Annotated in this window: 57 protein-coding genes and 1 pseudogene (1 of these 58 running past the window's edge); 38 read left to right on the top strand and 20 right to left on the bottom strand. The window is 40.3% G+C overall.

All coding sequences use genetic code 11. The annotated features are described in order from the left end of the window. From B9T23_RS14660 to B9T23_RS14625, 8 genes and pseudogenes are all read left to right on the top strand, one after another. On the top strand, positions 1-292 hold the 3' end of the coding sequence (locus B9T23_RS14660) for an RluA family pseudouridine synthase (RefSeq protein ID WP_086194612.1). It extends 374 nt beyond the left edge of the window; the window shows 292 of its 666 coding nt (coding positions 375-666); its start codon lies beyond the left edge, outside the window; the stop codon is at positions 290-292. Positions 293-565: 273 nt separating this feature from the next. Then, complete coding sequence (locus tag B9T23_RS14655; protein ID WP_086194611.1) at positions 566-1,528, top strand: DUF4041 domain-containing protein; 963 nt, start codon at positions 566-568, stop codon at positions 1,526-1,528. Positions 1,529-1,678: 150 nt separating this feature from the next. After that, entirely contained in the window at positions 1,679-2,059 is a 381-nt protein-coding gene (locus B9T23_RS14650; protein ID WP_067723624.1) for a ribonuclease E inhibitor RraB, read from the top strand. Between the two features lie 576 nt (positions 2,060-2,635). After that, on the top strand, positions 2,636-3,082 hold the full coding sequence (locus B9T23_RS14645; RefSeq protein WP_086194610.1) for an SRPBCC family protein: 447 nt from the start codon (positions 2,636-2,638) through the stop codon (positions 3,080-3,082). 20 nt (positions 3,083-3,102) lie between these two features. Further along, positions 3,103-3,446 (top strand): annotated as a pseudogene (locus B9T23_RS14640) (DUF488 domain-containing protein). A 95-nt stretch (positions 3,447-3,541) separates the two neighbouring features. Then, positions 3,542-3,883 carry a zinc ribbon domain-containing protein YjdM gene (locus B9T23_RS14635; protein ID WP_086194609.1) on the top strand — a complete coding sequence of 114 codons (342 nt, stop codon included), beginning with the start codon at positions 3,542-3,544 and terminating at the stop codon, positions 3,881-3,883. A gap of 251 nt (positions 3,884-4,134) precedes the next feature. After that, positions 4,135-4,494 carry a 5-carboxymethyl-2-hydroxymuconate Delta-isomerase gene (locus B9T23_RS14630; protein ID WP_086194608.1) on the top strand — a complete coding sequence of 120 codons (360 nt, stop codon included), beginning with the start codon at positions 4,135-4,137 and terminating at the stop codon, positions 4,492-4,494. A gap of 254 nt (positions 4,495-4,748) precedes the next feature. Beyond that, complete coding sequence (locus B9T23_RS14625; protein WP_086194607.1) at positions 4,749-5,084, top strand: YegP family protein; 336 nt, start codon at positions 4,749-4,751, stop codon at positions 5,082-5,084. A gap of 155 nt (positions 5,085-5,239) precedes the next feature. On the opposite strand, the gene B9T23_RS14620 is transcribed toward B9T23_RS14625, so the two are convergent. Next, on the bottom strand, positions 5,240-6,007 hold the full coding sequence (locus tag B9T23_RS14620) for a hydroxymethylpyrimidine/phosphomethylpyrimidine kinase (protein WP_086194606.1): 768 nt from the start codon (positions 6,005-6,007) through the stop codon (positions 5,240-5,242). A 101-nt stretch (positions 6,008-6,108) separates the two neighbouring features. Between B9T23_RS14620 and B9T23_RS14615 the strand changes: the two genes are divergently transcribed. After that, the gene (locus B9T23_RS14615; RefSeq protein ID WP_086194605.1) at positions 6,109-6,756 is read left to right on the top strand and encodes an HAD-IA family hydrolase; all 648 of its coding nucleotides are present in this window, start codon (positions 6,109-6,111) and stop codon (positions 6,754-6,756) included. A 96-nt stretch (positions 6,757-6,852) separates the two neighbouring features. On the opposite strand, the gene B9T23_RS14610 is transcribed toward B9T23_RS14615, so the two are convergent. After that, positions 6,853-7,317, bottom strand: a complete 465-nt coding sequence (locus B9T23_RS14610; protein ID WP_086194604.1) for an Lrp/AsnC ligand binding domain-containing protein — start codon at positions 7,315-7,317, stop codon at positions 6,853-6,855. A 139-nt stretch (positions 7,318-7,456) separates the two neighbouring features. Between B9T23_RS14610 and B9T23_RS14605 the strand changes: the two genes are divergently transcribed. From B9T23_RS14605 to B9T23_RS14590, 4 genes are all read left to right on the top strand, one after another. Next, positions 7,457-8,716: a D-amino acid dehydrogenase gene (locus B9T23_RS14605; RefSeq protein WP_086194603.1), complete on the top strand. Its 1,260-nt coding sequence runs from the start codon at positions 7,457-7,459 to the stop codon at positions 8,714-8,716. Between the two features lie 32 nt (positions 8,717-8,748). Then, positions 8,749-9,852, top strand: a complete 1,104-nt coding sequence (gene alr, locus B9T23_RS14600; protein ID WP_086194602.1) for an alanine racemase — start codon at positions 8,749-8,751, stop codon at positions 9,850-9,852. Positions 9,853-9,911: 59 nt separating this feature from the next. Then, complete coding sequence (locus B9T23_RS14595; RefSeq protein WP_067723613.1) at positions 9,912-10,271, top strand: RidA family protein; 360 nt, start codon at positions 9,912-9,914, stop codon at positions 10,269-10,271. A gap of 165 nt (positions 10,272-10,436) precedes the next feature. Then, on the top strand, positions 10,437-11,870 hold the full coding sequence (locus B9T23_RS14590; RefSeq protein WP_067723612.1) for an amino acid permease: 1,434 nt from the start codon (positions 10,437-10,439) through the stop codon (positions 11,868-11,870). 145 nt (positions 11,871-12,015) lie between these two features. On the opposite strand, the gene hemJ is transcribed toward B9T23_RS14590, so the two are convergent. Continuing rightward, entirely contained in the window at positions 12,016-12,468 is a 453-nt protein-coding gene (hemJ, locus tag B9T23_RS14585; RefSeq protein ID WP_086194601.1) for a protoporphyrinogen oxidase HemJ, read from the bottom strand. A gap of 23 nt (positions 12,469-12,491) precedes the next feature. Next, positions 12,492-13,721 carry a beta-ketoacyl synthase N-terminal-like domain-containing protein gene (locus B9T23_RS14580; RefSeq protein ID WP_086194600.1) on the bottom strand — a complete coding sequence of 410 codons (1,230 nt, stop codon included), beginning with the start codon at positions 13,719-13,721 and terminating at the stop codon, positions 12,492-12,494. Positions 13,722-14,000: 279 nt separating this feature from the next. Between B9T23_RS14580 and B9T23_RS14575 the strand changes: the two genes are divergently transcribed. From B9T23_RS14575 to rimI, 7 genes are all read left to right on the top strand, one after another. After that, complete coding sequence (locus tag B9T23_RS14575) at positions 14,001-15,437, top strand: EcsC family protein (protein ID WP_086194599.1); 1,437 nt, start codon at positions 14,001-14,003, stop codon at positions 15,435-15,437. Between the two features lie 168 nt (positions 15,438-15,605). Continuing rightward, positions 15,606-15,980: a 30S ribosomal protein S12 gene (rpsL, locus tag B9T23_RS14570; RefSeq protein WP_004648013.1), complete on the top strand. Its 375-nt coding sequence runs from the start codon at positions 15,606-15,608 to the stop codon at positions 15,978-15,980. A 177-nt stretch (positions 15,981-16,157) separates the two neighbouring features. Next, positions 16,158-16,628: a 30S ribosomal protein S7 gene (gene rpsG, locus B9T23_RS14565; RefSeq protein WP_004648014.1), complete on the top strand. Its 471-nt coding sequence runs from the start codon at positions 16,158-16,160 to the stop codon at positions 16,626-16,628. A gap of 126 nt (positions 16,629-16,754) precedes the next feature. Beyond that, positions 16,755-18,893: an elongation factor G gene (gene fusA, locus B9T23_RS14560; RefSeq protein ID WP_086194598.1), complete on the top strand. Its 2,139-nt coding sequence runs from the start codon at positions 16,755-16,757 to the stop codon at positions 18,891-18,893. Between the two features lie 97 nt (positions 18,894-18,990). Further along, entirely contained in the window at positions 18,991-20,181 is a 1,191-nt protein-coding gene (gene tuf, locus B9T23_RS14555; RefSeq protein WP_086194597.1) for an elongation factor Tu, read from the top strand. Positions 20,182-20,489: 308 nt separating this feature from the next. Further along, positions 20,490-21,371 (top strand): metal-dependent hydrolase, encoded by an 882-nt coding sequence (locus B9T23_RS14550; RefSeq protein ID WP_086194596.1) that lies wholly within the window; start codon positions 20,490-20,492, stop codon positions 21,369-21,371. Between the two features lie 105 nt (positions 21,372-21,476). Then, complete coding sequence (gene rimI, locus B9T23_RS14545; RefSeq protein WP_086194595.1) at positions 21,477-21,938, top strand: ribosomal protein S18-alanine N-acetyltransferase; 462 nt, start codon at positions 21,477-21,479, stop codon at positions 21,936-21,938. A gap of 6 nt (positions 21,939-21,944) precedes the next feature. Here rimI and B9T23_RS14540 read toward each other — a convergent pair whose 3' ends face one another. The 3 genes from B9T23_RS14540 to trxB all read right to left on the bottom strand — a co-directional run bounded on the left by B9T23_RS14540 (position 21,945) and on the right by trxB (position 24,574). Continuing rightward, positions 21,945-22,760, bottom strand: coding sequence for an arginyltransferase (locus B9T23_RS14540; protein WP_067723886.1), 816 nt, complete (start codon positions 22,758-22,760; stop codon positions 21,945-21,947). A 20-nt stretch (positions 22,761-22,780) separates the two neighbouring features. Further along, positions 22,781-23,512 (bottom strand): leucyl/phenylalanyl-tRNA--protein transferase, encoded by a 732-nt coding sequence (gene aat / locus B9T23_RS14535; RefSeq protein ID WP_086194594.1) that lies wholly within the window; start codon positions 23,510-23,512, stop codon positions 22,781-22,783. 105 nt (positions 23,513-23,617) lie between these two features. Beyond that, entirely contained in the window at positions 23,618-24,574 is a 957-nt protein-coding gene (gene trxB / locus B9T23_RS14530) for a thioredoxin-disulfide reductase (RefSeq protein ID WP_067723888.1), read from the bottom strand. A gap of 286 nt (positions 24,575-24,860) precedes the next feature. Here trxB and B9T23_RS14525 point away from each other — a divergent pair, with 286 nt between their 5' ends. Continuing rightward, positions 24,861-27,926 carry a DNA translocase FtsK gene (locus B9T23_RS14525; RefSeq protein ID WP_086194632.1) on the top strand — a complete coding sequence of 1,022 codons (3,066 nt, stop codon included), beginning with the start codon at positions 24,861-24,863 and terminating at the stop codon, positions 27,924-27,926. Between the two features lie 148 nt (positions 27,927-28,074). Next, positions 28,075-28,980 carry an AEC family transporter gene (locus tag B9T23_RS14520; RefSeq protein WP_213033044.1) on the top strand — a complete coding sequence of 302 codons (906 nt, stop codon included), beginning with the start codon at positions 28,075-28,077 and terminating at the stop codon, positions 28,978-28,980. A gap of 77 nt (positions 28,981-29,057) precedes the next feature. On the opposite strand, the gene B9T23_RS14515 is transcribed toward B9T23_RS14520, so the two are convergent. The 6 genes from B9T23_RS14515 to B9T23_RS14490 all read right to left on the bottom strand — a co-directional run bounded on the left by B9T23_RS14515 (position 29,058) and on the right by B9T23_RS14490 (position 33,478). Next, positions 29,058-29,345, bottom strand: a complete 288-nt coding sequence (locus tag B9T23_RS14515) for a PA4642 family protein (RefSeq protein ID WP_067723890.1) — start codon at positions 29,343-29,345, stop codon at positions 29,058-29,060. A gap of 129 nt (positions 29,346-29,474) precedes the next feature. Continuing rightward, on the bottom strand, positions 29,475-29,747 hold the full coding sequence (gene minE / locus B9T23_RS14510; protein ID WP_067723891.1) for a cell division topological specificity factor MinE: 273 nt from the start codon (positions 29,745-29,747) through the stop codon (positions 29,475-29,477). Positions 29,748-29,750: 3 nt separating this feature from the next. Further along, positions 29,751-30,563 (bottom strand): septum site-determining protein MinD, encoded by an 813-nt coding sequence (gene minD, locus B9T23_RS14505; RefSeq protein WP_067723892.1) that lies wholly within the window; start codon positions 30,561-30,563, stop codon positions 29,751-29,753. Between the two features lie 66 nt (positions 30,564-30,629). Continuing rightward, positions 30,630-31,361 carry a septum site-determining protein MinC gene (gene minC, locus B9T23_RS14500; protein WP_067723893.1) on the bottom strand — a complete coding sequence of 244 codons (732 nt, stop codon included), beginning with the start codon at positions 31,359-31,361 and terminating at the stop codon, positions 30,630-30,632. Between the two features lie 121 nt (positions 31,362-31,482). Next, a complete protein-coding gene (locus B9T23_RS14495; RefSeq protein WP_086194592.1) occupies positions 31,483-32,535 on the bottom strand; it encodes a hypothetical protein in 1,053 nt (350 codons plus the stop codon). A gap of 19 nt (positions 32,536-32,554) precedes the next feature. Continuing rightward, positions 32,555-33,478 (bottom strand): acyltransferase, encoded by a 924-nt coding sequence (locus B9T23_RS14490; RefSeq protein WP_086194591.1) that lies wholly within the window; start codon positions 33,476-33,478, stop codon positions 32,555-32,557. 245 nt (positions 33,479-33,723) lie between these two features. Between B9T23_RS14490 and B9T23_RS14485 the strand changes: the two genes are divergently transcribed. From B9T23_RS14485 to B9T23_RS14445, 9 genes are all read left to right on the top strand, one after another. Continuing rightward, complete coding sequence (locus B9T23_RS14485; protein ID WP_086194590.1) at positions 33,724-34,356, top strand: OmpA family protein; 633 nt, start codon at positions 33,724-33,726, stop codon at positions 34,354-34,356. Positions 34,357-34,482: 126 nt separating this feature from the next. Next, the gene (gene rep / locus B9T23_RS14480; RefSeq protein WP_086194589.1) at positions 34,483-36,522 is read left to right on the top strand and encodes a DNA helicase Rep; all 2,040 of its coding nucleotides are present in this window, start codon (positions 34,483-34,485) and stop codon (positions 36,520-36,522) included. A gap of 35 nt (positions 36,523-36,557) precedes the next feature. Beyond that, the gene (gene dut, locus B9T23_RS14475; RefSeq protein ID WP_067723898.1) at positions 36,558-37,010 is read left to right on the top strand and encodes a dUTP diphosphatase; all 453 of its coding nucleotides are present in this window, start codon (positions 36,558-36,560) and stop codon (positions 37,008-37,010) included. Between the two features lie 474 nt (positions 37,011-37,484). Next, positions 37,485-38,909: a phosphomannomutase/phosphoglucomutase gene (locus B9T23_RS14470; protein ID WP_086194588.1), complete on the top strand. Its 1,425-nt coding sequence runs from the start codon at positions 37,485-37,487 to the stop codon at positions 38,907-38,909. Positions 38,910-38,919: 10 nt separating this feature from the next. Continuing rightward, the gene (gene argB / locus B9T23_RS14465) at positions 38,920-39,819 is read left to right on the top strand and encodes an acetylglutamate kinase (protein ID WP_086194587.1); all 900 of its coding nucleotides are present in this window, start codon (positions 38,920-38,922) and stop codon (positions 39,817-39,819) included. A 209-nt stretch (positions 39,820-40,028) separates the two neighbouring features. Continuing rightward, a complete protein-coding gene (locus B9T23_RS14460) occupies positions 40,029-40,877 on the top strand; it encodes a class II glutamine amidotransferase (protein ID WP_067723901.1) in 849 nt (282 codons plus the stop codon). A 535-nt stretch (positions 40,878-41,412) separates the two neighbouring features. Then, the gene (locus B9T23_RS14455) at positions 41,413-41,868 is read left to right on the top strand and encodes a bacteriohemerythrin (protein WP_067723902.1); all 456 of its coding nucleotides are present in this window, start codon (positions 41,413-41,415) and stop codon (positions 41,866-41,868) included. Between the two features lie 143 nt (positions 41,869-42,011). After that, positions 42,012-43,094: an SLC5/6 family protein gene (locus B9T23_RS14450; RefSeq protein WP_086194586.1), complete on the top strand. Its 1,083-nt coding sequence runs from the start codon at positions 42,012-42,014 to the stop codon at positions 43,092-43,094. Beyond that, a complete protein-coding gene (locus B9T23_RS14445) occupies positions 43,094-43,417 on the top strand; it encodes an RnfH family protein (RefSeq protein ID WP_086194585.1) in 324 nt (107 codons plus the stop codon). The genes B9T23_RS14450 and B9T23_RS14445 overlap by 1 nt, the downstream gene beginning before the upstream one ends. Before the next feature lie 45 nt (positions 43,418-43,462). Here the strand turns inward: B9T23_RS14445 and B9T23_RS14440 are convergent, their stop codons facing one another. Beyond that, on the bottom strand, positions 43,463-43,861 hold the full coding sequence (locus B9T23_RS14440; RefSeq protein WP_067723905.1) for an outer membrane protein assembly factor BamE: 399 nt from the start codon (positions 43,859-43,861) through the stop codon (positions 43,463-43,465). Positions 43,862-43,973: 112 nt separating this feature from the next. On the opposite strand from B9T23_RS14440, the gene fur reads away from it, so the two are divergent. Beyond that, positions 43,974-44,411 carry a ferric iron uptake transcriptional regulator gene (gene fur / locus B9T23_RS14435; protein WP_067723906.1) on the top strand — a complete coding sequence of 146 codons (438 nt, stop codon included), beginning with the start codon at positions 43,974-43,976 and terminating at the stop codon, positions 44,409-44,411. Between the two features lie 59 nt (positions 44,412-44,470). On the opposite strand, the gene B9T23_RS14430 is transcribed toward fur, so the two are convergent. Together B9T23_RS14430 and B9T23_RS14425 are read right to left on the bottom strand one after the other, a co-directional pair. Beyond that, complete coding sequence (locus tag B9T23_RS14430) at positions 44,471-45,592, bottom strand: PilT/PilU family type 4a pilus ATPase (RefSeq protein ID WP_067723907.1); 1,122 nt, start codon at positions 45,590-45,592, stop codon at positions 44,471-44,473. Positions 45,593-45,617: 25 nt separating this feature from the next. Beyond that, positions 45,618-46,655 (bottom strand): type IV pilus twitching motility protein PilT, encoded by a 1,038-nt coding sequence (locus B9T23_RS14425; RefSeq protein WP_067723908.1) that lies wholly within the window; start codon positions 46,653-46,655, stop codon positions 45,618-45,620. Positions 46,656-46,779: 124 nt separating this feature from the next. Between B9T23_RS14425 and B9T23_RS14420 the strand changes: the two genes are divergently transcribed. Next, complete coding sequence (locus tag B9T23_RS14420) at positions 46,780-47,466, top strand: YggS family pyridoxal phosphate-dependent enzyme (RefSeq protein ID WP_086194584.1); 687 nt, start codon at positions 46,780-46,782, stop codon at positions 47,464-47,466. A 161-nt stretch (positions 47,467-47,627) separates the two neighbouring features. Beyond that, positions 47,628-48,425, top strand: a complete 798-nt coding sequence (locus tag B9T23_RS14415; protein ID WP_086194583.1) for a thioesterase family protein — start codon at positions 47,628-47,630, stop codon at positions 48,423-48,425. Between the two features lie 63 nt (positions 48,426-48,488). Here B9T23_RS14415 and B9T23_RS14410 read toward each other — a convergent pair whose 3' ends face one another. The 3 genes from B9T23_RS14410 to B9T23_RS14400 all read right to left on the bottom strand — a co-directional run bounded on the left by B9T23_RS14410 (position 48,489) and on the right by B9T23_RS14400 (position 53,847). After that, a complete protein-coding gene (locus B9T23_RS14410) occupies positions 48,489-52,085 on the bottom strand; it encodes an AAA family ATPase (protein ID WP_086194582.1) in 3,597 nt (1,198 codons plus the stop codon). 9 nt (positions 52,086-52,094) lie between these two features. Next, positions 52,095-53,345 (bottom strand): exonuclease SbcCD subunit D C-terminal domain-containing protein, encoded by a 1,251-nt coding sequence (locus tag B9T23_RS14405; RefSeq protein ID WP_086194581.1) that lies wholly within the window; start codon positions 53,343-53,345, stop codon positions 52,095-52,097. Positions 53,346-53,469: 124 nt separating this feature from the next. Then, a complete protein-coding gene (locus B9T23_RS14400; protein WP_086194580.1) occupies positions 53,470-53,847 on the bottom strand; it encodes a VOC family protein in 378 nt (125 codons plus the stop codon). A 304-nt stretch (positions 53,848-54,151) separates the two neighbouring features. On the opposite strand from B9T23_RS14400, the gene B9T23_RS14395 reads away from it, so the two are divergent. After that, positions 54,152-55,129: a diguanylate cyclase gene (locus tag B9T23_RS14395; protein WP_086194579.1), complete on the top strand. Its 978-nt coding sequence runs from the start codon at positions 54,152-54,154 to the stop codon at positions 55,127-55,129. Between the two features lie 47 nt (positions 55,130-55,176). Here B9T23_RS14395 and B9T23_RS14390 read toward each other — a convergent pair whose 3' ends face one another. After that, positions 55,177-56,157: an MBL fold metallo-hydrolase gene (locus tag B9T23_RS14390; RefSeq protein WP_086194578.1), complete on the bottom strand. Its 981-nt coding sequence runs from the start codon at positions 56,155-56,157 to the stop codon at positions 55,177-55,179. A 212-nt stretch (positions 56,158-56,369) separates the two neighbouring features. On the opposite strand from B9T23_RS14390, the gene B9T23_RS17075 reads away from it, so the two are divergent. The 3 genes from B9T23_RS17075 to tnpA form a co-directional block, all read left to right on the top strand. Continuing rightward, complete coding sequence (locus tag B9T23_RS17075) at positions 56,370-56,897, top strand: restriction endonuclease (protein WP_228145941.1); 528 nt, start codon at positions 56,370-56,372, stop codon at positions 56,895-56,897. After that, the gene (locus B9T23_RS17070) at positions 56,854-57,213 is read left to right on the top strand and encodes a hypothetical protein (protein ID WP_228145940.1); all 360 of its coding nucleotides are present in this window, start codon (positions 56,854-56,856) and stop codon (positions 57,211-57,213) included. Before B9T23_RS17075 ends, B9T23_RS17070 begins: the two co-directional genes overlap by 44 nt. A gap of 313 nt (positions 57,214-57,526) precedes the next feature. Next, positions 57,527-57,671: IS66 family insertion sequence element accessory protein TnpA (gene tnpA, locus B9T23_RS14380; protein WP_143222534.1), on the top strand; the 145-nt coding region annotated here is incomplete at its 3' end.

The raw sequence follows: 57,671 nt of genomic DNA, 5'->3' as shown, positions 1-57,671 counted from the left end.
TCAAATGGTGCATTTTGAATTGGGCAAAGCTGCCAAAACCTTGTATCAAGCTTTGGACTATTTTGAAACGGAAGATATTACCCGTGTATTGCTCACGCCTATTACAGGACGTTCTCATCAACTCCGGGTGCATATGCAATATATCGGACATCCGATTACTGGCGATAAGTTGTATCATCCAGAACCCTGTCAAAGTCCATTAAAACGTATGGCTTTACATGCAAGTTATTTGGCATTTAAGCAACCGTTAACGGGGGCAAATGTTGAAATTAAAGGCAATGTGCCTTTTTGATCTAGAGATGAAAGTACGACCCTGCATGATATGCACTGTATAGCTAATCTATCGATTATTGGTCAGAGTAAACAGTGTCATACGGACTGGAATTGTGGATAATCCATAAGAAAACTTAAAATATTTTAAATAATTAATAATTTGAAAAATATAGTTTTTTATACTTATTCAATAATTTTATGAGATACAAATAGAAATAATATCCCTTGTTTTGGTGATTGAAAATTGGTCAAAAAATGACTAGTGTAGGGTGGGGTTTTTGGGATAATAATAATGATTTACCTATCAGTCATAACTATCATAACAATAATTATTTTAGCAGTATTGCTTTATCGTGCAATAAAACTGGTCAAAGACAAACAGGTTAATCTGGAGTCTTTGCAAGCCAATCTGGATCGAACACGAACAAATTTGGCAGTACATGAACAAAAAAATGATGAGCTGCATCATGAATTAAACAGGTTTCGTGCAGAGGCGGGAACGTTAAGGAATAAGGTTGAAAAACTCAGCCAGTTTCAACATATTCTAAACATTGAGCAGTATGTAGCCGAACGACAAAATCAAGTTGAGAACTTTGTAGAAGCGACCAAAATTGAAGCAGAGTCGTTGCTACAGGGCATGAAAGCTTATATTGAGAAAGTGAGGCATTATCTGGACAGTTATGAAAAAAATAGCAAGCAGAAGCTGGAAATAGAAGCCAGAGAACAATTACATGGTTTCTATAATCAGGCCATGCAACAGCAAAATTTAACAGCCATTTCGCGAGCATTGGAACATAAAATTAATGGTTATGGCAGTGAGTATTTATTTCCTGCTCACACACTTTTAGATGAGTTGATCGACGGATATGACCATATAGATTCAGCACTTCATTTAGATGAAGTTCGTCGCAAAATAAAAAATGCTATTGATCATCATGGTGTTGGTGATTGTGATTATGTGGAAGAAAAGCGCCGTCTTTCAGCGATTGCTTTGGTGACCCATGTTTTTAACAGCAAAGCTGACTTATATTTATCACGCTTACGTCATGACAATTTGGGTGAGCTCATTCAATCGCTTCAAGATGATTTTATTCTGATCAATCATTATGGTGCGGCATTTAGTTATGCACGCATTCATGATTCATTTTTAAGCTTGCGTTTAGAAGAGCTGAAGTTTGCAGCATTGGTTTTAGAGTTCAAAGAAAAACAACAACAACAGCAAACTCAAATGCAAGAGCAGATGATGGAAGGGTAATGAAGTGTATAGGTTTGAACGGATGAAATAAAAATATACTTTAATGAATGAGCAAGAGAATGGATCTTTTAAATCGCCAAACTGAAACAAACTTGAGCTAATCTGCGTACAATGATATAGATTTAAATGATTACGATAAGGAAACTCTCCATGACACGCGATTTTGAACAATTCCCAGATGACGAAAACGGTAACGTACTTTGGCAAATGGCTGAAGATGGTGACGATCTGACTGAAGCACATGAAATTGAATTTTCGATTGCTTTTCAAACCCAAGAGCAAGCTGAAAAATGTGCGCTGTATTTGCTGAAAGAAGAACAAAAAATCAGCCTGTTTGAAGATGAAGAAGCCGATACCCTAGAGTGGATTATCACTATTTATGTGTATATGGAACCTGACTATTCAGACATCGTCGACATTGAAGAATGGTTCACTAAAATTGCTGAACAACACGGCGGTGAATACGATGGCTGGGGTTGCATGGCGTATGTCTATGATGATGAAGACTTGGAAGATGAACTTCAAAGTTAATTCAAATCACTGAATAATATTTTAAAAAGAGTGTCTGGATTCAAGTAAAGCTGAAGTCACACTTACTCTTGTTGAATGAGATACCAAGAAACCCTAACCGTGCAAACGGTTAGGGTTTTTTAATGCCCAAATATTTCACAAAGAATAAAAGATAATCGGCTTGAATTGAAAATGGTATGAGGAGTAGAAAGATTTTACTTACAGTAACTCTGTAGAATTTCAATATGAGTGAAGATGATTTGGTTTTATTAAACCGGCTTGCAGAAGATTTAATGCAAACACTGAGTAATGACAAAGCGCAAACACAACAGTTAGAAGAAGTCGCCAAGTTGAAATAAGAAGCATCTATTCATGATTGATCCAGTTGAAAAATGGATTCGCTTAAACTTATATATGGTAAAGATCATCAATTGGCTAAATGCAGTCATGGGTATTGCTTTGAACAAATAAATAGCATGTGAACCTCGCATGCTATTTTATGAAAAACATAATCAGACCCATACCAAAGCCATACATATCCATAAATGAACAGCGATAGACTGAATAAATAAAACAATAAAAAGTGAGAAACAGGAAATGCCCAATACTGTCAAACTTCACCGTGTATTTAGCGCACCACCAGAACGGGTGTTTAAAGCCTTTATTGATCCAGATGCCTGGGTGAAATGGATGGCACCGCATGGTTTTACCGCTAAAGTTCATCATCTGGATGCGAAAGTCGGTGGCACCTATAAAATGTCTTTCAGCAATTTTTCTACCGGTACCAGCCAATCCTTTGGTGGAACCTATCATGAAATTATTCCAAACCAATTATTGCGTTATACCGACCAGTTTGATGATCCAAACTTGCCAGGAAATATTGAAGTCACTATTCAATTAAACTCTGTTTCTGTAGGGACCGAAGTTTATATTACTCAATCGGGCATACCAGATGTGATTCCAGCAGAAGCCTGTTATTTGGGATGGCAGGAATCATTGCAACTGCTCACTTTATTGGTTACTCCTGAAATACCAGATCAATAGAAGTGAATGCAATGAATGCGATGCAGATTCAAATCAAACGTGCCTATGCCGAAGTTTTACCCTCAGATGGCAAACGGTAGTCGATCGACTTTGGCCCAGAGGCATCAAAAAGGAAGATGCTAAAATTGATCTATGGCCCAAGGAAATTACGCCATCAACTGAATTGCGAAAATGGTACGCGCACGATCCCGAACAATGGGAAGTCTTTCAACAGTGCTATAGAGCGGAACTAGTTGAGCAAGCGAAGATGCTGCAGCAAATTAGAGCGATGGCTAAACAGGAACAAGTCACTTTAATTACCGCTGCAAAAAGTAAAGACTATAACCATGTGATTGTACTCAAACAGGTTTTGGAAGAGGATTAAAATTAATCTTGTCTACTTTTATTCCATGAAATAAATAAGGTTTTAAACAAGAGATTGACTTATAAAATGCTATAGTAGAGTTTTTGAGGTTTTTTATGTCTTTGCCAAATTGCCCCAAATGTAATTCAGAATATGCTTATGAAGATGGCGATTTACTGATTTGTCCAGAATGCTCTTATGAGTGGAAAGAGGGTGAAAGCAGCGCTGAAGCAGCAACGATTATTAAAGACTCAAATGGCAATGTCCTTGCCGATGGCGACACAGTTACCCTGATTAAAGATTTGAAAATTAAAGGTTCTTCATCTGTGATTAAAGTGGGAACCAAAGCGAAAAACATTCGTTTATTACCTGACTCAAGTGATGGTCATGATCTTGATTGTAAAGTTGATGGGTTTGGTGCAATGAAATTAAAATCTGAATTTGTGAAAAAAGCTTAATTCACACGGACTAAAAATCAGAAAGCTCTAACAGAAATGCTAGGGCTTTTTTTTATGAGGCTCGAATTAATTTTTGAACCGTTATTTTTGTGGATAGATATTTGGGGATTAAGTTTTATTAAAAAGGGGCAGTCATTCTTATTATTTCTTTTATAAACAGCGGCACTGTTGATTAAACATTGATTCATTGGCCTTATGATTGAGCAAATGACATGTTATAACAACAGCAATCATCTTAAAGAATTTTTGTTATGCCACACATCCATCTGGAATATTCAGAAAATATGGAAAACCTGGAAACCAAACCTATCCTGCTTGCGTTGAACAAAGCCTTGGTAGAAGGCGCATATGTAGGCTCTGCTAATGAAGTGAAAAGTCGTGCCATTTGCCAGCATGATTATGTCATTGGTTTTGGGGATGCTTCACAAGCTTATGTACATGCCAAAGTCTCTTTATTGACTGGACGCAGTGTGGAATTACAACAGGAAATTTCACAATTGTTATTAACCACACTCGAGCAGCATTTGCCCAAACAAAGCCAAGTGAGCTTACAGATTTGTGTGGAAATCTTGGAAATGCAGAAAGTCACTTATTCTAAGAAAATTATCTAGATCTTAATAGCGATCAAGAGCCTAGATCTCCCTTTATTCTCTTGATCTTTATTTTTTTATTTAATAAATTTAAGCCAAATTTACCTTTGTGGAACGCACTTTTATTTATTCCATCCAGATAGGGATGTTACTGATTACAAAACAGCCACATTAAAAAAATAAAAATTATTTATATTTTATAAAATAACAATATGTTTTCAAAACTAATAATTAAGATGTTTTTATAAATTTAAAAATAATAAAGGGGTTTTTATATGGCAGGATGGTATGAAATCAGTCAAGCAAACGATGGGCAATATCGCTTTGTGTTAAAAGCTGGAAATGGGGAAGTGATTTTGGCCAGTGAATTATATAAGGCAAAAGCTTCTGCGCAGGTGGGCATTGAATCGGTTCAGAGAAATAGCGTAGATGCTAGCCGCTATGAGCGCTTAGAAGCGAAAAATGGTAAGCCTTATTTCAACTTAAAAGCTGCGAATTATCAGATTATTGGTCGCAGCCAATTCTATTCAAGTGAGCAATCACGTGAGAAAGGCATAGAATCAGTTAAAAACAATGGACCGACGACCAAGATTAAAGAACTCATTGCCTAGTTTTAAATGGTGTGCATCATAAAGCATGTATTGATACATGCTTTATTTTTAGTGGCACCATAAAACCCGGATTTTAGCGGCTAAAAATGAATACAAAAAAAACCTGATCTCAAACGACATAAAAGTAATTGATGGTCAGGTTTATCAACATATTTTTAGAAGCGCTTAGGAATTTTCTGACCATTGGGCACAGGGGTTTCGGCTTTTTTAAGCACTCCAAACAGCCAGGTTTCAGCATGATTCACGGCTTGTTTTAAATCATCACCTTGTGCCAAACGACCCGCAATAAAACTGGCCAATGAGCAACCTGAACCATGGTATTCACCTTCTAGGCGTGGGCATCTGGTTTCAGAAACCAGCTTGCCATCAATATATAAAGCATTGCGGATATAGTCCGGCGTATCTTCATGTCCGCCTTTGACTAAAACGGCTTGGGCACCCATTGCAAAGAGTTTTGTAGTGGCCTGGTCGATATCTTCAATACCGGTTAATGCACGAAGCTCTACGGTATTGGGCGTCAGAACTGTGGCAAGCGGAATCAGCTCTACAAATGCTTTGACCAGCGTTTCTTGATTGCCCAGTGAACCCCCGCTATTAGCAACCAGAACAGGATCAAGCACATATAGGTATTCAGGATGCTCGCGTAAAAATTCAGCCAGCGCTGCAATATTGTCCGTGGTGCCTAGCATGCCGGATTTAATGCATTTAATCGGTAAATCACCCACCACTGCATTGGCCTGAGCCATCAATAATTCTTTCGATGTCGCTTCAAAGCCAAAGACTTGTTGCGAGTTTTGAATCGTGAGGGCGGTACAGGCAATTGCTGCATGTGCACCACTTTGACCAATCGCTTCAATATCTGCCTGCAAGCCAGCTCCACCCGATGGATCTAAACCAGAAAAGCAAAGTACAGTAGGGCGCACAATGATGTCCTTAAATCACTAAATTTACGTTAGTATAGGCAACTTTGAGCCAAGTCTCGATAGTATTTGTTAAGTAAAAATTTAAGTTGAAGGGTCAGTCTGTGATTAGAAATATTTTGATTGATTTAGATGGAACATTAACTGATCCAAAAGTGGGTATTACCACCAGTGCGCGTTATGGCTTAAATAAAATTGGCCATCCTATTGCCGATGAGGTCAATATTGACTGGATTATTGGTCCGCCATTGCAAGCTTCATTGGCGAAGATTTTAAATGTTGCAGTGGATGATGTTTTGGCTGAACAAGCATTGATGGGTTACCGTGAACGATTTGCTGTCACGGGTTTATATGAAAATCATGTATTTGATGATGTGGCTGAAACTTTAAAAACATTGCAGCAACAGGGCTATCGTTTATTTTTAGCCACTGCGAAGCCTGAAGTATATGCGCGACAAATCTTAGAGCATTTCGATTTGTTGCAATATTTTGTGCATCCTTATGGCAGCGAACTCAATGGCGAGCGTACTAATAAAGCTGAATTGATTGCTTATATCATTGAAAAAGAGCAATTAAAGCCTGAGGAATGTTTAATGGTCGGAGACCGTGAGCATGATATTTTCGGTGCGCGACATAACGGGATTGAAACCATTGCTGTGGAATATGGTTATGGTACAGATGAAGAGTTAACTGCAGCGAATCCTAAAGCCAGAATAGAGAGTTTTGCCGAGTTGCTGGATCATTTAAATTAGTCTGGGCGCTAAAGTAAAACCTATTTTCAAATCCATAAAAAAGGATCTAGAGATCCTTTTTTAATTTCTAGAAATTAAAATTGACCTCTACCTTAATTAACCAAGATCTAAATAGAAGGTTTCTTTGACTTCTTCCATGACAATATAACTGTGTGAGGAAGCAGACGAAGGCAATTTTTTTAACAAGTCACCCAACAAGCGTCTATAAGTGCTCATTTCTTTAAGGCGTGCTTTGACTAGATAATCAAACTCGCCTGAAATGAGATGACATTCTAAGACTTCCGGAATTTCTACCAAGTCACGTGCCACTTGATCAAACACATCTCCCGATTTGGCAGACAATTTAATTTCTAAAAAAACCAGCAAATTTCGATCGACCAGTTCCGGGTTTAAGCGTGCGTAATAGCCCATGATAATGCCATCACGTTCCAAGCGTTTTACACGTTCTGAACAGGGCGTAGTCGATAAATTTACCCGAGCCGCCAATTCGCTAATGGCAATCCGTCCGTCTTTTTGCAAGATGTCTAAAATCTGATGATCGATACGGTCTAATTTACGCATCAGTTTTTCCCTTTTTTTAGATTTTTTTCACGATAAATCCATCGAATTACCTAGATTATAGCCAACAAAACAGTGAAATAAACTATTAAACCAAAAATATACTAGGTAAATAAACTAGATGTTGCTCGAGGGATTGAAAATGCGCGTAATTGTATTGGGTAGTGGTGTTATTGGTGTTGCAAGTGCGTATTACCTCGCGCAGCAAGGTGCCAGCGTGACTGTATTAGATCGCCAGGCAGGTCCAGCAGAAGAAACAAGTTTCGGTAATGCGGGGCAAATCTCTCCCGGCTATTCAACGCCATGGGCAGCACCAGGTATTCCCTTTAAAGCAGTGAAATGGATGTTTCAACATCATGCGCCGCTCGCAATCAATATGGATGGCAGCATGTGGCAATTACAGTGGATGGCACAAATGCTGAAAAACTGTAACCCGCAAAGTTATGCCATTAACAAGGAACGCATGACCCGCGTGGCCGAATATAGTCGCAACTGCTTAAGAGATTTGCGTAAGGCCACCGGTATTCACTATGAGAACCGTTCCAAAGGCACTCTGCAAGTCTTTCGTAATGAAGCACAGCTTGAAGCGGTACAGCGTGATATTCAAGTTTTGAAAGAATGCGGTGTGGATTATGAATTACTGCTTAAAGAAGATTTGGCTAAAGTTGAACCGGCCTTAGCTTTTGCCCAAGATAAATTGGTGGGGGGGTTACATTTACCGAATGATGAAACAGGTGATTGTTACCTGTTTACCAATGCTCTAGCCAGCCTTGCCAAAGATATGGGTGTTGATTTTAAATTTAATCAGAACGTTGAAAAATTGGTGGTTGAAGGCGATGAAATCAAAGGCGTCGTGGTGGATGGAAAAGTACTCACCGCAGATCGTTATGTGCTGGCTTTTGGCAGTTATTCACGTGATTTCTTAAAACCGCTGAATCTGGATTTACCGGTTTATCCGGTGAAAGGCTATTCACTCACCATCCCGATTGTAGATCCTGCTTTTGCACCGCAGTCTACGGTACTCGATGAAACCTATAAAATTGCGATTACCCGTTTTGATGAGCGTATTCGTGTCGGCGGTATGGCGGAACTCAGTGGTTTCAATCATGGTTTGAATGAAAATCGCCGTGCGACCTTGCAAATGGTCACTCAGGATTTATTTCCGGGTGGCGACATGCAACAGGCGACGTTCTGGACCGGTTTACGTCCAATGACACCGGACAGTACCCCAATTATTGGTGCGACCCGTTTCAGCAACCTGTTTTTAAATACCGGTCATGGCACCTTGGGCTGGACCATGGCTTGTGGTTCAGGCAAATTGATCAGTGATTTGGTACTCAACCATAAAACCGACATTAATACTGAAGGTTTATCGATTCAGCGTTATCCGAACGCGGCTTAATTTACTCCAAACCCATATTCAAGGATGAATATATGTCACGTCCCATTACAGCTGTGATCCATCAGGCGGCTTTACGCAATAATCTGGCGGTTGCACGTGGCATGATGCCTGACAGTCAGGTTTTTGCCGTGGTCAAGGCCAATGCTTATGGTCACGGCATTGAACGTGTATATGATGCTTTTCAACAGGCGGATGGTTTTGCCTTGCTTGATATTGCGGAAGCGAAGCGTATTCGCAGACTCGGTTGGCAGGGTGAAATTCTGCTTTTAGAAGGTCTGTTTAATGCTCAGGATCTACATGATTGTGCCGAATTAGATCTCAGTTTTACCGTACACAGCCAGTATCAACTTGAGTGGCTGCAGCAGTTTGAAGGTTACAGGCAATTTCATGTGTTCCTAAAAATGAACAGTGGCATGAATCGCTTGGGTTTTAATCCTGATGCATATCAAGCGGCATGGCACAGTTTGAAGCAACTGACGTGTGTGAAATCTATTACCCATATGACGCATTTTTCCGATGCCGATGGTGAACGCTTGGGTGAGCCCGGTATTCTCTATCAGCAGCAAGTCTTTGAAGACACCATCAAAGATTTACCGGGTCAATGCTCAATCAGTAACAGTGCGGCTATCTTGCGTTATTCCACTCAATTGCATTCCGATTATATCCGTAGCGGCATCATGCTCTACGGCAGTTCCCCAGATTATCCAGCGCATAGCATCCAGGACTGGCAGCTTCAACCGAGCATGTCGCTTCGAAGCAAGATCATTGCTGTGCAAGAAGTCAAAGCCAGTGAAAGTATTGGTTATGGTTCACATTTTGTTGCCTCCGAACCCTTGAAGATTGGCATTGTCGCCTGTGGCTATGCCGATGGTTATCAGCGCATATCGAAAACCGGTACGCCTGTGCTGGTCAATTCAGTTCGAACCCAAACCTTGGGTCGGGTCAGTATGGATATGCTGGCTGTTGATCTGACCCATATTCCCGATGCTGAAATTGGCAGTGAAGTGGTGCTTTGGGGTACATCGTCAGCAGGTAAGGTTTTGGCTATCGATGAAGTGGCAGTAAGCTCGGGAACGGTCGGCTATGAATTAATGTGTGCAGTCACGGCTCGTGTTCAATTTGAAATTGAACATTAGAATCTCAGCTTGATTTATTCAAGATCCAGTCATCAGTTATCCACAATAGGGAAATTAATATGTCACATTCAGATATCCAAAAGATCAACAGTACAGAAGTCATGAGCGCAGTCACGATTTTTAATCAAGTCGTGTATTTATCTGGGCAGGTACCGAAAACCACCGCACAAGATATTGAACTGCAAACTCAGGATATTCTTGCCACAATTGACAGCTTATTGGCGCAAGCAAATAGTGATAAGTCACGATTATTGTCAGCGCAGATTTATATAAAAAACCTTGAAGATTTTAAAACTGTGAATACGGTTTGGGTCGATTGGTTAAAAGGCTGCGTAGCGCCATCACGTGCCACCATTCAGGCGAATCTGGTAAATCCAGATTGGTTGATTGAAATTGCTGTGACCGCAGCACAAAAGTAATTTTTAGCTTTAACTTTTTAAAATTCATCTCCCGCAAATAGATAAGGAATAGTGCAACTGTCTTGATTAAAGCAGAAATTTATCAAGAGGCAGGATTGAGCGCAGCGGAAGCCTCCGCTCAATTCAGAATGCCGGATTTATACAGTGCTATAAGGATATTGAAATATGAAAACGAATCAATTGGATGATTCATCTTCTCCGCATGAATTACAAAGGAAACTCTCCAACCGTCATTTGCAGTTGATTGCTATTGGTGGTGCAATTGGTACAGGTTTGTTTATGGGTTCCGGGAAAACCATTTCCTTGGCCGGACCGTCTATCCTGATTATTTATATGATTATTGGTGGGATGTTTTTTTTCCTGATGCGTGCATTAGGTGAAATCTTGCTTTCCAATCTGCATTACAAATCCTTTATCGATATGGCGCATGATCTGATTGGCCCGGCTGCGGGTTATTATATCGGCTGGTCATATTGGCTGGGCTGGGTTTTGGTGGGCATTGCGGATTTAGCTGCCATTATCAATTATCTTGGTTTTTGGCTGCCGCCCGGAGAAGCTTTTACCCCTATGGGACAGGCCGCCATCAGTGCTGGTTGCGTGCTGTTGGTGTTAGGCATTAATCTGCTCACCGTGAAACTGTTTGGTGAAATTGAATTCTGGTTTGCACTGATTAAAATTTTAGCCATTTTGGGCTTGATTGGTATTGGCGGATATATGGTATTTATGCAGTTCCAGCCGCCGCAAGGTGCTGTAGCAAGCTTTAGTCATGTCTGGTCACATGGTGGCATGTTTCCGAAAGGAGCAACCGGGTTTTTGGCTGGATTCCAAATCGCGCTGTTTGCCTTTGTCGGGGTAGAGCTGATTGGAACCATGGCAGCTGAAACTAAAGACCCTGAAAAAAACTTGCCAAAAGCGATCAATGCGATTCCTACGCGAATTATTCTATTTTATGTTCTGTCCCTCTTTGTAGTGATGTCGGTTACACCGTGGAACCAGATTCCAGCGGATCAAAGTCCATTTGTGACTTTATTCCTGCATGCCGGAATTCCAACTTCCGCCATTATTATGAATCTGGTGGTTTTATCTTCGGTGATGTCATCCATGAACAGCGGGGTCTTCTCCACCAGTCGTATGCTGTTTGGTTTGGCCAAAGATGGTCAGGCACCACAAACATTAAGTCAGTTGTCCAAACGTGCAGTTCCGGCCAAAGGACTTATTTTTTCTTGCTGCTTTATTATGGCTGGCGCGGCATTGCAGTATTTTGTACCCAATACCATTGAAGCGTTTACCTTGGCTAGTTCATTATGCGTAATCCTGTTCATTAGTATCTGGAGCTTGATTATGGTCTGCTACATTCGCTACAGAAAACGTAGTCCTGAATTGCATGCCAAATCGACTTTCAAAATGCCGGGTGGGGTATGGATGTCGTATGTTATTTTAGCTTTCATGCTGTTTGCTTTAATTATTTTGAGTTTAGAACCGGATACTTTAAAAGCCCTGATGATTAGTCCGCTTTGGCTCGTGATTCTGGGTGTAACGTATCAAGTGCTATATAAACCACGGATGAAAAAGCGTATTCAGTCTTTAAAAATGCAGTAGTCATTAATTCCGGTAATTAAAAAGAGAGTGGAAGAAACCACTCTCTTTTTTTTATGAGGATTATTTTCCATGAGGATTGAAAATTTAGTCAGTAAAAAAACATAAAAAAAGCCTCCAATAGGAGGCTTTTTAAAATCAAGATAACTTAGAACTGCGGTTTAACCACCACTAAAATGACCACTGCAAATAAAATCAGCGTTGGCATTTCATTAAAGTAACGCCAAAATTTGTGTGATTTGTAATGTGCATCGACCATCAGTTTTTTACGGTAATAACCACAGACGAAATGGTAAATCACCAATAGCCCCACCAATCCAACTTTCAGGTAAAACCAAATAGCTTCATGGTAGTGTTGTGTTGCATCACCCCAATCCACTAAAAAGTGCGCTGTGATGAGGGTGGCAAGCATTGCCGGCCACATGATGCCGCGGTACAACTTGCGTTCCATAATCTGGAAGCGCTGATGACTCGTGGCATCCTCACTCATTGCATGGTAAACATATAAACGTGGCAAGTAGAACAAAGCAGCGAACCAGCAAACCACAGCAATAATATGTAATGCTTTTACCCATAAAAAAGCATCAGAAGGAGAATCCATTAAGTCACCCTAAAATGGGCGGCTTAGCCTTCCCATTTTTTAAAGATGAGACAAGCATTTACACCGCCGAAACCAAAACTGTTACTCATCACAGTATTCAGTTTTGTATCGCGTTTTTCAAGTACGATATCAAATGGTTTTGCGCCTTCATCCAGTTCAGTCACGTTGATGTTTGGTGCAATAAAGTCATTTTGCATCATCAGAACCGAATAAATCGCTTCTTGTACACCGGCTGCACCTAAGCTGTGACCGGTCATAGATTTGGTTGAGCTCAGTGGAGGAACTTGACCTTCACCGAATGCACGTTCCATCGCTTTAAGTTCAGTCACGTCACCCGCAGGGGTAGATGTACCATGTGTATTCACATAGTCAATTTTATCTACACCGTGCTGTTTTGCTTCTTCTAAAGCCATAAGCACACAGCGTGTTGCACCTTCACCGCTTGGCGCAACCATGTCTGCACCATCACTGTTTGCAGCATAACCAACCACTTCAGCTAGGATGTTCGCGCCACGAGCTTGGGCATGTTCAAGTGACTCAAGCACCACGAAACCACCACCACCAGCAATCACAAAACCGTCACGGTCAGCAGAGTATGGGCGAGAAGCTGTTTCAGGCGTGTCATTGTATTTAGAGCACAGTGCGCCCATTGCATCAAACAACAAGCTTTGTGACCAGTGATCTTCTTCACCGCCACCGGCAAGCATTAAATCTTGTTTGCCCAATTGAATCAGGTTGTAAGCATAACCAATCGCATCAGCAGAAGTTGCACATGCGCTGGTAATGGTATGCGCTACACCTTGTAATTTGAATGCAACGCCAACGTTTGCGGTAATCGTGTTGGTCATGTTACGCGGAACAAAGAAAGGGCCAACTTTACGTGCCCCTTTGGTTTGCAACAATTCGTTCATTTCAATGACAGAAGCGGTTGAACCACCACCTGAACCACCCGTAATACCGTAACGTGGGTTGCCCGCTAAATCATCAGCCTGTAAACCCGCATGTTCGACTGCAGCAAGGGCTGAGTTGTATGCATACATCGCACAAACGCCCATAAAGCGTTTTAATTTACGGTCGATATTGTCAAAGTTTTGTTCTGCTGCTGCACTCACGTGGCTTTTAAAGTTGAGTTCAGCATAAGTCGGGTTAAAACGTGTTCCAGAAATACCGTTTTGCAAAGAATTTGTTACTTCTTCTAAAGAATTACCAATACATGAGTTAATGCCCATGCCAGTGATTACAACACGTTTCATCTACAGATCCCTTATATGGTGGTGATTTGAGCAAATGCAGCTGAATGAATTGTTTGCCTTAAGCAAAACCCAGCGCCTTACTCATGTATTTCAATTACATTCATAATAGCAGAAAGATTTTTGAATTCTTATGGCAAATATTATGCCTATTTCCCTCTGTGTGTATTTGTGAAAATTACACGGTTTAATTAACTAAAAGATACACATTAATATTGAGATAAACTTAGACTATGCCTAGTATTTATCAATAATTGTAAGAATTGAAAATGAGGATAAAGAATGACTGATATCAATAATAAACATTCGCATGGATTCTTCTCAAATGCCTTTGGAGTGGCTAAAAAGATCAGTGCAGCTGGAATGGGTGTGCTGAACCATGCCGCTCCGAATGCTGTGACTAAGGCCATGCAGCCATCAAGAAATGGTCAGGTGATGAATGGGAGTGCTCGTCAATCAAATACTTTTGAAGCCCAAAAATATGAAAATCCTCAACAAATGCTGCGCGAGTATTTACCCGGTGTCTCGAAACAATTACTCGGTCGTCAGTATGGTAAAGTGACTCGGGTCGCCAATTTTGTTTCTCCACAATTTTCAGATAAATTATCGGATTATTTTTTTGAGCAGTTGAATCAATTTACCTCAAATCTAAGTTCAGTCGATGCCGTGCTTGATCAGGCTGGTGCAAAAGATTTACAAGAACTGACCCAAGACGTAGATCGGTCAAAGCGAATTAGTCAGGCCTTGGCAGAACAGAATAAATGGATTGCCTCTATACAGGGTGCTGTAACCGGGGCGACAGGCGTGGTGGGTTCAGCGATTGATGTACCGTTGTCTTTAATCATGTCTTTGCGCATGATTTATCAGGTTGGACGTGCGTATGGTTTTGAACTCAATAAAGAAACAGAACAAGATATTGTTCAGTTTGTGTTTAAACAGATTGATTTAGGCCAGATTGCGGAAAAACAGAGTGTATTGATGGCGCTAAAAGCATTATCCAGTATGTTAAAAACACAAGATATGACTCAGTTTCAACAAATGTTGGGTTCAAGTAACGATATTACAGCCCTAAAAAAATGGTTAAGTAATGAAAATGGTGAAATGAAATGGGATTGGTTGAATCATATTCCTAAAATTTCCATCATCAGTAAATTGACACCTGTTGCAGGAGCGGGCATTGGTGCAGTCTATAGTTGGAAACTGGTTGAAGACGTCAACCAGAAAGCGCAACAAATTTTTTCCCACGCCCGAAGTTACTTGCAACAACATCAAGGGGTAGAGATATCCCCGATTGCAGCTTATGAAAAATCTTTGGCATTATTGGCTCAGGCAACTCCAAAATTATTAGAACATTTATCTAAAGTGGATGCGAAGCCGAGTGAAATTAAATTGGATCAGGATATTCAAGTGACTGATAATAAAAATATTTCAAATGTCACAATCAAAAAGAAAACAGAAGTTCCCAAAGTGGATGAAAACAGAAAGGATGAACGAGTTGAACAGGGCTTGGAATATTTAGCTGAGCATATGGTTGAATCACATGAACAAGTGGAACCACAAAAACCAGCAATCACTCCGGATGAATCTGAGTTGGATGAATATACGCAGGCAGAACAGGTAGTGAATGAACAAATTCTTGCTCAACCTTCTGCTACGGAATCCCAATCAAATCAGGAATCTGCACCTATAAATAAAAAAGTTACAAAAAAGAAATCTTAAAAGTCAAACCGAAGCCTAGTAAATGGTTTCAAACGCCCTAAATATAAGGAAATGGTTAATATTTGATATGGTCTCGAATATTGACCATTTTTCTATCTTCGCTTACAATTGTCTGCCCTCGAAAAGTAGTATTTTTTTGAGGCTTTTTATTAACGGGAGAATTGCCAAATGGCAACAACAAATCAGTTGATCCGTAAGGGTCGTACTACTTTGATTGAAAAATCAAAAGTTCCTGCGTTGAAGGCTTGTCCACAACGTCGTGGTGTTTGTACACGTGTTTACACTACTACACCTAAAAAACCTAACTCAGCAATGCGTAAAGTTTGCCGTGTTCGCTTAACTTCTGGTTTTGAAGTATCAAGCTATATCGGTGGTGAAGGCCATAACCTACAAGAGCACAGTGTTGTTCTTATCCGTGGTGGTCGTGTTAAAGACTTACCAGGTGTACGTTACCATACCGTTCGTGGTTCATTAGACTGCGCTGGTGTTAAAGATCGTAACCAGTCACGTTCTAAATACGGTACTAAACGTCCTAAAAAATAATCTTTCGAGATTAGCTTATTAAGAACGTAGAACCGCAATCCTTTATCGTCTCGCTTGTCTGATTTCTGCATTTAATTTTGTGAAATTCAAGCGACGTGTAGTAAGGCCAGCGAACAGTACATGACACTTTGTACTCATGCTGGATAAACCTGAAGTGTCATATTTATAGGTGTTAAAATGCCAAGACGTCGCGTAGTTGCTGCCCGTGAAATCCTTCCGGATCCTAAGTTCGGCAGCCAAACAATCGCTAAATTCATGAACCACGTAATGCAAGATGGTAAAAAATCTATTGCTGAAAGTATCGTTTACGGTGCTTTAGACCGCGTTCAAGAAAAATCTAAAGTAGACCCAGTTGAATTTTTCGAGACTACTCTTGAAAAAGTTCGTCCTATGGTCGAAGTAAAAGCACGCCGTGTTGGTGGTGCTACTTATCAAGTGCCTATGGAAGTACGCCCATCCCGTCGTACTGCCCTAGCTATGCGCTGGTTAGTAGATGCTGCTGCTAAGCGTTCTGAAAAAACTATGGCTTTACGTCTTGCTGGTGAGTTGCTTGATGCAGCTGAAGGTAAAGGTTCAGCGATTAAGAAACGTGAAGATGTGCATCGTATGGCTGAAGCCAACAAAGCATTCTCTCACTACCGTTTCTAATAGGTTTAAAGACCTTAATCAGGGTGAGGATAGATCAGTCTTACTGAGCTGTTGTCAAAACGCTTTAAGTTGCTAGCAACTTAAAGCGTCCTGTTTTAAACAACAAATTTAGGAATGCAAGAAATCATGGCTCGTCAAACCCCAATTTCTCGTTACCGTAACATTGGTATTTCTGCTCATATTGATGCTGGTAAAACCACTACTTCAGAACGTATTTTGTTCTACACAGGTGTATCTCACAAAATTGGTGAAGTACATGATGGTGCAGCAACAATGGACTGGATGGAACAAGAGCAAGAACGTGGTATTACAATCACTTCAGCTGCTACAACTTGTTTCTGGTCTGGTATGGCTAAGCAATACCCAGAACACCGTATCAACGTAATTGATACCCCGGGACACGTTGACTTCACAATCGAAGTTGAGCGTTCTATGCGTGTTCTTGACGGTGCATGTATGGTTTACTGTGCTGTAGGTGGTGTACAACCTCAGTCAGAAACTGTATGGCGTCAAGCAAACAAATATAAAGTGCCTCGTTTAGCATTCGTGAACAAGATGGACCGTACTGGTGCAAACTTCTTCCGTGTTGTTGAACAAATGAAAACACGTCTTGGTGCACACCCTGTACCAGTTGTAATCCCTGTTGGCGCTGAAGAAAACTTCACCGGCGTTATCGACTTGATCGAAATGAAACAGATCATTTGGGATGAAGCTTCTCAAGGTATGCAGTTCGAATACGGTGAAATCCCGGCTGAACTTCAAGAACTTGCTGAAGAATGGCGTACAAACATGGTTGAAGCTGCGGCTGAAGCATCTGAAGAATTGATGGATGAATACCTAAACAATGGCGACTTGTCGAAAGAACAAATCGTTGCTGGTATTCGTGCTCAAACTTTGGCTTGTGAAATCCAACCAATGCTTTGTGGTACAGCATTCAAAAACAAAGGTGTTCAACGTATGTTGGATGCTGTTATTGATTTCTTACCATCACCTACTGAAGTTAAGCCTATCGAAGGTATTCTTGACGACAAAGCTGAAACTAAAGCTATTCGTGAAGCATCTGACGAAGCTCCGTTCTCTGCACTTGCATTCAAAATCATGAATGACAAGTTCGTAGGTAACTTAACTTTCGTACGTGTTTATTCTGGTGTGCTTAAACAAGGCGACCCAGTATACAACCCAGTTAAATCTAAACGTGAACGTATTGGTCGTATCGTGCAAATGCATGCGAACGAACGTCAAGACGTTGAAGAAATCCGCGCTGGTGATATCGCTGCATGTGTAGGTCTTAAAGACGTTACTACTGGTGATACGCTATGTGATGAGAAAAACATCATTACACTTGAGCGTATGGAATTCCCTGAGCCAGTAATTTCTTTAGCTGTAGAGCCTAAGACAAAAGCTGACCAAGAGAAAATGTCTATTGCGCTTGGTCGCTTGGCTAAAGAAGATCCATCGTTCCGTGTTCGCACTGACGAAGAATCTGGTCAAACCATCATCGCAGGTATGGGTGAGCTTCACCTTGACATCCTTGTCGACCGTATGAAACGTGAATTTAACGTTGAAGCGAACATTGGTAAACCAATGGTTGCTTACCGCGAAACAATCAAAAAGACTGTTGAGCAAGAAGGTAAATTCGTACGTCAAACAGGTGGTAAAGGTAAATTCGGTCATGTATATGTTCGTTTAGAACCTATGAATGTCGAAGAAGCTGGTAAAGAATACGTGTTCGCTGAAGAAGTTGTCGGCGGTACTGTACCTAAAGAATTCTTTGGTGCGGTTGACAAAGGTATTCAAGAACGTATGAAGAATGGTGTATTGGCTGGTTACCCTGTTGTGGGTATCAAAGCGACATTATTTGATGGTTCTTACCATGATGTCGATTCTGACGAATTATCGTTCAAAATGGCAGGTTCTTACGCGTTCCGTGATGGTTTCATGAAAGCAGATCCTATCCTTCTTGAACCGATCATGAAAGTTGAAGTAGAAACTCCAGAAGACTACATGGGCGATATCATGGGTGACTTAAACCGTCGTCGTGGTATGGTTCAAGGTATGGAAGATTTACCTGGTGGTACTAAAGCAATTAAAGCTGAAGTTCCATTGGCTGAGATGTTTGGTTACGCAACTTCTATGCGTTCTATGTCTCAAGGTCGTGCGACTTATTCTATGGAATTTGCTAAATATGCTGAAACTCCACGTAACGTGGCTGAAGGCATCATTACTAAGTTCCAGTCTGGCGGTAAAAAAGGTGACGACGAGTAATCTTTCGATTACTATAAGCCCCAAACTAATTCATAGTTAAAAACCAAAATCGCTTATGGAGTTTTCCCTCCATAAGCAGTTTAAAAAGGAAGATCTCATGGCTAAGGCTAAGTTCGAACGTAATAAACCACACGTAAACGTGGGCACAATTGGTCACGTCGACCATGGTAAAACAACTTTAACTGCTGCAATTGCAACAATTTGTGCAAAAAATTACGGCGGTGAAGCTAAAGATTACGCAGCAATTGACTCTGCACCAGAAGAAAAAGCACGTGGTATTACCATTAATACTTCACACGTAGAATACGATTCTCCGATTCGTCACTACGCGCACGTAGACTGTCCAGGTCACGCCGATTATGTTAAAAACATGATCACTGGTGCTGCTCAAATGGACGGCGCGATCCTTGTATGTGCTGCGACTGATGGTCCTATGCCACAGACTCGTGAACACATCCTTCTTTCTCGCCAGGTTGGTGTACCTTACATTCTTGTATTCCTTAACAAGTGTGACCTTGTTGATGACGAAGAATTGCTTGAATTGGTAGAAATGGAAGTTCGTGAACTTCTTTCTACTTATGACTTCCCAGGTGATGACACTCCAATCATCCGTGGTTCAGCGCTTGCTGCACTTAATGGTGACCAAGGTCAGTATGGCGAACCTGCTGTAATCGAATTGGTTGCTGCGCTTGATTCTTACATTCCTGAACCAGAACGTGCGATCGACAAAGCATTCTTGATGCCAATCGAAGATGTATTCTCTATCTCTGGTCGTGGTACTGTGGTAACTGGTCGTGTTGAATCAGGTATCGTTAAAGTAGGCGAGTCTGTAGAAATCGTTGGTATTAAAGATACTGTTGTAACTACAGTAACTGGCGTAGAAATGTTCCGTAAATTGCTTGACGAAGGTCGTGCTGGCGAGAACTGTGGTGTTCTTCTACGTGGTACTAAACGTGAAGACGTTCAACGTGGTCAAGTACTTGCTAAACCAGGTACAATCAAGCCGCATACTAAATTCGACGCAGAAGTATACGTACTTTCTAAAGAAGAGGGTGGTCGTCATACACCATTCCTTAACGGTTACCGTCCACAATTCTATTTCCGTACCACTGACGTAACTGGCGCAATCCAATTACAGGAAGGCGTGGAAATGGTTATGCCGGGTGACAACGTTGAAATGTCAGTAGAACTAATTCACCCAATCGCAATGGACCCAGGTCTACGTTTTGCGATCCGTGAAGGTGGTCGTACAGTTGGTGCTGGTGTTGTTGCTAAAGTAACTGCATAAGTATTGATTGTGTGAAAAAAGCGCTCCTTTGGGGGCGCTTTTTTTATGCATGATGATTTTTTAGATGGGTTTCTTGCGTCGAAATAAAGTAGTGCTTTATTCCCTTGCATCGTAAAAAAGATTTCACTCATTATTCTTTTCCCTTGCGTCCAAATAAAGCAGTGCTTTATTTTTCCTCATGTCCTTAACTGATATTTTCCTGACCTTATCTGCACTTATAGCAAGTTTTTAAATACGTAATATAAGAATGAAGAAAAACAAACATAAGTGAATTAGCAACATTGTATTGCTAGATAGGAGTAAGAGTCATGAATGCCAAGGTTAATATTACCAATCGTGCCGGTGCGAGCTTTCCTGTTCGCCGAATGAATTTCGATTTTAATAACGTGCCAGAATACTGGATGAATGGTTCAGTGGGATTGACGCATTTTATGACTGCGCTTTCTGCTTTGTTCCCAGCGGGCGAAAAGTTTTTTATTGATAGTGTTCGGGCCGTTCGCAACCATCCAGCGATTAAAGAAAATCAGGAATTACAAAAAGAAATTAGTGCTTTTATTGGGCAAGAAGCCATGCATACTCAGGAGCATGTGGGTTTTAATGCAGCTGCGCAGCGTTATGGTCATGATGTTGATACGTTGGATAAACATACTGACACCGTGATTCAAACTGCACGTAAAGTATTTGCATTAGTCGGTAAACCGTTTGGTATTACTCAGGAAATGGTCGATTTAACCGCAACCACCGCACTTGAGCATTTTACAGCGACCATTGCATCACAATTGCTGACCAATCAGAATATTCAGGAATTGATGCAAGATGAAACCATGAAAACCATGTGGCTATGGCATGCCATTGAAGAAAACGAGCATAAAGCTGTAGCTTATGATGTATTTGAAGGCGTATTTGGTAAAGGCTTGAAGTCTTATCTGTTACGTACCAGTTCACTTGTGGCGGCTATGATAACGTTGTTCTTTGTGCAAAATTACTTCTTATTGCGTCTATTGCGACAAGATCAACAGTTGAGTTTTGACTCAATCAAAAGCATTTATGAGTATGCCTATAGTCCATCCAAAGGCATTATTACTAGTATGGGTAAGGAAATATTGGCTTATTTTAAACCGGGTTTTCATCCGAATGATTTAGATAGCGGCAGTTTATTGGCGACCTGGAAAGCTAAATTAGGTTTTTAAGGCCTTTTGACTCTTTGGGCAATTGATATTGCCCTTTTTTTTACTCGATTTTTTATGCAAAGTTCCTATAATGCGAAGCTTCTGTTATTTAAAAGATGAACGAAGATGATTCGTTTGATGCAAAAAGCGGATGTAAGCCGCGTCATGCAAATTGAGCAATTAGTACAAACCCATCCATGGACAGCAAAACAGTTTGAGGAATCCATTGATTCTTATCTCAGTACCGTGATTGAGCAGCAAGGACAGGTGGTTGGTTTTTGTATCTTGCAACCGGTGTTAGATGAAGCCAATCTTCTACTGATGGCAATTCATCCAAGCCAACAGGGCAAAGGGTTAGGCTTTCAATTATTTGAAGCTTCAATTGCGCAATTGAAAAATAATCCGCTGCAAATTTTCTTGGAAGTGCGAGAAAGTAATCTAGCTGCAATTGCACTGTATGAAAAAGCCGGTTTTCATCAAATTGATTTACGTAAAAATTATTATCCAAAACCAGACGGCTCTCGCGAGCATGCCATTATTATGGTGAAATCATGCAGTGATGATTTTTCACAGCTTTTTAAATCATAAGTCATGTTATTTGATAATTGGGTTATTCCATCCAGAGGGCAATGTGGTCATCAGGGAGTTTCCCAATTGTTGAATTTCTTCTGGATTGAGCAGGCGATTTAAACGTCGCCATTGCCCATCAATCAATAGCTCTAAAGGCACATATTGAGATTTATAATTCATTTTATTGGAATGTGGCACCCAGTAACCTAAATAGACATAAGGTAAACCTAAAGCTTTAGCATGTTCAATTTGCTTAAGTACCGCAAATACACCGAGTGAGCGTCGATTTTCATCAGGATCAAAAAATGTATAGACCGCAGAAACCCCATCATCTAAAGGATCACAACTCGAAACGCTAATCAGTTTGTCGTCTTTCCAGAATTCTAGAAAAAAACTGTCCGTGCAGCTATGCACTAAAAATTTTTCGAATTGATCTAAGCTGGGTGGGAACATATCACCATCGGCATGACGCTCATTGATATAGCGTTCATATAAGGCATAATGAATTTCGGATGCATCCGCAGAGCGAGTGATTTTAACGGTCAGGTCTTGATTACGTTTCCATGCCTTTTTCTGCGTACTGTTCATGTGAAATTCAGCGACAGGGACACGACTGGATAAGCATTGGCGGCATAAGTGACATTCTGGACGATAGACAAAATCTCCACTGCGACGAAATCCCAAACGAGAAAGTTCAGATAAACTGACCACATCAATTCGATGGGCAGGATCTAAAAAGACCATCCGCGCTGATTTATTTTCCAGGTAACTACAGCTATGCGGTGGCGTAATATAATACTGTAAATCATTCAGTAGGGACTTTGGGTGATACGAATTCATAGCAAGATCCCTCTTTATTGTCATTCAATTAATCGTGCGTGTTGCGCTATTGTTTTACTTGAAAATACACCCTCTTGATATTTTTTCCAATCTATAGATGGCTGTTTAACAACATCTTGTAACGAATTAAGATACGCTTGGCGAGAAATTGTACAGGCACCCAAGCTCAAAAGGTGATCATTGACCAGTTGGCAATCAATCCAAGGTAAATCATTTTCCTGACCAAGCAGCATTAAAGTATAAAAAGCCATTTTTGAAACATCAGTTTGGGTGCTAAACATCGATTCGCCAAAACAGCCATGTCCAATGGTCACGCCATACAAACCACCGACAATTTTGCCTTCATCCCATACCTCAATACTATACCCATAGCCAGCATCAAATAATTGGCAATATCCATCAATAATATCTTCAGATATCCAGGTATCTTCAGCATAACTACGCGGTAGGGAGCAGGAACGAATCACTTGTTCAAAAGCATGATTAATCGTGATTTTATAATCAGATTTTTTCATATTACGGACTAGCGACTTGCTTGGGTGGTAATCTTTGGGGCGAATAATGCAACGCGGTTCAGGGCTCCACCAACAAATCGGTTCACCCTCACTAAACCATGGAAACAAACCATGGGTATAAGCTTCAAAAAGCGTAGAAGGGGAGAGGTCGGCACCTATGCAAATTAACCCCTGATCATCGGGATCAGCTTCGATGGGATCGGGGAAAATGAATTCTGAGGGTGCTAATGGATGCATGGGATTCAGCCTGAACGAGAAGAGCAACGTGCGATATGCATTGATGATTTTTATCATACAAAAAAAACCGCCCAGAGAAGGACGGTTTTTTTTGTTTAGATAAAATTATTCACCTAAAGCATCAAGATATTTTTCAGCATCAAGTGCAGCCATACAGCCTGAACCTGCCGAAGTAATCGCTTGACGGTAAACACTGTCAGCAATATCACCCGCAGCAAATACACCCGGAACAGATGCAGCAGTCGCATTACCTGCCGTGCCGCTTTGAACCTGAATATAACCATCACGCAGGTTCAACTGACCTTCAAACATGCCGCTATTCGGTTTATGACCAATCGCTACAAATAAGCCAGTAACTTCTACATCTTGTTTAGAGCCATCTTGGGTAGATTGCAGGCGAACTGCAGTTACACCTGACTTGCTGTCACCGAGAACCTCATCTACTTGATGATTCCATATGATGCTGATTTTGCCTTCTTTCTCTTTTTCGAACAGATGATCCTGAAGAATTTTTTCTGAACGCAAAGAGTCACGACGGTGAACTAAAGTCACGTGTGAAGCAATGTTGGATAGATAAAGTGCTTCTTCAACCGCAGTATTACCACCACCCACAACCATAACTTTTTGGTTTTTGTAGAAGAAACCGTCACAGGTTGCACAGGCACTTACACCTTGACCCATAAATGCAGCTTCAGATTCAAGACCTAAGTATTGGGCAGTTGCACCTGTTGCAATAATCAGGGCATCACAGGTGAACTCTTCCATATCGCCTTTCAGAACGAATGGACGAACGCTTAAATCAACTTCGTTGATATGGTCATAGACAATGTCAGTACCAAAGCGTTCAGCATGCGCTTGCATACGTTCCATGAGTGCAGGACCTGTTAGACCTTCAGGGTCGCCGGGCCAGTTGTCGACTTCAGTTGTTGTGGTCAACTGACCACCCAATTGTAAACCGGCAATCAGCGTTGGCTTTAAGTTGGCACGTGCAGCATATACAGCTGCGCTATAACCAGCAGGGCCTGAACCTAGAATAATCAAACGTGAGTGACGAGCGCTCATTCGCGGCATCCTTTTTTTATTTAAAAATTTGTGAAATTATACGTGAAACTCTATAACAGTTGTGTGAGTTCGATGTCGATATTATTGATCATTCAAATCGATTTGAGCTATATACAATAAAGACGCTGTGCTAGATACTCAATTCATAGGATTTGTATCAACAGCCTATACATAATATTGCATCTTTTTTCTTGGAACGGGTGCATAATATCGGGTTTAATTGCGAAACTATTTTGTCTTAGTTTCTTACAAAAACATGAATGAAAAATTGGTTACAGGACAGTATATGACTGCGGTGTCGAGTGCTTATGCACAGCGCTTAATAATGACATTATTTTTAGTCTCTTTTGGAATTTATTTATTCCTTGCAACAGTGACTTATACGCCATTTGATCCAGGCTGGATGCATATTTCCAGTGATACACAGCAGGTTTCAAATGCCAGTGGTGTTGCAGGCGCGTGGATCGCAGATTTACTGTTCGGTTTTTTAGGCTGGGCAAGTTTACTCATTCCAATCTTTTTATTCGTTGAGGCGATTCAGGTCTGGTGGCCGTATAGCTTTTTGAATAAACCTTTTCGATATTCTGCACAGTTCTTTATTTTACTGGCGACAGCAAGTTTATTGTATTTGTATTGGCAAGTGCCTGCCGACACTTTAGACAATTCATCGGGCGGTATTATTGGGTATGAACTGGGTCAAAGCCTGTCTCAAATTTTAACGATTTATGGCGCAACCCTCTTTCTTGTGGTGTTTTGGGTGGTTTTATTTACCCTGTCATTTGGTGTGAAGTGGAATAAAACATGGATCACACTGAAAGCCACACCTGCTTATTTACAAGATTTATTTTATAAAAATGTCCCGGAAACCGAGTCTGCATTTGATCGCACAACACCTGAAGTCAAAAAATCAGTGGCGAGTGCCAAGCAAAAAACTGCAGTAGAAAGCGTAACACCTGCTCCAGAACATCGTGAAGTTCAAGACACATCACCTGTGGTGCGAGATCAGGCTGCAGAGCGCCTGTTCAATGACATGGTTGAAAAAGAACATTATGCACAGCAACAGCTCATTGATGCTGAAAATGAAGCGGAATTCGAACAGGTCTTAGAAAAAGCCCATCGCCTAGAACAAAATACTCGACGTTCGGTAGCGACAGGTGAAGTTTGGCGTGCCTTAAACTCAGATGAAAATCAAAAACATAAACAAGATATTGACGCTTTATTAAAAGCTGCAGAAGAATCTGAACTACATACACCGCATGATCATTTTAAAGCCTTTGTTGATGAGCAACCTGTAGCAACGACTCCCCAGACTGCTAAACAAAATCTGGATTGGGATGATGATGAAATCTTTGATGAATTGCTTGCTGCGGTTCCAAATGGAAAAACAGCCACTGATGTGCATACACCATTTAATCATGTAGAGACTGAACAAGCGCCATCACCTGTTGAAGAAAAAATTGTAATCGCATTATCTCCAATGGCAGCTTCACCATTGATACATACGACACCTAAGAATTCGGCTTTAGATGACGATTTTGATGGACTCGATGATCTGTTGGTGGATGATTTGTTAATTGATGAAATTGAAGAGCCGACTCCAGTGCGCACGACTAGCAGTTATGCGCAATCATCCGCATTCGTCAGTAGCGAAATAAAAACCCAGATTCAGCAACCGATCATTTCAGAAGATGAAAAAGCTTTAATTGCATCGAATAAAGATGTGTTTCGTGAAGTTTGGCAGGAAACTGCAGGCAAACCCGTCGAAGCTGACGAACCCATTGAGGATGACTTCGATTTTGATGCGCCATTAACCGATGCATCAGGTCGTCCAATGTCACTTGCGATGCAAGTGGCTGCACGTCGTAAAGATTTGTCACCCCTACCGGGACTGGATTTACTGGATAAAGTTGATCCGAATAAAAAAGTCAATTTTACTGCCGAACAGTTAGCCCGTTTATCTGAACTTTTAGAGATTAAACTACAAGAGTTTAACGTCAAAGCCAAAGTTATAGAAGCACAGCCGGGGCCTGTGGTGACGCGTTTTGAGCTAGATTTGGCACCCGGAGTGAAAGCCTCTAAAGTGACCAATATCTCACGTGACTTGGCGCGTTCAATGTCGATGGCATCGGTGCGTGTGGTCGAGGTGATTCCAGGTAAACCGTATATCGGGATTGAAGTGCCGAATAGCACACGTGAAATGGTGCGTCTGATCGAGTTGTTGACCATTCCTGCCTTTACCGATCCAAATAGCATTCTTTCGATGGCGATGGGTAAAGATATTTCGGGTAATCCAGTCATTGCTGATTTGGGTAAAGCACCGCATATGCTGGTCGCAGGAACAACCGGTTCAGGTAAATCTGTGGCAGTGAACTCGATGATTTTATCGATGCTGTTGAAATATACGCCAGATCAGTTACGTTTAATTTTGATTGACCCGAAACAGCTGGAGCTTGCCAACTATAACGATATTCCTCATTTGCTCACTCCAGTCGTGACGGACATGAAAGATGCAGTGAATGCATTGAACTGGTGTGTCAATGAAATGGAACGTCGCTACAAGCTGATGTCTTATTTGAAAATCCGTAAATTGAGTGACTATAACCGTAAGGTCGAGGAAGCGATTGCCATTGGTGAGGATTTAATTGATCCAACATGGAAAGCCAGTGACTCGGTTGTAGGGGAGCGTGCACCACGTTTAACGCCATTACCATCCATTGTGATTGTTGCCGACGAATTTGCCGACATGATTATGCAGGTGGGCAAAAAAGCTGAAGAAATGATTACCCGTTTGGCACAAAAATCTCGTGCAGCTGGTATTCATTTACTGCTTGCGACACAACGTCCATCGGTCGACGTGATCACAGGTTTGATTAAAGCCAATATTCCAACCCGTGTGGCTTTGCGTGTAAACAGTAAAATCGACTCGCGTACCATTCTGGATGCCGGTGGTGCAGAGGACCTGTTGGGTCATGGTGATATGCTGTTCCTTGGACCAGGTAAAATTGAGCCTGAACGTGTGCATGGTGCTTTCATTTCAGATGATGAAGTGAACAATATTTGTGATGCATGGCGTGAACGTGCTGCTCCGAATTATGTCGATGAAATTCTAACGCCTTATGATGAAGAACCGACTTCGCGTGGTTTTGAAGATGGTGATGGTGGTTCGGATCGTGACGCCTTGTATGATCAATGTGTATCCTTTGTTCTGGAAACACGTAAGGCTTCAACCTCGTCGTTACAGCGTAAATTTAGCCTCGGTTATAATCGTGCTGCACGTATCATTGACCAGATGGAAGAAAATGGGATTGTCAGTGGCATGGGTGCCAACGGTAAACGTGACATTTTAGTCTAAATGTTCATACTGAGAAAAAGGCCTGCATAAGCAGGCCTTTTTCTGGACATTAAAAATATATATTTTTAAAGTTACATGAATATTTATTGAAAATGATAAAGATGATTCACGTCATGCAGTGAAAATACAATTTAGGGATGAAGAGTAGATAATGAATGTTGTGATGGCTTCGTTTCCATTAATTATTTTAATTGCAATGGGTTATATCTTTAAACGGATACGGTTCTTAACGGATGAATTCTGGCGTGGCGCTGAAAAACTGAATTATTTGATTTTATTTCCGGTATTACTTTTTAATAATCTTGCTTATATAAAATTGGAATTGGCAACGATTACTCAGGTGTTATTGGCCTTATTTATCATCATAATAATAAGTGCTTTAACGCTGTGGATGGCGAGGCTGTTTTTTCATATCCCGATCGCGCGTTTTGGCGTGTATATACAAAGCCAAATTCGCTTTAATACCTATATTGGTTTATCCATTATGTCTTTGCTGTTTGGCGCTCAAGGCATGCAAATGTTTGCCATGATGATTGCACTGGCAATTCCTTTGGTGAATGTGATTTCAGTGCTGGCTTTTTCGCAAGGGCAGGGTTTAAAACCTACCCAGATTCTATTTTCTTTGATGAAAAATCCCTTGATCTTGGGTTGTCTGGTTGGAATTATTTTTAATCTGCTACAACTGTCATTATTTTCTGGTTTGGAACAACTGGTTAAAATTTTAGCCAGTATGAGCCTACCATTGGGATTGATTTGTGTCGGGGCGGCTTTGCAGTTTGCAGAACTGAAACATGATTATTCAAGATTATTGTTGAATACTTTAGGGCGTTTGATTGTGATGCCATGTTTGGCTTATTTGATTTGTTATGTGCTGAATTTGAATCAGTTTGAAACGATTATTTTAGTGGTGTTCTTTGCTTTGCCAACGGCATCGGCATCCTATATTTTAACGCGCTATTTTAATGGCGATAGCCAACTGATGGCGGGAGTGATTAGTTTGCAAACGCTATGCTTTGCAGTGACTTTTCCTGTATTGATGATATTGCTTTTTTAACATACCGATATAATTTTGTCATAAAAAAAGCCTGTCTGTTTGAATAAAACGGACAGGCTTTTTTCTATTTTTTAAAATTATGCAAACTTAGCAAGAACTTCTAAAAATCCATCACGTTGGCGAGGATATTCAGCAATCACATCATGAATACGTTGGCCTTCAGGATTGGTTGCATTAACATCACGCCCATCGGCAACAAATTGCGTCAATAAGCGCTCATAGTCATTTGGACGCATATGTTTGAATGCGTGATAAAGCACATGAAAATCGGCATTCACACCTGCAGGAGGAAGCTGTGTTAAATAGGCAAATACACGCTCATCTGACCATTCTTCATTGAACGTTGCTGGCTGAGATAATGCCATCGCAAACTCCTTGGTAAACTGAATAAAATAAAAAAGGCAAAATAACTTTTGGCAGGAGAAAGCAATACTTTCCTAAACCTGCCTCATATTTTGCCTTGATTCAATATGCTTGACTAATCAGAATTCAGATTATCGCTCTTCAGGCAAATTGATATTCATTTCTAACATTTCGATGTTTGCTTCAGAACGAACCGACATTTGAATATGCTGTTCATCCACACCACGAACATAACGATTGACCACCTGCATGATTTCTTTCTTCATTTGGTCAATTTTGTCTTGGCTTAAGCGTTTACCTAAACCTTGCTCAGAGGCAACAATTACTTTTAAGCGGTCTTTAGCAGTTCGTGCGCTTGAAGGTTTATCATCGTTGCTGAATAATTTACTCCAGAATCCTGCCATTTTTTACGCTCCAAATAATCGTGCTAACCAACCCTTAGGTTTTACCGAAATATGACGGTAAGGACGCTCTTCACCCAAGAAGCGTGCTACAAGGTCATCATAAGCCTGGCCTGCTGATTCTTCAGTAAAGAGAATTACAGGTTTACCTTCGTTTGATGCTTGTAAAACGCTTGGACACTCAGGAATGACACCGAGTGTAGGTACACGTAAAATATCTTTAGAAATATCGTCAATCGTTAACATTTCTTGTTTATCAGCACGTTCAGGGTTGAAGCGTGTAATACACAAATGTTTACGGATGCGACCTTCGTTTTGTTCTACTTTTTTGGTTTTGCTGTCGAGCATCCCAATAATACGGTCAGAGTCACGTACTGAAGAAATTTCAGGATTGGTCACAATGATCGCTTCATCAGCATGGTACATCGCCATGATTGCACCGCGCTCGATACCCGCAGGTGAGTCACAAATAATGTAATCGAATTCTTGCGAAAGCTCATCCATTACACGTGCCACACCTTCATCGGTCAAGGCATCTTTATCACGAGTTTGTGATGCAGGTAGGATGTATAGGTTTTCAATATCTTTATCGCGAATCAGTGCTTGTTGAAGTCGAGCTTCATTATTTAATACATTCACAAAATCATAAACAACGCGACGTTCACAACCCATAATTAAATCTAGGTTACGTAAACCCACGTCAAAATCGATCACAACAGTTTTGTGACCGCGAAGGGCTAAACCTGTTGCAAAAGATGCACTAGTCGTAGTTTTACCTACACCACCTTTGCCTGATGTTACGACAACAATTTTCGCCACCGAATCCACTCCTGTTATGGTTCAAATCCCCTTTTAGATATGGGACTTATGGTGTTTATTTATACATTAAAATTCGAGAACTTCAAAGACAAGTTCTTGTTGATCATTCAAGTAAATATGTACAGCTTTTTTGAGGACATGCTGTGGGATGTCATCTGCTACACAATATGTACCTGCAATCGATACCAGTTCTGCTTCCAGGGAATGGCAGAAAATACGTGCTGCACTGTTCCCGCCGGCGCCGGCGATGACTCTACCACGGGCGCTACCATAAATATGTATATTTCCTGAAGCAATGACTTCAGAACCACTGTTAATTCCTGCATTGAGAATAATATCGCCATGATTTTGGACAAGACATTGACCTGTGCGCAAAATTTCATCGTGATAAGAGGTCACATGACTCACCACACGGGCAGGTTTTGCCTCTACTTCCTCTGATTTTTCCACTTCATCACTGGTAGTTTCAGGTTCTACTTCAACCACTTGTTCTTTAGTCGGTTTAACACGTTGCAATGGTTTAGTGTCTGAAGGCAGAACAGGGAATTGAATTGCGCGAGCTTGATCAGCGAGTAAACCTTCAGTCACCGCCATAGGCTGTACTTCCAGGCTGATCAATAATTGAATTAAGGCAATAAGTTCTTGTTCAACTGAACTTTCAATCACAACTAATGTACCCGGTGGAAATGCTTTTTGGAGCATCGGCGCGAGTTGCTGGCGGATTGCATCATGATCATTGGTATCTAAGATAATGCGAATCGCATTGACCATTCTGCCTTTTATCCGTATATCAGCCATAATTATTCCTTAATACTTCTGACTCATTCATTTTATGTCGAAGTGATGTTGTAAATAGAGCAAATCCTAGAACAAATTGAATGATTTCTCTAGCGACGTTTTAAATATTTTTATCTGATGATCATTCTTTAACTTGATCATGTTGTTCCAGCATTTGTTGCCATTGTTTTACTTTAACCTGTTGGCGAATCGCCTCTAAGCTTTCAAAAACGGCAGACTCAACCAGTTTTTCAACATGGGTATTATTTTCAAACTGTATTTGACTGATTTTATTTGAAATTTCTAAATAAGCCAGATTTTCTTTATTTTTATTATTTTGAGCGAATGGTTCAATCAGACCTTGGGTAATATTTTCACCCAAACGCTGCCCAATACTTTGGATTTGTTGTTCTATACGTCCACCGACAATTGGAATTAAACGTAATAATTGTGTTAATTCGGGCGTATCTTCAATGGCCTGATTGACAATACTGCCGACATTTTTTGCAATGGTCACTCTTTGTGCCTGTAACTCTTTGCCCAACGATTCTTGCAAAATATCGGCAAGGGCAGTGGCGAACATTTCACGGTGATGGGAAACTAAATCTTCAATCAGTTTTTTATGCGTGGTACTAGTAGAAAGTTCGTGTTTTATACTGTCTAAAACTGTAATGACAATGCGACTGGTCAGTTCTTCGAGCAGCAGATGATAATAAAACTTGGCGCGCTTATACCAACTGTTCGGAATCACTTTATAGCCATGTTCATGCAGATTGTAGGCGATCGAACCGGCACGTAATAAACGCAAAAAACGCAGTTGCGGAATAATCGACAGAATTTCGTACCAATGAATAAAAGGAAAGAAAAACCAACGTTTATGATGCTGCCCGATGATGGCAATTCCCCAACGGATCAGCAATTCAATCACCAAAAAACTGGTAAACCAACTTTCGGTAATAATCACCCAAGGACGTAATTCTGACCGATAAAACTGCAATAGTTCAGGAAGATGAATGAAGCTAAATAACCAGCCACCAAAATCACTCATCAGGATGGCATTGGCACTTAAGCAGAACAAGTTGATGATGATCAGAACCATCATGAAAATGTCATAGCACAGTGCAACTTTCCAGCCCCAAGAGTCTTTTTTCACGAAATGAAAAGTTGGCTTGGCTATTTTGTCATTTTGCTTCATTGTCTTCCTTAAATGCTATTTATGCTTTTGCAGCCAAGTCTTGCTTCATGCGTTCAATCAGTTGATCTTTCTCGGTCCATAATTCATGCACCCATTGCTGAAAGTGTTCACGATATTCGGCATCATCTTCATAATTACCGCCTAACACCCAACTTGGAATATCTATTTTACGCAGATTGACTGCAATACGATTGACATCTCCTAACCAAAAATCGCCATAGCCTGGTGCACCATCAGGATAAACAATGGTCATATCCACCAAGGCATCAATTTTGTCACCTAAAATATTTAAGGCCAAAGCTAAACCGCCCGCTTTAGGTTTGAGTAGATTTTTATACGGTGATTGCTGTGCTGCATGCTTTTCTGGGGTGAAGCGGGTACCTTCTAAATAGTTTAGCAAGGTAAAAGGTTGACTTAATAATTGTTCACAGGCTTTGCGTGATTCTTCCATATCACGTTTTTTAAGCTCCGGATTTTTAGCAATTTGTTCTTTGCTATGACGTTTCATCATTGGAAAACCTAAAATTTTAAAGGCTTGTCCAACGAAAGGAATAAAGATCAGTTCCCACTTGGTAAAGAAACGGGTCAGGGGCATGCGGGTTAAACCAAAATATTGATTCACAGTGGTATCGACCCAACTTTGATGATTACAGGTCATCAGGTAACGACCCTGCATGCTCAGATCTAAATCGTCATCAATACTGATATCCCATTTTAAATGAGGTAAGACATGATCAATCAGCCAATTATTAACACTGAGCCAACTGTTGGTAATCTGAATATTAGTTTCATCAATTTTACGTGATTTTTTGACTAGTTTAGTCAATCCCAATGCGAGAACGGGAGGACCATGAAAAAAAGTACTTCCGCTCATCACGGATGCTACAGTTAATCCGCGAGATATTTTTTTTAATAGGGATTGTTTCTTGATTTGCGATGACATATAAGAACGGTCCTAAGATGAAGTCGTCTAATGTTTTTTCACCATTTAATATAATTGTAGAATTTGAAATAAAAAAGTCTATTCATGCAACTATGTAGAAATTGTGACTAAGATAGCTTGCTCATCAGCATAAAGTATTACAAAATGTAACTAAAGCTTTTATTATTTACAAAAAATCAATGGTATGCCCATTTTTTTTAATCCATCATTCCACTATACAACAAAACACAAGAAGGAGGCATGCGATGCGTGCACTAGTAATTTCAGCTGTAGTTGGGGCTTTGGCACTTTCGGGTTGTCAAAATATGGAATATGACAAAGCCGCAATTGGTACAGGTTTAGGTGCTTTATTGGGTGCTGGTATTGCATACTCTAATGCTGACAAAGATAAAATGGGTCAAGCTGCTGCCATTGGTGCGGTTGTTGGCGGTGGTGCAGGTTTACTTCTTGATAAGAAAGAAAAACGTCTTCGTCAAGAATTGGCTGGCACTGGCGTAGATGTAGGCCGTAATGCAGATGGTTCGATTAATCTTGTTATGCCAAGCGTAACATTTGCTACGAATTCTTCTACTATTCAATCACAGTTCCAGTCAGCGTTAAATGACGTTGCTAAAGTTCTTCGTGAAGATGGTACTGCAAGCAAATTAGCTTTGGTTATTCATGGTCATACAGACAATACCGGTACTGATGCAATCAATAACCCATTGTCTCAAAGCCGTGCGAACTCTGTGAAAAATTATTTAGCTTCACAAGGTATTTCAAGCTCACGCATGACAGCTAAAGGTTATGGTTCAACTTCTCCAATCGCTGATAACTCAACAGCTGCGGGTCGTGAACAAAACCGTCGTGTAGAAATTTCTGTTTACGAAACTAAATAAGTTTAGTTTTGTAATAAAAAAGCCACCTTCGGGTGGTTTTTTTATGAATGTCAAATCTGTATTTTAGGTTATGCAAGTTTGGTTTAGACGACTATAATCTAGCTCGAATCAAAACGAGGAAATACTATGTCGTCGGCAAGTCAACTCAATGACAAGCAACTTGAAGCCATGAAATACACTCAAGGACCCTTGTTAGTACTTGCAGGGGCAGGTTCAGGTAAAACGTCCGTTATTACGCGAAAAGTCGCACATTTGGTTCAGAACTGCGGTATTCCTGCACATCGCATTACGGCCATGACCTTTACCAATAAAGCTGCACGTGAAATGAAAGAGCGTGTCGGAAAATTATTATCTCGTGAAGAGGCCAAAGGTCTTTCTGTTTCAACCTTCCATACGTTTGGTCTGAATTTACTTCGTTTAGAAATTAAACATACCCCATTAAAAAATAATTTTTCAATTTTGGATGCCGATGATTGCAAGCGCATTCTTATGGACTTAATGCATCGTGATAATTTGTCAGGTGCAGAAAGTAAAGAGCTTATTGCCAAAGCCATGAAAATGATTTCGGACTGGAAAAATGACCTGATTCCACCCGAGCAAGCACATACCACCTGTGAGACAGCAGAAGACGTGCAATTTGCGCATTTGTATCAACTGTATGAGCGCAACTTGCGTGCCTATAACGCGGTAGATTTCGATGACTTGATCGTGATGCCAACACGTTTATTACAAGAAAATGCCGAAGTCCGCGATAAATGGCAGAACCGTGTCCGTTATCTGTTGGTCGACGAATATCAAGATACCAATACTGCGCAGTATATTTTGGTGAAATTACTTGTCGGGGTGATGGGACAATTCACCGCGGTTGGTGATGATGACCAGTCGATCTATGCATGGCGTGGTGCAAAGCCAGAAAATATGGCATTGTTGAAAGAAGATTTTCCGAATTTAAAAGTGATTAAACTCGAGCAAAATTATCGTTCGACCAGTCGTATTTTGAAAGCAGCCAATACCGTGATTGGTAACAATCCACATATTTTTGATAAAAAGCTCTGGTCTGATAAAGGTCATGGTGACGTGATTCGTGTCATTACCTGCCGTAATGATGATGATGAAGCAGAACGCGTAGTGAAAGACGTGATCACGCATAAATTGATGAATGGTAAAAACTGGAAAGATTATGCGATTTTATATCGCGGTAATTTCCAGGCCCGTGTTTTAGAAACCCAACTGCGCCAAATGCAAATTCCATATAAGTTGTCGGGTGGTCAGTCATTCTTTGGCCGTGCTGAAATCAAAGACATCATGAGTTATTTGCGCATCATCATTAATCCAGAAGATGACAGTGCATTCCTACGGATTATTAATACGCCAAAACGTGCGATTGGTCCGGTGACTTTAGAAAAGCTGGGATTATTCGCGCAAGAAAATCATTTGTCGTTATTAACCGCAGCGGGTGATCAGCGCTTGACCATGGTGATGCCGAAAAAGGCCACCACACAACTGGCAGAATTTGCCGATTTTATTGCTAACTTTACCCGTAACTTGCTCGAAGATGACGAGCCTGTGCCGATCATTCGTCAGATGATGCTTGAAGCCGGGTATATCGATTACATCAAAGAGCAGGCGGCAACACCAGCGCAAGAAAAAACCAAGATCGATAACATTGAAATCCTGTACAGCAGTATTCAAAGTTTGATTAATCGTGCTGAAGATGTCGATGAGAAAAACATTGAAAGCGTGATTCGTAAAATGGTGTTGCTGGATATGCTCGAGCAGCAGAAGGAAGAGGAAGATACCGACAAGGTTAACTTACTGACTTTGCATGCTTCAAAAGGTCTTGAATTCCCTTATGTGTATCTGATTGGTTTGGAAGAAGAATTATTACCGCATAAAAATTCCATTGCTGCGGAAACCGTTGAGGAAGAGCGCCGTTTGATGTACGTGGGAATCACTCGCGCACGCCAAGGCTTAACCATTACGCTAGCTGAACAGCGTAAAAATGGCGGTCAAATGAAGCAAATGACGCCAAGTCGTTTCCTCGATGAATTGCCGCAAGATGATTTGGACTGGCTGGGTCGCAAGAAAAAATTGGCAGGCAATATTGATCCAAAATTGCAAGCACAGCATTATCTCGAAAATTTACGTGCGCTGATTAAGCGTTAATACACTATTTAAACCATGCAATTAGGAAAGAACAGATGAAAGTTCAAGTTAAAGTACTCGATACACGTTTAGGCAGCCAATGGCCTATGCCAACCTATGCGACTTCGGGTTCGGCAGGTTTAGACTTGCGTGCTTGTGTAGAAGAAGCGACTGTAATTGAACCGGGTCAAACTGTATTGGTTAAAACAGGTTTGGCGATTTATATTGAAGATACAAACTTTGCAGGTTTGATTTTACCGCGTTCTGGCTTAGGACATAAACACGGGATTGTTCTGGGTAATCTTGTGGGCTTAATTGATTCAGATTACCAGGGTGAGTTGATGGTATCGGTTTGGAACCGTAGCCAAACCGCATTTACTTTAGAGCCAGGTGAGCGTTTGGCTCAATATGTGCTTGTTCCTGTAGTGCATGCTGAATTTGAACAAGTGGAAGAGTTTGTTGCCACTGAACGTGGTGCAGGCGGTTTTGGTCATACCGGTAAAGGCTAAACTGTAGATTGAGTTTAAAGAATTTATAACCTGATAAATGAACAGCAATAGTTGTTTTTTTATCAGGTTTTATTCTTTATTTTATAGCATGTTTATATTTGAAACTTTAATCATCTTTATAATAAAAGAATTCCATAAATAAAAATTTACAATATTAAAGTCACAAGCATTATTTATAGTGTGTTTTTTATCTTCAGATAAACTCTTGTTTTATTTTTGTAAATAACTGGTTTTTAAATAAAAAATATTTAAGAATATTTGTTTTAAAATTGAATAAAAGATTTATTTTTCAATTAAATATCCTATTTCTTGAAAGTTATTTGTAAGATTTTTTTACCATTGCTTAAAAATATGAAATGCATTTAAAATGTTAATCTCTTCCTTTAAGATGATGCACTGGTTGTGAATACTGACTTCATTAAGCATTCCATAAGATTTTCACTTTATGGGCTACTGTAAGTAGAAGAAATCATCATGAATTTTAAGAATAAAAAATTTCCGGCACAAATTTTTCGTGCCTATGATATTCGTGGAAAAGTATCACTTTTGACACCTGAAATTGTAAAAGCAATTGCCTATGGATTGGTTGCCCAATATCAGAAGGTTGGACAGACTCGACTTGCTATTGGTTATGATGCGCGTTTAACAAGTCCAGAATATGCAGAAATCATTAGACAAGTATGTGAAGAAAAAGGATTGAATGCGACCATCATCGGTTGTTGTTCGACACCATTATTATATTTTATTGCCCGTCAATTTGATGGTAATGGGATCATGCTTACGGCAAGTCATAATCCTAAAACAGATAATGGAATTAAGTGGATTATCCAAAATGAGCCACCCTGTCCAGACATGATTCAACAAGTCGGTATAAGTGCAAGTAGCGCTTTTGATCCATCAGAAAAATTAGTGATCAAACCCGTTCAGCATGAAGTTTTGGTTCAATATTGTCTCGAGTATCAGCAGGCATTATTACAAGATATCCAGTTAAAGCGCCCTTTTAAAATTGTACTCGATGGTTTAAATGGTTCGGCAGGGCGCTGTGCTGCATTGGTGTTAAAAAAATCAGGTTGCGAGATTATAACCATCCGTTGTGATGCCAATGGTGATTTTCCCGATCATGCACCTGATCCTTCACAAGAAAAACATCTTGTTGAATTACGAAAAGCTGTACTTGAACAGCAAGCTGATCTGGGTATTGCACTGGATGGTGATGGTGATCGCCTGGTGTTAATTGATGAACATGGTTTGATTATTTCAGCAGATCGATTACTGGCTTTATTTTCAGAGATGTGTTTGAAAATGCATCCTGGTCATGAAATTGTTTACGATGTGAAATGTTCGACCATGGTGAGGAATACCGTTCATCGCTTAGGTGGACAAGCGAAAATGATTCGTACAGGCAGTTCTTTCTTGCGTACTTATATGTCGCAATCTAAAGGCAAAGCAGTCTTTGGCGGAGAATACGCAGGTCATTATGTTTTTAATGACGGGCGTGGTTTTGGCTATGATGATGGTTTATATGCAGCCTTACGTGTGCTCGAGTATTTAAGTCAACAACCGGGTTTAACCCTATCACAAGCATTGAAGGCTTATCCTGAGCGCAGTTGTACTGAAGATCTCTACATTAGTACCCATAGTGAAGAACCTGCAGCGGTATTGCATGATGTTGAAGTTAAAAGTCATAATTTGGACGCACAATTAAGTAAAATTGATGGTGTACGACTTGATTTTGAAGATGGATTTGGCATTATTCGAGCATCGAATACAGGTGAATATTTTACAGTACGCTTTGATGCGGACAATCCTGTAAGATTAAACGCGATTCGAAACACATTTGTTTCCATGTTAAGTGATCGATATCCTAAAATCGCACAAGACATTTTAGATGCTCAATAAGGAGAGGCGAATGCCACATCAGCATACTGGCATCGACAAAGCACAAATTTTGACTGAAGCTTTGCCGTACATTCAACGTTTTGCGGGTAAGACGCTAGTAGTGAAATATGGTGGCAACGCAATGACCGATCCAGAGCTTGAAAGCTCGTTCGCACGTGACATTGTATTGTTAAAAACTGTCGGTTTAAATCCAATCGTGGTGCATGGTGGTGGTCCACAAGTGGACTCATTCTTAAAGCAGCTCGGTCGTGAATCTGACCGTATTGATGGAATGCGTGTAACTGATCCTGCGACCATGGAAGTGGTTGAAATGGTTTTGGGTGGCAGTGTCAATAAATCTATCGTCAACCTGATTAACCAGCATGGTGGTCGTGCCATTGGCTTAACGGGTAAAGATGGTAATTTGCTGCGCGCGCAAAAGCTGTTGATGGAAAAAACCGCTGAAGACGGCACAGTAACACAGATTGATTTAGGTCTGGTGGGTGAAGTGGTTGGTGTGAAAACTGACGTACTTGAAATGTTCACTAACAGTGATTTCATTCCTGTGATTGCACCGCTTGGCGTAGATGATGAAGGTAACACTTACAACATCAATGCCGATTTAGTTGCGGGTAAAGTGGCTGAGGCTTTAGGTGCGGAAAAACTTATTCTTCTGACCAATATTACTGGCGTTCTCGACGAAAATAAAAACCTGCTAACAGGTTTAACCACTCAAGAAGTCGATCGTTTGATCGAAACCGGCGTGATTTATGGTGGCATGATTCCTAAAGTGGGTTGTGCGCTAGATGCTGTGAAAGGTGGCGTTGTAAGCGCGCATATTGTGGATGGCCGTGTTCCACATGCAACCTTGTTGGAAATCTTCACAGATCATGGCGTAGGGACTTTAATTACCAACCGCGCCAAACATTAAATCAGTCATTTTAAAAAAGCCTCCTTGTGAGGCTTTTTTTATTGTCTTGTTTAGACTGCATCAATTGAATTTTTAATAAAATTAAGTAGTTGAGCATCATTCTTGAGCTAATGCATAAAATAGTGATGGGTATTGTAAATTGAGATTTGCAACGTCCAGTCCAGTCATGCAAAATAGAAAAATCATGTATTTGCTGTTTGATCAAGACTATGTGCCAGTTGCTCGGAATGAATTGTGCTACACCAACGGATGTGACTTTCTCATTTCGTGGTTTTTCTCAACGTGCGGGCATTACATCCGACCATTGTGATGGTTTTGGTATCGCCTTTTTTGAAGATAAAGCCTGCCGACTTTTTGTCGATAACCAATCTGCAGTTGAATCACCGATTGCTGAACTGGTGCGTAATTATCCCATCAAATCACGCAATGTGATTGCCCATATTCGTAAAGCGACGCAAGGTAAAATTAATTTAGAAAACTCGCATCCATTCAGTCGTGAACTGTGGGGACGTCAGTGGATTTTTGCCCATAATGGCGATTTGCATGGTTTTAATCCCACTTTATCCGGTCGTTTTACTCCTGTAGGAAATACTGACAGTGAGCGGGCTTTTTGTTTTTTACTCGATCAGTTGGTGCTTAAATTTGGTTATCATGAACCGAAGCTGGATCAAATTTTTGATTTATTGGCTGAAGTGTCCCCCAAAATTGCCGAACATGGCACGTTTAATTTTTGCTTGTCGAATGGGCAGGCTTTATTTACATATGCCATCACCAAATTGCATTGGCTGGTACGAGAATACCCATTTAAACCAGCTCAATTGATTGATCTGGATGTCGAAGTTGATTTCAGTCAGGTTACAACACCTGAAGATCGTGTCGCCGTAATTACCACAGAGCCTTTAACGCAGAATGAAGTGTGGACAGCCTTTGAACCAGGAGAAATGATTTTATTTCAGGATGGCCGTCCCATTAGAAAACAACTGACTTATATAGAACGGCTTGAGCGTGAAAGATTAAATCCAGAATTAAAAAGAATCACCAAAGCAGATCAATATTAGTCAATAAAAGCTAAATATGTGTAAATCTATAAAGATTTTCTATTTAATATCTTTATAGATTTTTGCTTTATTTCTGTAATATATTTGAAATATTAATTTCTTTTACTAATATGATAATAAGATTTTTAATTTTTATACTTTAAACTGTATTTTTTATAATACTAAAACTTTAACAAATTTTCTTAATTTTAAAATATGTTTATTCTGCAAATTAAAATTATATCAATCCCTATTATTTTATTTTCACTCATTTTTTACTTAAAAATTTAAATTAAGTATTTTATTTTTTTTAATAATTTAATCGTTATTTAAGTGGTTTTTTGATCATTAATAATCCTGTTAGGAGATTATATTGGTTAAAAAATACTTTATTCTTTTGGTTGGTATTTTGTTAAAAAACATTATATATCATTGGCTTATATTTTTTATATGGGTTTTGGTTTAAAACCAACTGTTTTGGTTGATTTTTATTTGTTAAAAATCAATATATTATCAATTTATGTGGTGAATCGTATATATTTTATAGGTGGTCGTAATGAAAATGAAATGGGTTCCGGAATATAATACTGGTATCGATGTGATTGACGATCAACACAAACGAATTCTTGATTATATCAATGAAATTGATGATGTTGCAGAACATACGGATCGTGCCCGTATTAAACAAATTCTTGAAAATATTATTGATTACACGCAATCGCATTTTACTTTTGAAGAGTCTTTGCAAGAAGAAGCTGGTTATAAATACCGCGTACCGCATAAGCGTGTACATGATTTATTTATTAAAAAGATTGAATCTTACCGTGACCGTTTTGAGTTGGGACAAGCCATTGAAGGTGAATTGCATGAAGTGCTTTCAAAATGGCTAATTAATCATATTCAGCACGATGATGCTGATTATGTGGGTGCAGTAAAAGAAAATATGATGGGAATCATTAAAGAAAAAGAAAAGAAAACAGGTAAAAACTGGTTTGCTCGTTTCTTTTCATAAAGAAAAATAAACGGGATAACAACAAATAAAAGTCATAATAATCTTGCGCAGCAAATCATTAGACATGATGGTTTGCTTTTTTCTTTTTGATTTTCCCTCATGACAAAGGCAAAATAGCGAAAGACTTTTTTTAGGAACGCATCATGCAGGACAATGCTATGTCACGATGGCTATCACCGCTGATGGCATTTTGTTTATCTTTTATCATCATTGCCACATTAGCACCGATTGTAGGGATTCAGGTTGATCGTCAACTTGATTTTTGGTTGTTATGGTTAGGTACTATGCTTATTTTGGCATTACCGATCTGTTATTTAGAAATTGCCTTGGCGAAGCGCTCAAAAACCACAGCGTTAAATGCATTGTCTAACTTGACGCGTGATGCAGATGCATCACAAAAATGGCGTGTAGTCGGTTGGTTAGCGGTTGTCTTTATTCCTTTCTTGGCAGGCGGCATGCTGTCTAATGCAAGCCAGTTATTGGGTCATTTTGCTTTCAATGGGATTGCGCCTAATCTCTTGTTCGTTGGCTTAGCAGTTGTTGCAATTGCACTTTCATTTGCAGCTCGAAAGATTATTGTTATCTTAAGTGTTGTGGGTGTTTTAGCTTCCTTGATTCTAGCAAATATGATGGGAACGGCTTTGCCTGCTTGGCAAGTGACGCCAGTTGAATTTAGCGAGTGGGGTAGTGCGACCGTATTGGCACTCGTAGCTAGCGGTTTAGGTATGGGCTTGTACTGGCAAAGTAGTTTGCCGACGGTTAATCAACAAGATGTTGCAACCAAAACAGCATTACCGATCTGGATTGCGCAATTATTAGCAGTGGTTGCTTTTGGCTTCTTTGCTGCCAATGCTCAAATTCCAACTTTTGCGTTTGTGGTTGCTGTAGTGAGTGCATCTGCACTTTTACTCAATATGGCACGTGAACAATTACTGCAACGTCAACTGAATATCGCTATTCAATGGCTCGTGATCTTGGCTGCTGTGTTCGTTTGGGCCATTCCTGCAATAAGTCCAATTTTTAATACAGTACTTATGCTTTGGGGCTTAGTGATTTGCTTGATCTATGCCATTTTTGCTGGATGGATCATGAAAATTAGCCATTTACGTAAATCTATGAATTTCAGCAATGAGCTATTTTATAACTTGTGGCGTATTGCAGTACGTGTGGTGCTCCCTGTATCGATCATCTTGGCGATGATTGCTATTATTGGACAATTGGTCTAATGAGTGAGATACAACAGGTTTGGGTGGCGTATGCGGCTCAGGATCAACAGTTTCATCTGGCTGTCCCTTTTCAACACGGTATGACTGCTTTAGATGCGATTGAGCAAAGTGGTATTCGGGCACAAATTGATTTACCCGAACCACTTTCATTGGGGATCTTTGGGGTTCGATTACAAGATCCGAATCAAATATTACAAGTCGGTGATCGTGTCGAGATTTATCGCGCATTAACGATCAATCCGAAGGATATTCGCCGAAAACGTGCTGCAGAAAATCCAGTCGGACTTTATTGTCGCGGAAATCGCTTTAAACAATTGAAGTGATAAGAAAAACCCCTCATTGAGGGGTTTATTTTTATTTTAAAGTGGCTATAGTGGGGGCGCATTGAGAATTGCTTCTTTTGATCCTGGTAAGCCAGGTTGAGATTCTGGAATTGTTTCCAAACCTTCAATTTTTATGACAGTGCCTGTTGGATCGAAGTAAATTCTTAAATGTTGACCGTGAGCTGCAGGAATGTTGGCTTTTTTAGCATATGTTCCTGGCGTATAGTTGTAGATGTAGTCCCAACGTAAAGGATTCATTGGATCTGAAACTGTAGGGCTACCGAGCAAGAAGCGAACTTGTTGGTGACTCATACCGACCTGAATTTTTGAAGCTTGTGCTTGAGTTAATGGCGTCCCTTGCGGAATATCAACTTTATACACGCCCAAGGTCGAACAGCCTGCGAGCAGTGAAGTGACGAACAACGTCAACATGATTTTTTGCATTTTGCTACACTATCCCAAATTAATTATGATGCATTTGATCCACGGATAGATCATACTGCATCTAAACTTTGTTGCATATTCCAACTTTAAATTTGTTGAGAGACCTTTTTACATGCCTATTTCAAATCAAGATTTACGCAAAGCTGGACTTAAAGTTACGCTTCCACGAATAAAAATATTGGAATTACTAGAAAATTCAAGACAACACCATTTAAGCGCAGAAGACATTTATAAAACTTTACTTGAACAGGGTGAAGATGTCGGTTTAGCAACTGTGTATCGCGTGTTAACACAGTTTGAAGCTGCAGGTATTATTCAACGTCATCATTTTGAAAATAATCATTCCGTTTTCGAAATTATGCAAGAAGATCACCATGATCATATTGTTTGCCAGAATTGCAACAAAGTCGTTGAATTTACCAATGACGTGATTGAGACTCAGCAACATGAAGTGGCTGAAAAGTATGGCTTCACTTTGACAGGTCACTCTTTAAATCTTTATGGTTATTGTGATGCACCTGAATGCCAAGATGCATTACGTAAAAAATAACGCTGACTTAGAATCAGTTAAAAAAACAGGCTTCTTTTGAAGCCTGTTTTTTTTTGCTTTTAAGCTTGGCCATCAAAGGTGATATTCGAACTTGCATGCAATAAGCGCTCGGCACCTTCTTCTGACAACTTGATTTGCAAACGAAGATCGTTTGGTGAGTCCGCATGTTTCAATGCATCTTTATAGGTAATTTTTTTGGCTTTATACAAGTCAAACAATGCCTGGTCAAAGGTTTGCATCCCGAGCTCACGTGAACGCTTCATCAACTCTTTAATTTCATGTACATCACCTTTACGGATCATATCTGCAATTAAAGGCGAGTTGATCAGGATTTCAATCGCTGCACGACGAGACTGACCATCAACAGAAGGAATGAGCTGTTGCGCAATCACTGCTTTTAAGTTGAGTGATAAGTCCATAAACAGTTGGTTGTGCCGATCCGCATCAAAGAAGTGGATAATACGGTCGATGGCTTGGTTGGCGTTGTTGGCGTGCAGCGTGGCAAATACCAAGTGACCGGTTTCAGCAAAGGCAATCGCATAATCCATGGTTTCGCGCGAACGAATCTCACCAATTAAGATGACATCGGGTGCTTGACGCAGGGTGTTTTTCAAGGCAACTTCAAAAGAGTCGGTATCAATGCCCACTTCACGCTGGGTAATGATACAGCCCGCATGTTCATGGATAAATTCAATCGGGTCTTCAATGGTGATGATATGACCTTTAGAATTCTGGTTACGATAGCCAATAATAGATGCTAAAGAAGTGGATTTGCCTGTACCTGTCGCACCCACGAACAGAATGATACCGCGTTTGGTCATCGCCAATTCTTTTAAAATAGGCGGTAACTTCAGTTCCTCCATGGTCGGAATGACGGTTTCAATACGACGCAATACCATACCGGGTTCATCGCGCTGTTGAAATGCACTGACACGGAAACGGGCAGTTTTGTCACGGTTGCTGATGGCGAAGTTACATTCGCGCGTTTCAGCAAATTCTTTACGCTGCTTTTCACTCATAATTGAGTTTAAAAGTTGTCCAACAATTTCGCCCGTCAGCTTGGTCTTTGCGATTGGAACAATCTGACCGTTAATTTTCATGGACGGTTCAACATCGGCAGTAATAAATAAGTCGGATGCCTGCTGTTGAATCATCAAATTCAGTAAGTCGTTAAAATCCATAATAAGATCCTAAATCCGTTTAAACTTATAAGAATGATTCTGGTTGTTTTGCCATGGTGCGTGCAGTCTGTGGACTGATAATGCCTTTAGCGACTAAAGTTTTTAAGCTTTGATCTAGCGTGGTCATACCGTAGTTGGCACCCGTCTGGATGGCAGAATACATTTGAGCCACTTTGTTTTCACGGATCAGGTTACGGATGGCAGGAATACCAATCATGATTTCATGCGCTGCGACACGACCGCCACCATTTTTCTTCAATAGGGTTTGAGAAATCACGGCTTGTAATGATTCAGACAACATGGCACGAACCATGTCTTTTTCTTCTGCCGGGAAGACGTCAATCACACGGTCAATGGTTTTTGCTGCAGAGGTAGTATGTAGTGTACCGAAGACCAAGTGACCTGTTTCCGCAGCAGTCAATGCCAAACGGATGGTTTCAAGGTCACGCATCTCACCGACTAGAATAATGTCAGGGTCTTCACGTAGTGCCGAACGTAATGCTTCGTTAAAGCCGTGTGTATCACGATGCACTTCACGCTGGTTAATCAAACATTTTTTCGATTCGTGTACAAATTCGATTGGATCTTCGACCGTTAAAATATGGTCATAACGGTTATCGTTAATATAGTCAATCATCGCAGCAAGTGTGGTTGATTTACCCGAACCTGTAGGTCCAGTCACTAACACGATACCGCGTGGGAAATTACAAATATCTTTGAAGATTTGACCCATGCCAAGGTCTTCAATGGTCAGTACTTTTGATGGAATGGTACGGAATACGGCACCTGCACCACGGTTTTGGTTGAATGCGTTGACACGGAAACGAGCCACACCCGGCACTTCAAAAGAAAAGTCGGTCTCTAACTTTTCTTCAAAATCACGACGCTGTTTATCGTTCATGATGTCATACACAAGTTTGTGTACTTCTTTATGTTCTAAAGCGGGTAAGTTGATACGACGAACTTCGCCATCGACACGGATGAGTGGTGGCATACCCGCTGATAAGTGTAAGTCTGACGCCCCATTTTTAGCAGAAAAGGCTAAAAGTTCAGTGATGTCCATAATTTCCCCGAGATCATTTAAATGTTATTTATTTTGTTAGAATAATAAGGCTTTCCCAGAGCTTAACCAACAGTTAGTTTAAAGGGAAAGTAAAAAAAGATGAACGAAAATGAGAACCTCGTCAATGAATAGTCTTCAAGCGTCACGAAATAAAGTTTTACAGCAAATTGAAGATGCCTGTAAACAGGCCCAGCGTGAGCCGAAAACCGTACAGTTACTGGCTGTTTCGAAGACTCATCCAAGTGAGTCGCTACGTGAAATGTACCAAACGGGACAACGTGCATTTGGAGAAAATTATTTACAAGAAGCTCTGGATAAAATTGAAACTTTAAATGATCTGGACATCGAGTGGCATTTCATTGGACATGTTCAGCGCAATAAAACCAAACATTTGGCTTCAAGCTTCGCATGGGTACATGGAGTGGATCGTTTTATTATTGCCGAGCGTTTATCCAATCAGCGTGAAGCCTCTCAAGCACCGCTGAATATTTGTTTACAAGTCAATATTGATGCGCAAGAGACGAAAGACGGATGTCAGCCGAATGAAGTGGCGGAATTAGTTAAAAATATTAGCCAGCTGCCACATTTAAAATTGCGCGGCTTGATGGTGATTCCCGCACCCAACAATATCCATGCTTTTGCAGATGCAAAACAACTCTTTGACACCGTTAAAAAAGAACATGCACATCCTGAAGACTGGGATACTTTAAGCATGGGCATGTCCAGTGATATGGCTGAGGCGATTGCAGCAGGTTCAACTATGGTTCGAGTGGGAACGGCATTGTTTGGCGCGCGAGATTATTCCAAGTAAACAATACTTACATCCATTTTAATGGTGTTGAAAACTGAACTTTAGGGTTCAGTTTTTGTTTTAAAAATTGAGCTTTCCACTAAAGTTGAGTACAAAAGGAACAGTGTAAGGGAATAATCTGTATAAAAATTATTTATTCGACCAAGAAAATAGGGAAGTTTATGACGGCATATTATCAATTGATCGGGCGAAATACGGATGTGGTAGGAGAAGTCACGGCGCATTACCGCTCAACCATACTGGCTCAAGGGGCATGGAATGAGCATGAGCAGCATATGGCACCCGCGACTGGAATTATCTGTGCGGAATTAGACCAGTTTTCCCCACGAAATGATATGCGTATTGGCCGGATCAGTTTAGATATTTTAGGTCTGATTCCTGCTGGAGAGTTTAGTATCACCACCAAAGTAATTCGCCCGGGCAAGACCATTGAGCTGATTGAGTCAGAAATGAAAGCTCAGGGTAAAAGCTGTATCGTTGCACGTACCTGGCGCATGATCACCCAAAATAGTCAGTTGATAAAAGGTTTGGAAGATGCTCATGGAAATGCGCCTGAAAATGCGCCAGTGTGGGAAGGAATTCGTCAGTGGCCGGGTGGGTATATTCAGTCGATAGAAGCACGAAGTCATCAGCGCCGTGCTGGGAAGGGTATTGTTTGGTTGCGAACGCCACATGACATGGTTGAAGGTGAACCTACCAGTGATTTTGTCCGCTTAATGGGGATGGTCGATACCGCTAATGGCATTGTGCCACGTCAAGAAACACCTTTTAGCTGGGGCTTTCCTAATCTGGATTTACAGATCCATATGCACCGTTTACCGCAAGGTCAGTGGCTGGGTCTGGAAACCATGCAGCAATATGGCGACGATGGTATAGGTCTAACCAGTTCCGTGTTGCATGATCTTTCTGGACCATTCGGGCGTAGTGAGCAGATTCTGACTTTGCGCCCCATGGCATAGTTTTTTTGCAAATAAAAGCCTAGAGCATTTTCTAGGCTTTTTTATAACTTTCGGATTTTAAAATTACCCCACCACCTGAATGGTACTTGCACCGGCACCTAACGGTTTCACCTGAATCTGTACCGGAATGCGTTCGTGCATTTCTTGAATATGCGAGATCAGCACTACTTTGCGTCCCTGACTTTGCAACTGATCCAAGGCATTCATCACCATATATAAAGAAGACGCATCTAAAGTCCCAAAACCTTCATCAATAAACAGCGATTCAATTTTCATCGAGCCAGAGGCCATATTGGCAATCGCCAAAGACAAGGCGAGGGCGGTCAGAAAGGATTCACCGCCAGAGAGTGAAGAAACCGAACGGGTTTCACCATCCATGTCATGATCGACAATCGCGAGGCTTAAAGAATGATCCAGACGCTTGAGGGTATAACGCTGCGATAACATGGCGAGTTGCTGATTGGCATGTTCAACCAGAATGTCGAGATTATATTGTTGTGCATAATCACGGAAATCTTTGCCTTTTGCATCGCCAATCAAGCCTGAAATTTTGCCCCAACGATGTTCTTGTTGTTGAATGCTTTGAATCTGATCGGCAAATTTTTGCAGTTTCAGCACATTTTGCTGATGAACTTCGAGCTTTAAATTTAACTGGTCATAGGCATCTCGTTGGGCTTTTAATACCGTGAGATGCTGTTGTAGTCGCAGTTGTAATGCGGTGAAATCGCAGTCTGGCTGTAATTTTAAATGTTCAGCAAGTTGTCCATGCATGGTTTTTAAAGCCGACGATGCCTCATTCAGCATCCGTTCAGCGTGCTGGAGTTGCTGACGAATCTGTTGCTCTTGGGTGCTATCAATCAGCAGTAATTGAGTTAACTGATCTGCCTCAAAATCAGGATGCAGCGTTAACCATTGCTGAATTTCAGTATCCGATTTTTCTTTAGCATCCATCTGCTGTTGTTGCTGGACTTTAAGCTGGTTTAACTGATTCTTCTGCATTTCAAAATTTTGACGTAATTGTTCAAACTGTTGTTTTAATTCAGTATAAGTGGTTTGCTGTTGTTGACGTTTTTGATCATGGGCTTTTAGCCAATCATTCGGCTTATCTTGCTGTATTCCGGTCATATCAAAAATAAGTGAACAGGCAATTTTACTATTCTGTTGTCCTTTTTCAGAAAGTTCATTTACGACTTGTTGAGTCTCTTCAAGCTGCTTCAACAGATAACCGAGATCGGACTGTGCTTTTTGCAGTCCCTGTTGTTGTACGTTTAACTCTGTATTGAGCTGTTGTAGCTGTTGCAGATGTTTAAAGCGCTGCTGCAAATCCTGTTGAATTTGCTGCGCCGTCTGAACGGTATTTTGTTGCCATGCTTGTTGCTGTGCTGGACTTAGGCAAGAGAAAACATCATTCACTTGAGTTTGTAAGGTCTGAGCAGATTCGAGTAAATGCTGTTGTTCTTGAATTTGCTTCGAGAGTAACTGCTGATCTTTGGAGGCTTGAATCAAGTTTGCAATCTGTTGTTCAGCCTGCTCTAAACTCAGTTTGAGTTGTGTTTGAGCTGCCGAAAATTCTTCATTCAGACCTTGCTGTGGCTGCTCTAAATTAAGCTGTAATGCAGCAATTTTAAATAGTTGCTCTAATGCATCTTTTGTCGCTTCAAGTTTTGTTGTTAATTGGAGAATCGTCGTTTCAGTCTGAGTATGTTCAGTCTGTAATTGAGTCAAATGGAGTTGCTGATCTTGCCATATTTTAAATGTCGTTTGCTCAAGTTCAATAGCCTGTTGTTCTTGTTGCTGCTGGAGATTAAACAGCGTTTTAGAAATAATGCTTTGATCTTCTTTATAAGGATGATGGGTACTGCCACAGACTAGACACGCTTCACCAGATTGCAAGTTATCACGTAGCTGCTCAATACTTTCAGTATGCAACAAGCGCTGTTGTTGTAAAAACTGTTGCAGGTTTTCACGCTCTAATTTAGCCGTTTGATAGTCTTGATCTGTCTGCTGGGTCTGTTTTTGCAGTTGTTGCAAGCTAACGGTTAAAGTGTCTAACTGTGATTGAGCAGTTGTTTTTTCATTATTATCTGAAAACCACTGAGCGAGTTTTTGCTCAATCAAACTGAACTGATTGAGTTGAGCCAGTTTCTGTTCACGTTGCTGACGCATTGCTGCTAACTGTTGTTCTAATGCTGCAACATTTCCAAACTGTGAAATATGCTGTTCAAGTTGTTGGTGTTTCTGTGCAAAATTTTGTTGGGCAGTCGCAAGATTACCTAAACTATTTTCAATATGTTGATAGTGTTGAATAAAACGTTGAAGTTGCCCTAGATGGACATCTAAACCGTGGTCTAAAGCTGAAAACTGTTGGCTATGTTCCAGTTGTTGCGTAATTGTAGTTTGGTTGTGTTCAAGCTGTTGAGCGTATTGCAAGCTTATGTTGAGTTGCTGTTCTAACGGCTGCTTTTGAAGTTTTAGTTCATCAAGTTTGGTATTGGCTTTACGGAATTCCTGTCCAATAAAGTCGCGTTCTTGAATACAGTGACGAACTTGCTGTAAGGCTTGGTCATGTTGTTGTTCAAATGCTTGGGTGATTTTAAGGGCAGTTTCAGCCTCTAGATAAACCTTTTTTTCGGCTTCAAATTGGCTTTCCAACCCTAAAAACTGCTGCTCAGACTGTGAAATTTGCGGGGCAAGTTGTTGCTGTGCCTGAATGTTGTGTTGTTGTTGAAAGACTACAGGACGGATACTGGAAAACACCTCTAAGCGCTGTAACTTTTCACGTTCTTTTGACAGCTGTTGATGACTCAGCTGTTGTGCATCAAAATGCTGTTGTTTAAGGGCAATCTCTTGCTCAAGTTTATGTTTATGTTCAAACCACTGTTGCTGTAATTCAAGTCGGGTTTTTTCTTGCTCAAGTTGAGTGAGCTGTTGTTTTATTTGCAGATGTTGTTGCTGTAAATCAGCGAGATCCTGCTCCGAAATAATCTCAATATGACCTAACATTTCTTCGAGTTTTTTACGCTCTTTTTCAATATCCGCCGTTTTACGAAAAGCAATTTCACCAATTTTGGCAAAAATATTGGAGTTGGTTAAATATTCAAGTAAAGCGCCACGTTCATTATCCCGGGCTTTTAAAAATGCGGTCACTTCAGATTGGGCAAGCAAAACTGCACGGGTAAATTGCTCAAAACTGAGTTGGGTGATTTTATGAATACTGGCATCCACTGCCTTGGCTTTATCCGCAATCACCACACCATCGGTTAAGCATTTTAAATGGCGTTGTACACTTTGTAATTTACCCGTAGCACTTTCACGCGCACGTTTAATTTCCCAACGCGCCAGATAATGTTTCTGATCCTGTGCCACAAAGACAAGTTCGGCAAAGCCATGTCCTGTACCGCGGCGAAGTACGGTTAAAGGGGAGTTGGTCAGTAATTCTGAACCATCCACATCGACCAATTTACCATCACTGCCTTTTAGACGTGGCACTTGATTGAACAGTGCGAGGCACATGGCATCTAGAATTGTAGATTTGCCTGCCCCGGTTTTGCCAATAATCGCAATTAAACCGGCATTGGCCAAAGGCTCACTTTCAAAATCAATAAAATGTTCACCAGCAAGAGATGCCAGATTTTTTATACGTATAGATAAAATTTTCATGGCAAATCCTTAAATCGTGTTTCTATCTTCAAGTAAATGATGGGCTTCTTGAACCAGAGTTTGAAAATCTTTCAACACTGCATCATCTTGCACATAACCTTTGCTTTGCCAAATTTGTTCAAACAGTTTTTCTGGCGTTGGCGGTTCAAGCTGAATTTTTGCAGCACTATTTTGTATTTCAAGATTTTTGTACTGACGTGAAATTTTAACCAGTCGATAGCGGTTTTTAGGCAAGGCATCTTCAAATTGTTGTCTTAAATTAGGTAGCGGAGGCGTGTCGGTATGATATTCAATATCAATATATTCACGTTGATCAATATTGGCAATTTCACCACTGGTTAGCGCTTTAAGCTGTGCAAATACCTCATTCAATTCACCACGAATCCGGTGCAATTGAATACTGCGTGGAATAGGCAATGCTTCAGATTGAAAAGTAGTTTCATCCGCTTTCGAGGGTTCAATTTTGACTTCAACCACTTGGTGCTTATAGTTAATTTCACTGAAAGATAAAGGAATCGGTGAGCCGCTATAACGAATATGCGGATGCTGAACTTTTTGTGGTTTATGCAAATGCCCAAGTGCCACGTAATTAATCACATCATCAAATAATGCGGTAGACAGAGCTTCTTCATTGCCAATAATAATCGGGCGTTCAGAATCGGAAGTTTCGCCGCCTTGCATATGCGCATGTGACATTAAAATCAGCGCTTGATCATCGGTTTTACGTTTCTTAGCTTCTGCAATCAGTTGTTGGTGTAAATAGGAAATCGCATTTTGGCTATTGGTGGTGTGCTCATTAAAACCGGTAATTTCCGCAGCACGTAAAAAGGGCAGGCATAAACACCACGCGATAATATTTTTATCTAAGTCGTAAATGGGTTGCAGTAAACGATCGAGATCTAAAGTTTTATCTTCCTTCCAACGTACCACTCCAACCGTTCTGGCATTGTATTTTTCTAGCAAGGGCTCAACTTGTTCAATGCGATAACCTGAATCATGATTACCTGCAATCATCAGCGTTTGCATATGCGGGGCAAGTGCATGGGCATCGGCTAAAAATTGGTAAAGCTGTTTTTGTGCAGCAGATGCAGGATTGATCACATCAAAAATATCGCCTGCAATCAGTAACGCATTTGGTTGTTTTTGTTGTATTTGTTCAAGCAACCACTTTAAAAACTGTTCATGTTCATATTGGCGTGAATGGTTGTAAAAAAATTGTCCCAAATGCCAATCTGATGTATGAAAAAAATGAACAGCCATGAATGCCCCAAATCACAAAGTATGATAAGGCTATAAATTACCATAAATTATGCGGGTTACTCTGCAATTCGTAGTGGGTGTGACCGCTTAACTCGGGTTAATTTATTAAAATTTCAGGCTTTTTTTATTTCGCATTTTCATCTGCTTCAACCAGACCAAAGGTGTTTTGATCCAAGTCGAGAAAATAGCCCTGCCAGCAACGTCCTGGAATGGCAAATTTAGGCATGGCGATTTGGCCACCCGCGGCAAGAATCTTGTTCGAAGCGGCATCGAAATTTTCGACCAAGACAGAACAGGTAAAAGCATTGGTGCCACAATGTGTCGGTGGTACTTCTGCAGGGCGTTTCAGTAATCCGCCAGACATGTTTTCAGTTTCGATCTGGTAATATTCAACAGGAAGACCTTTAACCTTGGTAAATTTCCAGCCAAAAACAGTCTGGTAAAAGTCAATGTCTCTGAGTGGGTTTGAAGACTGGATTTCAAAGTAGACAATATTATTCATGATGTGTCCTGATCGTTATTTAAAATATTTTAGAAAAATTGATACGATGCTTTTGCCGTATAAGAGATTTTTGATTGCTTTTAAAGTAAATCAAATGCTTGGAATGATGTGTTTCTTCTTTGAGAAAAATTGTATAAGAATTAAACAAATTTAGATTAAAAAAGAATAAGATTGCAAAAAAGCAATTTATGTTTTGGGGACCTACTTGGAGTAGGTAAATCATAAAAAAAGCAAATAGAAATTCATTCAGGGCACAGGTTTATAGGTCATCGAATTTCTTTTGTATCCAGATTAGAGCACAACTATGCCAGATAATCCGTTTGATAATAATCTGCCGAATGACATGTTTTACAAGACATTATTGGAGTCAACCTTAGCCATTCCATGGAGCATTGACTGGGCAACAAAGCAGTTTAGTTATATTGGCCCGCAAATCGAAAAGTTACTGGGCTGGAAACAGGATTCCTGGAAGTCGGTGCAGGATTGGGCAGACCGCATGCATCGGGATGATCGTGATCATGTGTTGAATTTTTGCGTATCACAATCCATTGCAGGCATAGATCATGAAGCGGATTATCGTGCTTTAAAGGCCACTGGCGGATATTGCTGGATTCGAGATGTGGTCCATGTAGTGCGCAAGGAAAATGGTGAAGTTGAAAGTTTAGTCGGCTTTATGTTTGATATTTCTGACCGTAAGAAAAAGGAAGAAGAATTAACCGCCTTACATCGCAAGCTGGAAGAGTTTTCCTATAAGGATGGTTTAACCGAAATTGCAAACCGCCGTCTATTTGATGATTTTTATTCGCGCGAATGGTACAACGCGATCCGTGAGCAAAAGCCAATATCGGTGATTTTGATCGATATCGACTTTTTCAAGCAATACAATGACTTTAATGGGCACATTATTGGCGATGCCTGTATTAAGCAGATTGCACAGATGCTGGAAAGCTGCTGTGTCCGTCCGCGTGATTTAGTGGCACGTTATGGCGGAGAAGAATTTGCCATTGTATTGCCAGAAACACATTTAGAGGATGCGATTCAAGTTGCGACAAAGATTCTTCACATGATGGATCAGGCCAATCTTCCACATCGGGCTTCACCTATTTCTGAAAACGTCACTTTAAGTATGGGGGTTAAATGTATTTTCCCTACAGAGAAGAATGATAAAATACACTTCTTGAATCTGGTTGATCAAAACTTATTTAAAGCAAAACAGACCGGGCGTAAGCGCTGTATTGCCGATGAAATGTCAAATTCTATTTTCAGTTCAGCAGACAATTGAAATGCAGATAAACTCAAAAATCCCTTCAATTGAAGGGATTTTTTTAATCAATCTTTAAAATGCACCGGTATCCACTGGTAACGCTTTCCATCTGCAGAATAAATATGCCCAATGCCAGGGAAAGGTAAATGTGGTGCAGCTACGGTCTGTCCCTGTTTAGCTAAACGGGAAAACTGGGCCAAACGTGTTTGCACTGCTTTTTTCGGGTCAATATCAAAATCAATCGCTGTTTCGGGTTGATCAAACTGAATGCTATGTGAATGGACAATATCACCGACAAATACCATTTCTTCATTACCAGACTTTAATGCAAAACTAAAATGTCCCGGTGTATGACCTGCAGTACTGATCACGTCAAAACCTTTTATTTTGTCACCTAATTTAAAGGTCTTAAAGCGTTTCGTGGCTTGATAGGGCTGAACTGCTTGCTGAATCTTCTCTACAGTTTGTTTGAATCTGGCTTGTTTATCTTGTGGTAATTTTGCTGCCTGTTTGGGATTTAGCCAAAAGTTTGCTTCCGTATCGGCAACATAGACTGCGGCATTCGGAAAGCTAGCTACGCCTTTATCACTGATGCCACAGACATGATCCGGATGTAAATGGGTCAGTAAAATGGTATCCACTTGCTCAGTCTTATAGCCCGCAGCTTTCAGATTTTTCACGACTGAACCAAAATTGGGACCGTTACAGCTCGATGAACCGCTATCCACCAAAACCAGCGATGAACCCGTATTGACCAGAAAAGCATTCACTGAGGTTTGCACACCTTTGGCCTGATCAGCATGATATTTCTTTAAGATTTGCGTCACTTCAGTTGCTGGAATACCTTTAAATAAGGCAGGAGAGAGGTAATTGGTGCCATCAAGCAGCGCTGTAATTTGTACATTACCCAATTGGTGTTGGTAAAAGCCTGCGACCTGTTTTTGATGAGCGATGGATTTGGTTTCCACAGCCTGAGCTTGGGGCATGACTATCAATGAACTCAGTGCTAGTGCTGTTATGACGATTTTCTGATTGAGTGTTTTCATCGTTATTCTTATCGTTTAAATGACATGTCTTTTTTAGCATATTTTGGGCTAAAATTTATGCGATTTAAACAAAAAGCCAATTATAAGAAGAACTTTTTAATTATGATGTTTAAAATTTATAGATTTTAGTATTGTTGATTAGTGTGAATTTAAGAGCGCATTATTGATTAATAATACATTATTGATTAATAATAAAGGAATTATCTTATTAAATGAATAGCAATAGAGATTGGTTCAATTTTCAGGAAGATATCGCACAGCATTTTAGAAGTCTAGGGGTTAATGCTGTGACAAATAAAACGATTCAGGGAGTTCGGACAGAACATAATGTCGATATTTATGTAACTTCAAAGTATTTAGGCACGAATATCAAATGGATTGTTGAAGCTAAACATTGGCAAACAAAAATTCCTAAAGAAAAAGTATTAGCGCTAAGAACAATTGTAGATGATATCGGTGCGGATAAAGGTTTTATTATTTCTCAAGTAGGCTTCCAATCCGGTGCAATTGAGGCCATTAAGAATACTAATATTCAGCTGTATACATTTGATGAGTTAATTTTATCTACTAAAAGTTATGTTCAGAATGAAGTTTTAGAAACATATATTCGTAGAGCAAGACTATTGAAAATAAGATATTTTGCACACAAAAAGAGGATTAGAAAAGACTATGGTCTGAGAGGAGAACTCGGGGAAGTTGCAAGTTTTTCTGGGGGCATGGTTAGTAAGTACCATATTTGAAATACTAGATAAAGCTAAAAATAATTTATACCCAATTGATTTAACAACGAACATGATTGAAAAGGTTGGTAGTGATATAGCTGAGAACTTTATTGAACTAGTACAATGGTTAAACTTAAATCTTAATTGGTTAGATGAAAAAATATTACAAGCCGAATATCAAATGATGAAGGATGGAGTATTTAACCCTGAATTAGTTAATCCCAATTTAGACGTGCAAACAATGAAAGAACAATTTATGAATATGAAAAATTTCTCTAAAAATGGTTATTCACAAATAATTGAAAATTTTTTAAAGAGAAGATTGAATAAATAACCTTATCTTAATGAGATGACAGGCGACATGGATGTCGCCGTTAGCTTGTGATATAGGGAAGTATCATCAAGCTAACAAAAGATTTTTGTTACTTTTGATCTTTCAAAAGTAAGGTAATGCCTATGCAATGGAAAGAAAATTATAAATAGTAAAGTAAGGCTGTGAATTAGCTAAATCCTCTCCCTAACCCTCTCCTTTAAAAAGGAGAGGGAATATTACATATTGATTTAAGTCTATAAATTGGTAATCCCCCCTGAAAATAATAGGACCTAAAAGTAGAATTTTCTCTTAAAGTATAGGCAGGAGATTCTGCATGAAAACATCTAAATTTACTGACAGTCAGATCATGTCCATTTTGAAACAGGCGGAGTCTGGCACACCTGTAGCTGCCCTTTGTCGTGAACACGGTATGAGTAATGCGACCTTCTATAAATGGCGTGCTAAATATGGCGGTATGG

The sequence above is a fragment of the Acinetobacter terrae genome (assembly GCF_002135195.1).
In the GTDB taxonomy this organism is placed as follows: domain Bacteria; phylum Pseudomonadota; class Gammaproteobacteria; order Pseudomonadales; family Moraxellaceae; genus Acinetobacter; species Acinetobacter terrae.
This window is presented reverse-complemented; position numbering and strand designations above follow the sequence as displayed.

Excerpts from the sequence above, each read along its gene's own strand:
- B9T23_RS14655 (WP_086194611.1), top strand. The coding sequence starts at position 566 with ATGATTTACCTATCAGTCATAACTATCATAACAATAATTATTTTAGCA.
- B9T23_RS14650 (WP_067723624.1), top strand. The coding sequence starts at position 1,679 with ATGACACGCGATTTTGAACAATTCCCAGATGACGAAAACGGTAACGTA.
- B9T23_RS14645 (WP_086194610.1), top strand. The coding sequence starts at position 2,636 with ATGCCCAATACTGTCAAACTTCACCGTGTATTTAGCGCACCACCAGAA.
- B9T23_RS14635 (WP_086194609.1), top strand. The coding sequence starts at position 3,542 with ATGTCTTTGCCAAATTGCCCCAAATGTAATTCAGAATATGCTTATGAA.
- B9T23_RS14630 (WP_086194608.1), top strand. The coding sequence starts at position 4,135 with ATGCCACACATCCATCTGGAATATTCAGAAAATATGGAAAACCTGGAA.
- B9T23_RS14625 (WP_086194607.1), top strand. The coding sequence starts at position 4,749 with ATGGCAGGATGGTATGAAATCAGTCAAGCAAACGATGGGCAATATCGC.
- B9T23_RS14610 (WP_086194604.1), bottom strand. The coding sequence starts at position 7,317 with ATGCGTAAATTAGACCGTATCGATCATCAGATTTTAGACATCTTGCAA.
- B9T23_RS14605 (WP_086194603.1), top strand. The coding sequence starts at position 7,457 with ATGCGCGTAATTGTATTGGGTAGTGGTGTTATTGGTGTTGCAAGTGCG.
- alr (WP_086194602.1), top strand. The coding sequence starts at position 8,749 with ATGTCACGTCCCATTACAGCTGTGATCCATCAGGCGGCTTTACGCAAT.
- B9T23_RS14595 (WP_067723613.1), top strand. The coding sequence starts at position 9,912 with ATGTCACATTCAGATATCCAAAAGATCAACAGTACAGAAGTCATGAGC.
- B9T23_RS14590 (WP_067723612.1), top strand. The coding sequence starts at position 10,437 with ATGAAAACGAATCAATTGGATGATTCATCTTCTCCGCATGAATTACAA.
- hemJ (WP_086194601.1), bottom strand. The coding sequence starts at position 12,468 with ATGGATTCTCCTTCTGATGCTTTTTTATGGGTAAAAGCATTACATATT.
- B9T23_RS14580 (WP_086194600.1), bottom strand. The coding sequence starts at position 13,721 with ATGAAACGTGTTGTAATCACTGGCATGGGCATTAACTCATGTATTGGT.
- B9T23_RS14575 (WP_086194599.1), top strand. The coding sequence starts at position 14,001 with ATGACTGATATCAATAATAAACATTCGCATGGATTCTTCTCAAATGCC.
- rpsL (WP_004648013.1), top strand. The coding sequence starts at position 15,606 with ATGGCAACAACAAATCAGTTGATCCGTAAGGGTCGTACTACTTTGATT.
- rpsG (WP_004648014.1), top strand. The coding sequence starts at position 16,158 with ATGCCAAGACGTCGCGTAGTTGCTGCCCGTGAAATCCTTCCGGATCCT.
- fusA (WP_086194598.1), top strand. The coding sequence starts at position 16,755 with ATGGCTCGTCAAACCCCAATTTCTCGTTACCGTAACATTGGTATTTCT.
- tuf (WP_086194597.1), top strand. The coding sequence starts at position 18,991 with ATGGCTAAGGCTAAGTTCGAACGTAATAAACCACACGTAAACGTGGGC.
- B9T23_RS14550 (WP_086194596.1), top strand. The coding sequence starts at position 20,490 with ATGAATGCCAAGGTTAATATTACCAATCGTGCCGGTGCGAGCTTTCCT.
- rimI (WP_086194595.1), top strand. The coding sequence starts at position 21,477 with ATGATTCGTTTGATGCAAAAAGCGGATGTAAGCCGCGTCATGCAAATT.
- B9T23_RS14540 (WP_067723886.1), bottom strand. The coding sequence starts at position 22,760 with ATGAATTCGTATCACCCAAAGTCCCTACTGAATGATTTACAGTATTAT.
- aat (WP_086194594.1), bottom strand. The coding sequence starts at position 23,512 with ATGCATCCATTAGCACCCTCAGAATTCATTTTCCCCGATCCCATCGAA.
- trxB (WP_067723888.1), bottom strand. The coding sequence starts at position 24,574 with ATGAGCGCTCGTCACTCACGTTTGATTATTCTAGGTTCAGGCCCTGCT.
- B9T23_RS14525 (WP_086194632.1), top strand. The coding sequence starts at position 24,861 with ATGACTGCGGTGTCGAGTGCTTATGCACAGCGCTTAATAATGACATTA.
- B9T23_RS14515 (WP_067723890.1), bottom strand. The coding sequence starts at position 29,345 with ATGGCATTATCTCAGCCAGCAACGTTCAATGAAGAATGGTCAGATGAG.
- minE (WP_067723891.1), bottom strand. The coding sequence starts at position 29,747 with ATGGCAGGATTCTGGAGTAAATTATTCAGCAACGATGATAAACCTTCA.
- minC (WP_067723893.1), bottom strand. The coding sequence starts at position 31,361 with ATGGCTGATATACGGATAAAAGGCAGAATGGTCAATGCGATTCGCATT.
- B9T23_RS14495 (WP_086194592.1), bottom strand. The coding sequence starts at position 32,535 with ATGAAGCAAAATGACAAAATAGCCAAGCCAACTTTTCATTTCGTGAAA.
- B9T23_RS14490 (WP_086194591.1), bottom strand. The coding sequence starts at position 33,478 with ATGTCATCGCAAATCAAGAAACAATCCCTATTAAAAAAAATATCTCGC.
- B9T23_RS14485 (WP_086194590.1), top strand. The coding sequence starts at position 33,724 with ATGCGTGCACTAGTAATTTCAGCTGTAGTTGGGGCTTTGGCACTTTCG.
- rep (WP_086194589.1), top strand. The coding sequence starts at position 34,483 with ATGTCGTCGGCAAGTCAACTCAATGACAAGCAACTTGAAGCCATGAAA.
- dut (WP_067723898.1), top strand. The coding sequence starts at position 36,558 with ATGAAAGTTCAAGTTAAAGTACTCGATACACGTTTAGGCAGCCAATGG.
- B9T23_RS14470 (WP_086194588.1), top strand. The coding sequence starts at position 37,485 with ATGAATTTTAAGAATAAAAAATTTCCGGCACAAATTTTTCGTGCCTAT.
- argB (WP_086194587.1), top strand. The coding sequence starts at position 38,920 with ATGCCACATCAGCATACTGGCATCGACAAAGCACAAATTTTGACTGAA.
- B9T23_RS14460 (WP_067723901.1), top strand. The coding sequence starts at position 40,029 with ATGTGCCAGTTGCTCGGAATGAATTGTGCTACACCAACGGATGTGACT.
- B9T23_RS14455 (WP_067723902.1), top strand. The coding sequence starts at position 41,413 with ATGAAAATGAAATGGGTTCCGGAATATAATACTGGTATCGATGTGATT.
- B9T23_RS14450 (WP_086194586.1), top strand. The coding sequence starts at position 42,012 with ATGCAGGACAATGCTATGTCACGATGGCTATCACCGCTGATGGCATTT.
- B9T23_RS14445 (WP_086194585.1), top strand. The coding sequence starts at position 43,094 with ATGAGTGAGATACAACAGGTTTGGGTGGCGTATGCGGCTCAGGATCAA.
- B9T23_RS14440 (WP_067723905.1), bottom strand. The coding sequence starts at position 43,861 with ATGCAAAAAATCATGTTGACGTTGTTCGTCACTTCACTGCTCGCAGGC.
- fur (WP_067723906.1), top strand. The coding sequence starts at position 43,974 with ATGCCTATTTCAAATCAAGATTTACGCAAAGCTGGACTTAAAGTTACG.
- B9T23_RS14430 (WP_067723907.1), bottom strand. The coding sequence starts at position 45,592 with ATGGATTTTAACGACTTACTGAATTTGATGATTCAACAGCAGGCATCC.
- B9T23_RS14425 (WP_067723908.1), bottom strand. The coding sequence starts at position 46,655 with ATGGACATCACTGAACTTTTAGCCTTTTCTGCTAAAAATGGGGCGTCA.
- B9T23_RS14420 (WP_086194584.1), top strand. The coding sequence starts at position 46,780 with ATGAATAGTCTTCAAGCGTCACGAAATAAAGTTTTACAGCAAATTGAA.
- B9T23_RS14415 (WP_086194583.1), top strand. The coding sequence starts at position 47,628 with ATGACGGCATATTATCAATTGATCGGGCGAAATACGGATGTGGTAGGA.
- B9T23_RS14410 (WP_086194582.1), bottom strand. The coding sequence starts at position 52,085 with ATGAAAATTTTATCTATACGTATAAAAAATCTGGCATCTCTTGCTGGT.
- B9T23_RS14405 (WP_086194581.1), bottom strand. The coding sequence starts at position 53,345 with ATGGCTGTTCATTTTTTTCATACATCAGATTGGCATTTGGGACAATTT.
- B9T23_RS14400 (WP_086194580.1), bottom strand. The coding sequence starts at position 53,847 with ATGAATAATATTGTCTACTTTGAAATCCAGTCTTCAAACCCACTCAGA.
- B9T23_RS14395 (WP_086194579.1), top strand. The coding sequence starts at position 54,152 with ATGCCAGATAATCCGTTTGATAATAATCTGCCGAATGACATGTTTTAC.
- B9T23_RS14390 (WP_086194578.1), bottom strand. The coding sequence starts at position 56,157 with ATGAAAACACTCAATCAGAAAATCGTCATAACAGCACTAGCACTGAGT.
- B9T23_RS17075 (WP_228145941.1), top strand. The coding sequence starts at position 56,370 with ATGAATAGCAATAGAGATTGGTTCAATTTTCAGGAAGATATCGCACAG.